Origin of the sequence: Limnohabitans sp., assembly GCF_034680285.1 — a bacterium.
Taxonomy (GTDB): domain Bacteria; phylum Pseudomonadota; class Gammaproteobacteria; order Burkholderiales; family Burkholderiaceae_C; genus Limnohabitans_A.
Window position 1 is genome coordinate 57,524 of the sequence record NZ_JAXITC010000005.1, and the last position, 57,671, is coordinate 115,194.

Here is a 57,671-nt window from a genome sequence, read left to right on the forward strand (position 1 = left end):
CCTTTGATCTCGGTGGCCGTGATCGTGTACTTGAACGCATCAGGAGCGTAAGAGTCCAAACGACCTTCTGCAGTTTCGGCCACGGGGTACATCAAGAAATTGGCCACACCGCCTTTGGCGCCGGGCAGGCTCACGTCGTGTGCGCTGTTCCAAGCCATCCAGTTGCCTTCCCATCCACCAAACAAATGCTTGTACACCGGGGCCACCACGGGGTGATCGGTCTTCTTGATCCACTCGGCGGTTTCCAGACGCATGACTTTGGCCACATCGGCCGGGTCCATCGCCACCCAGCCACGGGCTTGCAAATACACCTCTGCACGGCAGTGTTGCGCGCCCTTGAGGCTGGCCGGATTGCCCGACAGCTCTTTGTAGCCAAAAGCCGATGGGGCAAGGCGGATGCCGTACACATCGCGTGCAGGCAAACCCACCGCGCGGCACAGGCCCACAAACAAAGCGTTCAGGTCGGCGCACTTGCCGCCCAGGTTGCCGGTTTCCAGCATGGTTTTGATGTCGCCTTCGCCACAGCCGCGTGTTTTGGGGTCGCGGAAAGCGTTGGTCACCACCCAGTCGTAAATGGCGCGGGCTTTTTGCTCGTCGGTCTTCGCGCCCTTGGTGGCCGCCATGGCCGTGCTGCGCACGATGCCATCGGTGGGCAGCAAGCGTGTGGGTCGGGTGTAGTGGCGCAAAGTGTCGGCGCTTTCGGCCACGAACACGCGGCCTGCGCTCATCTCAGCGGCACGGTTTTGGGTTCTCACGCGGCTGGTGACCTCGATCACAGGGCGCACACCTGCAGCGAATTCGGCCGACACAAAACGAGCGCCTTCCACCAGATCGCTGCCCATGCGGGCGGTGCCGTTGCTGCTGAAGCGGGTGTCCAAAGATTGTTGCCAAGCGGTGTCCATGCTGGGCACGGGCAACCAGACGCGGGTCGCACCCTGTGGGTCGGCGATTTCAACACGGGTGGTCACCTCAAAGGTGCGCCAAGTGCCCACTTCGGGGGCAAAGCGGCGTTCAGCCGGGGCCGTAGTTTGGGCGTGCAACCAAGTGGGTGCAGCGATCATGGCGCCCAGAGCGGCGCCTCCTTTGAGCAAAGAGCGGCGAGCGGTGGTCATGGAAAGAACTCCGAAATAAGGATGAGACCTGTCGGCACACACAAGGCGTTGAGAAAACGCCAATGCCCCGAAGGCAGGTCGCCCGGCACAAAGCGCGCAAGGCCCGGCGATTATGACCGACCACGTCGGCCTGTTTGAACGGGTGCGGGACCCAGCGCTTTACTTGGAGGCGGACTGGGATGTCGCGGGCAGGGCTTGCAAGTCCTTCAACCAAGTCCGTGCAATGGGACCATTCCAGTCCAGATCACCCACCACCCTCCAACGCGCCCGGCCATCCGGCCCAATCAAGACTGTGGTCGGGTAAATGCGCACGCCCCACTGGCGCGTCAAATCGCCTTGAGGGTCCAGCACCACCGGCAAATCCAAGTGCTGGGCCGCCATGAATCGGCGTACCGTGCTGGGCGTTTCTTTGACATTGATGCCGATCACGACCGCTGGACGCGCGTCGCTTGGGCCTAGGCTTGGGTCTTTGTGCAAGGCCTGCAAAGACGGCATTTCCTCTTTGCATGGACCACACCAAGTGGCCCAGAAGTTGAGCACCACCACCCGGCCTTTCAGCGCAGCGCCGGTCCAGTGCTGGCCATGAAGGTCCACCAGGTCGATGGCGGGTGTGGCCTGCGAGCGGGGCCAGGGGGTTTTGTCGAACTGGGCATGCGCCAAGCTCTGCCCCAGACAAGCCAGCAAAGCCAGGCACAGGCGCAAGAAAAAGCGGCGTCCGTTTTTCAACATGACGCCGCCTGAAGCTTGAAAAAAAGTTCCAAGCCGGACCCCGGTCAGAGCCGCTCAGTCACCCAAGCCTGCACACTGGCCATCGCAGCAGGCAACGCCGCTGCATTGGTGCCACCGGCCATCGCCATGTCGGGTTTGCCGCCGCCTTTGCCGCCCACTTGGCCTGCCACAAAGCTGGCCAACTCGCCCGCCTTGACTTTGCCTGTGGTGTCGGCGGTCACGCCTGCAGCGATCTGGACCTTCTCACCGTCCACAGCCGTGAGCACGATCACGGCGGTTTTCATCTTGTCCTTGAGCTTGTCCATGGTGTCGCGCAGGGTCTTGGCGTCCGAACCTTCCAGTTGGGCCACCAAGAGCTTGATGCCCTTGATGTCCACCGCTTGCGTCATCAGCTCGTCGCCTTGGGCCGAAGCCAGCTTGCCTTTGGCTGCAGCCAATTCTTTCTCCAGCGCCTTGACCTGGTCGAGCACCTGCGCAATGCGGGCGTTCAGCTCAGCCGGTTGGGCTTTGAGCGTGCCCGCGGCTTGGGTCACGGTGTCTTCGAGTGACTGCAGATAAGCCAATGCGTTTTGGCCCGTCACCGCCTCGATGCGGCGCACGCCAGCGGCCACGCCGCCTTCGCTGACGATCTTGAACAGGCCAATGTCGCCCGTGGCTTTGACATGGGTGCCACCGCACAGCTCGCGGCTGGAGCCAATGTCGAGCACACGCACGGTCTCGCCGTACTTCTCGCCAAACAGCATCATGGCGCCGGTCTTTTGCGCGCTTTCGATGTCCATCACACGCGCTTGTGCTGCGGCGTTGGCCAAAATTTCGGCGTTCACTTGGGCTTCGATCTGGCGGATTTCGGCGTCGGTCACGGGCGCGTTGTGCGCAAAGTCAAAGCGGGTGCGCTCGGCATTCACCAAGCTGCCCTTTTGCTGCACATGGCTACCCAGCACTTCGCGCAGGGCTTTGTGCATCAGGTGGGTGGCGGAGTGGTTGCGCACGGTGGCGGCACGCACCGTCATGTCCACATGCGCCTGCACCGCGTCGCCCACTTTGAGGCTGCCAGAGTTGACTTCGCCGTGGTGGCCAAACACATCGGCCTTGATCTTGAGCGTGTCGGCCACGTTGAACTGGCCGCCCGCGTTGTGGATCATGCCTTGGTCGCCCACCTGACCGCCCGACTCGGCGTAGAACGGGGTCGTGTCCAGCACCACCACGCCTGCCTGGCCAGCTTTCAGCTCGGTCACGGCATTGCCGTCGGCGTATAAAGCCAGCACTTTGGCGTTGGCTGTCAGATCGTCGTAGCCCACAAAGTCGTTGCCCACGCCCGAATAGTCGAGCGCCTTGTCCATCTTGAACTTGCCTGCCGCACGGGCCTGGGCTTTTTGCTTTTCCATGGCGGTGGCAAAACCAGCCTCGTCCACGCTCAGGCCGCGCTCACGGCACACATCGGCCGACAAATCGAGCGGGAAGCCGTAGGTGTCATGCAGCTTGAAGGCCACTTCGCCAGGCAGCATTTTCACGCCACCGTCCAAGGCCGCATCCAAAATTTGCATGCCGCTTTGCAACGTCTCAAAGAAGCGCTCTTCTTCCACACGCAAAACGTCGGCAATGCGCTCGGCCTGGTCGGCCATGTTGGGGTAAGCCGCGCCCATGAGCTTGACCAAATCGGGCACCAGCTTGTGGAAGAACGGGGTCTTTTGGCCCAGCAAATAACCGTGGCGAATCGCGCGGCGGATGATGCGGCGCTGCACATAACCACGGCCTTCGTTGCTCGGTACCACGCCGTCGCTCACCAAGAAGGCGGTGGCGCGGATGTGGTCGGCAATCACGCGCAGCGACTTGTTGTTCAGGTCGGTGCAGCCGGTCTCGCGCGAAGCGGCCTTGATCAGCGCGTCAAAAATATCGATTTCGTAGTTGCTGTGAACGTGTTGCAAGATGGCCGCCAGGCGCTCCAGGCCCATGCCGGTGTCCACGCAAGGCGCAGGCAGCGGCGTGACGGCACCGGTTTCGTCCATGTTGAACTGCATGAACACGTTGTTCCAAATTTCGATGAAACGGTCGCCGTCTTCATCGGGGCTGCCGGGTGGGCCGCCGGGAATGTGTGCGCCGTGGTCGTAAAAAATCTCGGAGCAAGGGCCGCAAGGGCCGGTGTCGGCCATCATCCAGAAGTTGTCCGACTTGTAGCGGCCACCCTTGTTGTCACCGATGCGGATGATGCGGTTCTCTGCCTTGATGCGCTCAGGGGTCCAGCCGGCTTTGACAAAAATGCCTTCCCAAATGCCATGGGCCTCGTCGTCTTCCATGTAGACGGTGGCGTAGAGCTTGTCGGCAGGCAGCTTGTAAACCTGGGTCAACAGCTCCCAAGCCCATTCCAGCGACTCGCGCTTGAAGTAGTCGCCAAAAGACCAGTTGCCCAACATCTCGAAGAAGGTGTGGTGGCGGGCGGTGTAGCCCACGTTTTCTAGATCGTTGTGTTTGCCACCGGCCCGCAGGCAGGCTTGCACAGACGCAGCACGCACATAAGAGCGCTTGTCCGAGCCCAAAAACACGTCCTTGAACTGGACCATGCCCGAGTTGGTGAACATCAGGGTGGGGTCGTTGCCCGGCACCAAGGGGCTGGAGGCCACCACGGTGTGCCCTTTGGACTCAAAAAAGTCCAAAAAGGTCTTGCGGATGTCAGAGACGGAGAAAGTGGCTTGGCTCATGGGGTGTTTCGCTCAAAGTGCAACCTGCCATTATAGATTTGCCCTCAAGAGGCAGATCTCGGGCTGGCCAGTCCACCGCAGGGTTTTGCGACTTTTGTGACAGCTCAAACAAACGGCGCGGGCTAAGCTCTGGCTAATTTTGAAACCCCAGCCCCATTTTGAGAATTTTGGAGATACCCATGGACATGAAGACATCCCCTCTCGCCCTGCTGAACGACCCGACTTTGCTCAAGACCGACGCCCTGATCAACGGCCAATGGGTGGCGGGCAGCCAACGTTTTGAGGTGAACGACCCGGCCACAGGCCAGTACTTGGCCAGCGTGGCCAACCTGGGCGCCGCCGAGGCAGAGGCCGCCATTGCCGCAGCCAACGCCGCCTGGGGCCCCTGGAAAACCAAGACCGCCAAAGAGCGCAGCATCATCTTGCGCAAGTGGTTTGACTTACTTGTCGCCAACACCGAAGACTTGGCCCGCCTCATGACTGCAGAAAACGGCAAGCCCATTGCCGAGTCGCGTGGCGAAGTGGCCTATGGCGCGAGTTTTGTGGAGTGGTTTGCCGAAGAAGCCAAGCGCGTGAACGGCGAAACCCTGCCCCAGTTCGACAACAACCGCCGGCTCTTGGTGCTCAAGCAGCCCATTGGCGTGTGCGCAGCCATCACGCCTTGGAACTTCCCGTTGGCCATGATCACCCGCAAAGTGGCCCCGGCGCTGGCAGCCGGATGCCCCGTGGTCATCAAACCCGCCGAGCAAACCCCGCTCACAGCCTTGGCCGCGGCCGAGCTGGCGATCCGCGCCGGTATCCCAGCCGGGGTGCTCAACATCATCACCGCCGACGGCCCACAAAGCATCGCCATTGGCAAAGTGCTGTGCGCCTCTGATGTGGTGCGCCACATCAGCTTCACAGGCTCCACAGAGGTAGGCCGCATCCTCATGGCGCAGTCCGCACCCTCCGTCAAAAAAATGTCGCTCGAATTGGGGGGCAACGCGCCCTTCATCGTCTTTGAGGATGCCGACATCGACAGCGCTGTGGAAGGTGCATTTGCCAGCAAATACCGCAATGCAGGCCAGACCTGCGTGTGCACCAACCGCTTTTATGTGCAGGAGTCGGTGTACGAAGAGTTCGCCACCAAGTTCGCGGCCAAAGTCAACACCGCCAAAGTCGGCAACGGCTTTGCCGACGGCGTGAACCAAGGCCCGCTGATCGAGCCCTCGGCCATTGACAAGGTTGAGCGCCATGTGAAAGACGCCATTGCCAAGGGCGGACGTGTGCTCACAGGGGGTAAGCGCCTGGACGGACAGTTTTTTGAACCCACCGTCATCGCTGATGCGACCGCTGACATGGTTTGCGCCAAAGAAGAAACCTTTGGTCCTTTTGCGCCCATCTTCAAGTTCAAGACCGAACAAGACGCCATCTTTGCAGCCAACAACACCGAGTTTGGTCTGGCCAGCTACTTCTACAGCCGCGATGTGGGCCGCATTTTCCGCGTGAGCGAAGCCCTCGAATACGGCATGGTCGGCATCAACGTGGGCATTTTGGCCACCGAGCATGTGCCCTTTGGAGGCGTCAAGCAGTCGGGTCTGGGCCGCGAAGGCTCGCACCACGGCATGGACGACTATGTGGAAATCAAGTACCTCTGCATGGGCGACATCCTGAAGTAAACTCCACTCCTTCGCGGGTGTCGTTCAATGGTAGGACTCTTGCTTCCCAAGCAAATAACGTGGGTTCGATTCCCATCACCCGCTCCAAACAAAAAGGCCCCTCACGGGGCCTTTTCATTGGGGACTTGAAGTACTGATCAAAAAATCAGCTCAACACCCGTCTTGGCTTGCAGCGCTTCAGGCGTCACGCCCGGTGCCAACTCGACCACTTTGAGGCCCGCTTCGGTCACGTCCATCACGGCCAGGTCGGTGATGATGCGGTCAACCACACCCTTACCGGTGAGCGGCAATGTGCACTCGGGCAGGATCTTCATGTCTTCGGTGCCGTCTTTCTTCTTGGCGACGTGTTCCATCAGGATGATCACGCGCTTGACGCCCGCCACCAAGTCCATCGCGCCGCCCATGCCCTTGACCATCTTGCCGGGGATCATCCAGTTGGCCAGATCACCCTTGTCGGTCACTTGCATCGCACCCAGAATGGACAGGTTGATCTTGCCGCCACGGATCATGGCAAACGACTGCTCGCTGCCAAAGATCGACGAGCCCTTGATGGTGGTCACCGTTTGCTTGCCCGCGTTGATCAGGTCGGCATCGACCTCGTCTTCGGTTGGGAAGGGGCCAATGCCCAGCATGCCGTTCTCGCTTTGCAGCCAGACTTCCTTGTCGGCGGACACAAAGTTGGCCACCAGCGTGGGGATGCCGATGCCCAGGTTCACATAAAAACCGTCTTCCAGTTCGTGGGCCGCACGGGCAGCCATTTGGTCTTGACTCCAGCTCATATCAGACTCCCGCCTTTTCAGTGATGGTGCGTTTCTCGATGCGCTTTTCCGGCTTCGTGTTGAGCACGATGCGGTGCACATAAATGCCCGGCAGGTGCACGCTGTCGGGGTGCATGTCGCCGGTTTCGACGATCTCTTCGACCTCGACCACGCAGATCTTGCCTGCCATGGCCACGGCCGGGTTGAAATTGCGCGAGGTGTAGCGGAACTGCAGGTTGCCGGACTTGTCGGCGCGGTGCGCTTTGACCAGCGACACATCGGGCACCAATGCACGCTCCATCACATAGGTCTCGCCATCGAACTCGCGCAGCTCTTTGCCTTCGGCCACCAAAGTGCCCACACCGGTCTTGGTGAAGAAGGCCGGGATGCCGGCGCCGCCTGCACGCAGCTTTTCAGCCAGTGTGCCTTGGGGGGTGAACTCCAAAGCCAGCTCGCCCGCCAGGTACTGGCGCTCGAACTCTTTGTTCTCGCCCACATACGAGGAAATCATCTTTTTGATCTGGCGGGTTTGCAGCAGCAAGCCCAGACCGAAATCGTCCACACCCGCGTTGTTGGAAATCGCGGTCAGGTTTTGCACGCCGCTATCGCGCAGGGCCGCAATCAAGGCTTCGGGGATGCCGCACAGGCCAAAACCGCCCACACCAATGAGTTGCCCGTCAGCCACGATGCCCTTGAGGGCCTCGGCTGCGGAAGGAAAAATCTTGTTCACGCCAATCTCCAAATAGAGGATGAAAACGCTACGATACTACGTATTTAACTACGTAGTTTTTCGTAGAGGCTGGACCTTAGCCAAACATGCACACCGACATCGACTACCGCCTTGCATTTGACCTTGCTCCCATCGGCATGGTGCTTTCGCGCAACCGCACCATGGTCGACTGCAACCAGCGTGTGTGCGAGATGTTTGGCGTGCCCCGTGAACAGCTGATCGGCCAGACCTTCCAACTGCTCTACCCCAGTGCCGACGAGTACGAGCGCACCGGCCAGCGCATCACCCCCATCCTGAACGCCAAAGGCGTGTACGCCGACGACCGGGTGATGAAACGCGTGGATGGCCGCTTCAAAGGCGAAACTTTCTGGTGCCATGTGACCGGCCGGGCGCTCAACCGCGACGCCCCGCACGAAGCCGGCATCTGGACCTTTGAAGACCTCTCGGCCCGCAAACCCGTGAAAGCCGAACTCACCGCCCGCGAACGCGAAGTCGCCGCCCACCTGATGGATGGCCTGACCAGCAAAGAGATTGGCAAAGCTCTGGGCATCAGCCACCGCACGGTGGAAATCTACCGCGTCAAACTCATGCGCAAATACCAGGCCTCAGGGGCAGCGGATTTGATTCAGAAGCTGATGCGGGGGTGAGCATTCAAGCTCAGGCTCGGGCCAAACCCGCCACCCGCCGCAAGTGCTGGGCCACCCCGCCAAATTGCTGCTCCATCACCGTCAGCCGTTTGAAGCCATGGCCCACAGCCAGCTCATCGGTCATGCCCATGCCGCCGTGCAGCTGCACCGCGCCCTGCCCTACGAGGCGTGCCGCACGCAGCACCGTCACATGGGCTGATGACACCCGCTCGGCGCGGCGCTCGGGGCTGTCGCCCAGCGCATCGGCACAAGCGCCCACCGCCGCCGCGGCCTGCACTAGGGCCATGTACATGTCGGCCATGCGGTGTTGCAAGGCCTGAAAAGCAGCCAAAGGCTGACCAAACTGTTTGCGCTGGCTGGTGTAGTTCAGCGTGTCGCGCATCAAGGTTTGCATCACGCCCACGGCCTCGGCACCTGCGGCCAGGGTGGCGGTGTCCCAAGCTTGCGAGAGCGCGGCCAACGCATCGCCTTGGCCAATGAGGGCACTCACGGGCGTTTGTTCAAAGGCCAACTCAGCCGCCCAGGCACCGTCAATCAGCCGAACATCACGCCGCTGCACACCGCTGGCTGCGGGGTCGATCAGGCCGATGCGCAATTGGCCTGCATCGTCTCGTGCGCTGACCAGCCAGTGGGTGGCACCGGGCGCGCCGCGCACCAGGGCTTTGCGCCCGCTGATGTGCCACTGGCCATTTGAGTTGTGCAAACGGGTCTGCACCCGGCCCAAATCCGTGCGCCCGGATGGCTCCAAAGCCGCCACGGCCAAACGCACTTGGCCCTCGGCCAGGCCTTGCAGCAAAACGTCAAACGCCGGGTCGCCCAGCGCCTGCAGCAAGTTGGCGCCCAAGACGGCCGAGCTGCTGTAAGGCTCGCCCACCAAAGCCGCACCCAGGGCTTGGCAGATCAGCAGCTGCTCAGGCAAACCGCCACCCATGCCGCCCAGGTGTTCAGGCAGCGCAGCGCCCAAGAGGCCCAGCTCGTGAGCCAGGCCTTGCCACAACGGCTCAATTGCCTCTGGCGTGGCGATCATTGGCGCCCGCTTGTCAAACGGCAATTTATCTTGCAGCCAGCCTTGCAGACTGGCCACGAGCATGGCCTGCGTCTCGTCCAGAGGCAGCACGGGCTCCACCACCTCGGCGCCCAGAACGTGGCGGGCAATCAGGTTGCGCTGCACTTCGTTGGTGCCGCCATAAATCGATGCGGCGCGGTCGTTCAAATACGCACGGGTTGCGAAAACCGATTCTTCGGGCACAGGCAGCGTGTGGGCAGCAGCCTCCTCAATGGTCAGGCTGCTGGCGCCATAGGGGCCGGCAATCTCCAGGCCCAACTCCGTCAGGTGCTGCTTGAGCTCAGTCGCCAGCACCTTGCCCATGGACGGCGCAGCGGGCATCCAAGCAGGTTGCGTGCCGCCGCCAATGCGGGCGGTCAGCACCTCTTGTTCCCACGCGTGCAAGGCGTCGATGCGGCACTGTGCAGTGGCCAGGGTCAAGGCGATGTCTTCGTGCTCGGTGCCCGACGCGCCTTGCGCAAAGGCTTCTTGCAAGGACTCGCGCAAGCGGGCCAGGCGGCCCCGCAAGAACGGCGCAGACGAGCCGCCCCGCTCGTGCTCCAACAAAAATTTGGCAATGGTCCAGCCTTGGTTTTCTTCGCCAATCAGGGCGTCCGCGGGTACGCGGGCCTCGTCAAAAAAGACCTGGTTGAATTCGTGGTCGCCCGAGATGCTGATGATCGGCCGAATTTGGATGCCCGGATTGTTCAACTCGAACATCAAAAAGCTGATGCCTTGCTGGGGCTTGCCGCTGTTGTCGGTGCGCACCAAGCAGAACATGTGCGTGGCGTTGTGGGCGTGAGTGGTCCAGATTTTGGAGCCGTTGATCACCCACTCGTTGCCTTCGCGGCGGGCGCGGCATTGCAGCGAGGCCAAGTCGGAGCCCGACCCCGGCTCGCTGTAGCCCTGGCACCAATAACTCACGCCGTTGCGAATGTCCGCGAGCCAACGCTCTTTTTGGGCCTGCGTGCCAAACGCCACCAGCACGGGCGCGGCCATCACCAGGCCCAGCGGCGAGACTTTGGGCGCGTCGGCCGCCGACATCTCGCTGGCAAAAATGTCGTGCTGCCTGGGCGTCCAGGCACAGCCACCCCACTCCACCGGCCAATGCGGCGCAGCCCAGCCGCGCTTGGCCAAAACCCGCTGCCAAGGGATGCCAACCTCGTAGTCCGAAAAAATGCCCGAGGTGCGGTGCCCGCCTAGGCGAATCTCATCGGTCAACTCGGCCGCCAAAAAGGCGCGCACTTCGTCACGAAAAGCCAGTTCGTCTTTGCTCATGTTCATGGGGTCTTCTCTCAAAAAGTCCGTCGCCATCGCCCGATTGCGAGTGGATAAAAAGATCAGAAGCCGACGTAACGCACAAAGTTAGCGGCGTCTTCGCGCACCGACTTCACGCTGTTGGCCACAAAGTCTTCGTCCGGGTAGCCCATGGCAATGCAGATCATGATGTTCTGATCGTCCGGAATGCCCGCATGCTCGCGCACCACGGCCGACTGCATGATGCCTTGGCCGTTGATCACGGTACCCAAGCCACGCTCCCAGGCGGCAAGCACGATGGCGTGGGACAAAGCACCCAAATCAAACTGGCTGATGGCCGCAGGTTCGAGGTATTTGTCATAGGTCAGCACCAGCGATACAGGCGCATCGAACTGACGGAAACCGCGCATGACCCAATCGGTGCGCCGCTCTTTGTCATCGCGGGCGATGCCCATGGCGTCGAACAGCTGGATGGCGATGTCCACCTGGCGCTTGCGATGAATGCCCTCGTAAGACTCTTTCATCGGAAAGTCGCGCTTAGGGGGCACGCCCTTGACCATGTTTTCGGTGTTGCCCCGACGAATGCGGTCCAAGGGCTCGCCCGTGACGACATGCACATACCAAGGCTGGGTGTTCATGGACGAGGGTGACCATTTGGCCACCTCGATGATCTCTTCGATCACCTCGCGGGGGACCGGTTTTTGCTGGTAGCCGCGAACGCTTTTTCGGGCCTTGATGAGTTCTGAAAATTCCATGGGTGTTGTGTCTCCTCACCCGAGAATCGGCGAAAAGCCAAGACCCGTCAATGCGGCCCTGTTGCCTTCGTTACTCGCCTTGACAAGGCCCGCCCTCGCTCAGGCCAGAGACTCGACCACCTCGGTGACGCTGCGGAAGGCGTCAATCGCGGTAGGAAAACCGCAATACACCGTGGCGTGCAGCATCACTTCGCGCAGTTCTTCGGGCGTCGCCCCGTTGTTGATGGCGCCGCGTACATGGGCCTTGAGCTCGTGCTGCTTGCCCTGGGCCGCGAGCATCGCCACGGTGATCAGACTGCGGGTTTTGAGGTCCAGCCCTGGGCGTTGCCAAACGTTGCCCCAAGCGTTGGCCGTGATGAACTCTTGCATGGGCATGGTGTAGTCGGTGGCAGTGCCCAAGGCGCGGTCCACGTACTCCGGCCCCATGACCTGGGAGCGAGTGGAGAGGCCAGCTTGGAAGGCGGCGTCTTCGGGGCGAGCCTCGCGGGCTTGCTCGATGGGTGAACGTGAGGGTGTGTTGGACATGACAGGCTCCTTTAAGTGTCATGAGCATAATCAAATGCATCACCCATTGGAGACGCCATGAGCACACGCTACCCTGCCCCCGATATCAACGACTTGCCCGACGACATCAAAGCCAAAGTGTTGGAAGTTCAAGAAAAAGCCGGCTTTGTCCCCAACGTGTTTCTGGCCTTTGCACGCCGCCCAGCCGAATGGCGCGCTTTCTTTGCGTACCACGACGCCCTGATGGTGCCCGAGTCGGTGGGGCGCGAGAGTGGCCTGACCAAGGGCGAGCGCGAGATGATCGTGACCACCACCAGCGCGGCCAACCACTGCCTGTATTGCGTGGTGGCGCACGGCGCGATCTTGCGCATCTACGAAAAGAAGCCGCTGGTGGCCGATCAAGTGGCCGTCAACCACCGCAAGGCTGACATCAGCCCGCGTCAACGCGCCATGCTGGACTTTGCGCTCAAGGTCTGCAATCAGTCTGACCAAGTGGAAGACGCCGACTTTGCAGCCCTGCACGCGCACGGCTTCAACGACGAAGACATTTGGGACATCGCGGCGATCACCGCGTTCTTTGGTCTGTCTAACCGCATGGCCAGTTTCAGCGGCATGATGCCCAACCCCGAGTTTTATCTGATGGGCCGTGCGCCCAAAGCCAAACCCGCCTGATCGTTCATATGGGAGCGGCACCCTCGCCGCGAAAAGGTGCCCGCAGACTCCAAACCCTCGCCCCGAGGGCAGGGCTCCTACAAACAATATTCACTGTAGGAGCGGCGCCCCCGCCGCGATGGGGCGGTTCGATCACCGGCGGGCCAACAAGGCCCAAGCCACCTGAACCAGCGCGTCTTCGAGCGCCGCACTGCCCAAGAGCGGTGACTTTTCGAGGCTGGCGCTGCGCAAGGTGCCGATCACCGAGCGGCTGAGGACAAACAACTGCGCGGGCGATGGCGACTTCAATTCAGGATGGTTGATGCGCTCGAAAAAGATCGCCAAGCGATCGGCCACTTGGCGCACCACGCTGGCCGTCTCCTGGGGTTGCTCCATCAGCCAGCCCAAGCGAATCAGGCTTTGGCTAAAACCTTTTCCGCTGGCAAACCCTTGCAGCAAGATGCGCATGGCTTGACGCAACAGGTCTTGCGGGTCCATCGTGGACACATCGGGCCGCAACTCCAGCGCGGCCAGGTATTGCTCAAGGGCTTGCAAAACCATGTCTTGGCCTTTGAGCGCCATGGCCCGCACCAAGACCTCCTTGCTCGGAAAGTACTGATAAAGCGTGCCAATCGAAAAACCTGCAGCGGCGGCCACTTTGTTGGTGGTCAAACCGGCCTCCCCGTCCTTGTCCAAAATCTGAGCAGCCGCTTTGAACAAGGTTTGCATGGTTTGCTGGGCGCGGGCTTGTGAGGGCTGGCGCCTGAGGCTGGATGGGCCTTGCAGCGGAGATGTTGCTTTATCGGGTTTCGGGCTGGGCATCGAAAAAATCCATTCCAAAATGTGAGCAGATCGCGAGTTGCAAGGTCTTTGCAAAACCTGAACAATGCTCACATTCTGACCCATATTCCAAGGCACGCCCCATGAGCACATACCCTGCAGCCCCCACCGAATTGACCGTTCGCCGACTCAGCGTGGACTTGAGCCAAGGCTTTTCTCGCCACTGGAATGGCGGTGATGCGTTTTTGACGGCCTATGCCAATGCCTTGTCCATGAGTTTTCCTGTGGGAGAACAGTCCTTCATCGACGCGGTCAAGTCGGGCGCAAAAAACCTGCCCGACACGCCAGAAAACGCCGAACTCAAGCACATCGCCAAGGGCTTTGTGGGTCAAGAGGCGACCCACCGCCACCTGCACGCGCTCTACAACGCACACCTGGAAAAACAAGGCTTGCTCAACCACTGGGGGCCACGCGCGGAGCAGCGTCTCAAAAAAGGCCGCGAAGAGTTTTTCAGCAAAAGCGACAAGGGCTACCTGCACGAGTTGGCCATCACCGCCGCTTTTGAGCACTACACCTCGATCTTTGGTGACCTGACCTTGGAGCGCTTGGACCAGCCAGGCGACTGGTTTGCCGGTGCCGAAGAACCCCTCAAAACCTTGTGGCGCTGGCACGCGGCCGAAGAGTCCGAGCACAAGTGCGTGGCCTTTGACCTGTACCAGCGCTTGGGCGGCAACCACCAGTGGCGCATGCGCTGGTTCTGGTACGTGACCATCCAGTTCAGCACCGACGTGTTCCGCCAAACCGTGAACAACCTCTGGCACGACAAGACCCTGTTCAAGCCGTCCACCTGGTGGTCAGCCAGCAAGTTTTTGTTCGGTCGACACGGCATGGTTTGGCGCGTGGCCAAGCCCATCATGGCTTACACCCGCAAAGACTTTCACCCCATGCAAGTAGGCAGCGCTACGCTGTCTCGAGATTGGCTGCAAAACCACGCCGACCAGTGGCGTGCGGTGGGTTCAGCAACCCAGCCTGTGGCCTAAGGCATTCGCGCACAGAGGTGCGCTCCCACACAAGATCAAAAACTCTCAGTCGCTGACCAAGTCCCGCATCCAATCGGGCAGGGTCACGGCTTTTTGATTGGGGAAATCCACCCAAATCGTGGTCGCGCCACCTGCGGCAAAGATCACCCCAGGGTGGTCGGTGCGCTCCAGCGTGCACCAGCTCTCAAAGGTGGTGCGGCCCGGGTCGCTCACAAACATCTTGGCCAGAATGTCGCCCGGAAACTCAAACTGTTTGTAGAAATTACAAAACGCGTTCACGATGACCGGCCCCTGCCCTTGCGGGTTGACCCGACACCCGATGGCCTCGAACCAGTCGATACGCAGCGTTTCCATGTAGCGAAAGTACACCGTGTTGTTGACGTGCCCCATGGCGTCCATGTCACCCCAGCGGATGGGGATGACCAACTCAAACACTTGCTTTTTGTGCTCAGGCAGCTCCAGCTTCATGGCGTAGCCCTCAAACCGCGAAGCCGTCGTCGGCCGACACCACCGCGCCGTTGATGAAGTGGCTTTGGTCGCTGGCCAGCAGCATCAGCAAGGCATCCAGGTCTTGCGGTTGGCCCACACGCTTGCGCGGCAGCATGCTGATGAGCTTTTGGCCTTGTTCGGTCTGCCAGTGGTGGTGGTTGATTTCGGTGTCGATGTAGCCAGGGCAAATCGCGTTCACGTTGATGCCGAATTTGCCCCACTCCACCGCAAAAGCCTTGGTCATCTGGATCACGGCGGCCTTGCTCATGCAGTACACACCAATTTGCGGCAAAACTTTCAGGCCCGCCATCGAGGCGATGTTGATGATGCGCCCGCCTGTGAAACTGCCCGGGGCGGAGCCCTTGGCCCGAGCCAGCATGCGCTTGCCCACTTCTTGCGCCACAAAAAATGCGCCGCGCACATTGGTGTTCATGATGAAGTCGTAGTCTTCTTCGGTCACGTCCTGGATGCGCTGGGTGGTGCTCACGCCCGAGTTGTTCACCAAAATGTCGATGCTGCCCATCTCGGTTTCGGCGTGTGCCACAGCGGCCGCAATGCTGTGGCGGTCGGTCACGTCCATCTCGACCACATGCGCGTCGCCACCCGCCGCCTCGATCTCGGCCCGCAGGTCTTTGAGCTTGTCCATGCGGCGACTGGCCAACACCACGCCCGCACCTGCTGCGGCCAGCGTTCGGGCAAATTGCGCCCCCAAACCACCCGAAGCCCCCGTAACCAAAGCCACGCGGCCGGACAAATCGATTTCATAAGCCATGACAACTCCTTCAAGATGGAAACCCCTGCGGGGCAAAACTGCTGACGCCATTGTGCGGGGCAAGCCCAAAAGAGCCGCATAAAATGAGTCACACGCCCGACACCCCCGTGTCTGGACATTTGTTTTGACCCCTTCCCTAGAAGAGACGTTCATGAGCCCCGAAGAAATCCTGAGCACTTACGGCCCCCGCGAATCCATGGAATACGACGTGGTCGTGGTCGGTGGCGGCCCCGGCGGCCTGTCTACTGCCATTCGACTCAAACAACTGGCCGCTGAAAAGGGCCAGGATGTGTCGGTCGTGGTCTTGGAAAAAGGCGGCGAGCCCGGCGCGCACATCTTGTCGGGCGCCATCATGGACCCCAAAGCCCTGACCGAACTCTTCCCCAACTGGAAAGAACTGGGCGCACCGCTGAACCAGCCCGTGACCGACGACGCCTGGAGCTTTCTGTCTGAAACTGGTGCCACCCGCACCCCCGGCATCTTCCTGCCCGAGTGCGCGCAAAACCACGGCAACTACATCATCAGCCTGAGCAATTTCACCCGCTGGTTGGGCCAACAGGCCGAAAACCTGGGCGTGGAAATCTTCCCCGGGTTTACGGCCGCCGAAGTGCTCTACAACGACGACGGCAGTGTCAAAGGTGTGGCCACCGGCAATCTGGGCGTGGGCAAAGACGGCGAACCCACCGAAAACTTCCAGCTGGGCATGGAACTGCACGCCAAGTACACGGTGTTCGCCGAGGGCGCACGCGGCCATCTGGGCAAGCAGCTGATCGCCAAATACAAACTCGACGAAGGCCGCGATCCACAAACCTACGGCATCGGCATCAAGGAAGTTTGGGAGATTGATCCCTCACGCCACACACCCGGTTTTGTCATGCACACCGCTGGCTGGCCCATGAACAACGACACCTATGGCGGTGCGTTCATGTACCACATGGAAGACAACAAAATCGCCATCGGCTACGTGGTGGGTCTGGACTACGCCAACCCCTGGCTCAGCCCCTTCGAAGAGTTCCAGCGCTGGAAAACCCATAACAACATCAAGTGGTACTTCACCAACGACAAGGGCGAAGTCAATGCCAAGCGCATCGGCTACGGCGCCCGCGCCATCACCGCAGGCGGCCTGATGAGCCTGCCCAAGACCGTGTTCCCGGGTGGCGCACTGGTCGGGTGTGACGCCGGTTATCTGAACGTCAGCCGCATCAAGGGCAGCCACGCCGCTATCAAAACCGGCATGCTGGCTGCCGAAGTCGCTTACGACGCCATCGTGGCGGGCCGCCAGCATGACGAGTTGAGCGCCTACCCCGAGGCTTTTGAAACCAGCTGGCTTTACACCGAGCTCAACAAATCACGCAACTTCAAGACCTGGTTCAAGAAGGGCCTGACGGTGGCCACACTCATGAACGGTTTTGAGCAGTTCGTGCTGCGCGGCCACATTCCGTGGACGCTGCGCCGCGACAAAGCCGACCACACGTATCTGAAGCCTGCGGCCGATTGCCCCAAGATCGACTACCCCAAGCCCGATGGCAAACTCACCTTTGACCGTTTGAGCAGCGTGTTCATCAGCAACACCAACCACGAAGAAAACCAGCCAGCCCACCTGACGCTGAAAGACGCGTCGGTGCCCGTGGGCATCAACTTGGCGAAATACGCTGGCCCCGAGAGCCGCTACTGCCCAGCTGGGGTGTACGAGTACGTGAAAAACGAGGACAACTCAGACCGACTGCAGATCAACGCGCAAAACTGCGTGCACTGCAAAACCTGCGACATCAAGGACCCGACACAAAACATCGTCTGGGTGACGCCCGAAGGCGGCGGCGGGCCCAACTACACCGGCATGTAAGGCAGCCATCGCCACAGAGAGGCCCGAAAGGGCCTCTTTTTGGTGGTGATCGCTCAGAATTAGTGCGTCGCCTAGGCATCAGCACCCCCGCGAAAACCCGTAGTCCAACCGCGTCTTTGAGACCCCATAATCAAATTTGTATGACAAGTTGATGTCCAACTTGTTGTCATCCACCAATCCACGAGGAGTTATCCCATGAAATTGAGCAAATTGATGTTGGGCCTGAGCTTGGCCATCGGCATCATGACCACGGCATCTTCACAAACCGTCATGCGCAACAGCATTTCGGTGGGCCAAAACTCCCACCAAGGTGAAGCCATCGACACCCTGTCCAAAGAAGTCGAAAAGCGCACCAACGGCCGCATCAAGATTCAGAACTTCTACTCCGGCTCTTTGGGCGGCGAGCGCGAGTCCATCGAATCGGTGCAATTGGGCACCCAAGAATTGGCCACCACATCGACGGGCCCTGTCCCCAATTTTGTGCCAGAAGCTCGCATTCTGGACGTGCCCTTCTTGTTCCGTGACAAAGCACACGCACGCGCTGTGCTGGACGGCCCCATCGGCCAAGAGCTGCTGACCAAGTTCGACTCCAAAGGCTTCAAGGCTTTGGCCTGGGGTGAAAACGGCGTGCGCCACATGACCAACAGCAAGCGCCCTGTGAATTTGCCTGATGACCTCAAAGGCCTGAAGATGCGCACCATGGAAAACCCCGTGCACGTCGCTGCCTACAAGAGCTTGGGCATCGTGACCACACCGATGGCTTTCCCTGAAGTGTTCACCGCTTTGCAACAAGGCACTGTGGACGGTCAAGAGAACCCACTGTCGGTGATCATGGCTTCCAACTTTGACCAAGTGCAAAAGCACCTGACATTGACTGGCCACGTCTACTCACCCGTGGTGATCTTGATGAACAAGGGCTCGTTTGACAAACTCAGCGCTGCCGACAAGCAGATCTTCCTCGACGCGGCCAAAGAGGCTGTCAAAGCCAACCGTGCCCGCGTGGACAAAGACGATGCCAACGGCGTGGCTGAGCTGCGTAAAAAAGGCATGAACATCATCGAGAACGTGGACAAGTCCAAGTTTTTGGCCACCATGGGCCCCGCCATGGCCGAGTTTGAAAAGCAGTTCGGCAAAGCCAACCTGGACCGTATCCGCAACTACAAGTAATCTGAAGTTTGTGAAAACGCCCGCTCAATCCTGGATTGGCGGGCGTTTTTTGATTTTGTCGTGAAGGATTTTTTATGCGCTCGCTCTATCTGAGCATAGAAAAGTGGACCACCGCTTTTTCCATGTTTGTGGCCTGCTTGATGTTGGTTGTCGCGGCCAGTCTGGGCATGCTGCAGATTTTCACCCGCTTTGTGCTCGAAGTTCCGGTGGAATGGACAGAAGTCATCATCCGCTTCAGCCTGATCTGGATGGTCTTCATGGGCATCCCCATGGCTTTCCGTCAGGGTGCGATGGTCAGCGTCGACGTGCTTTACCGCTGGAGCGGCCCGCGCATGAAAAAAGTCCTGGACACTGCCGTGGCTTTGGCCGCACTCACCTTGGTCTGCATCATCATTTGGTGGGGCTGGGACTACGCCAACCGTGGCAAAGTCCAGTCCATGATTGGCCTGGAAGACGTGTCCATGTTTTGGGCCTACATGGCTTTGCCTGTGGGTGCCTGTTTCAGCGTGATCAGCATCATCGGCAATTGGCTCGATCCCCAGCGCCTTGAATTGGAGACCGCACAATGAGCGTCGTCATGCTTTGCACCATGGTGCTGTGCTTTGCACTCACCATCTCCGTGGCCGTGTCCATTGGTTTGTCGGCGATTGTCGGCATTCAAATTGTCAATGCCAACATGCTCATCTCCGTCAAGGAGATGTTCAATTCGATCAACAAATTCCCGCTGGCCGCCATCCCCTTCTTCATTCTGGCGGGCAACATCATGGAAACCGGTGGCATCTCGCGCCGCTTGGTGGAGTTCGCCAAGAGCATTGTGGGTGGCGTGCAAGGCGGCTTGCCCATGACCTGCGTGCTGACCTGCATGATCTTTGCAGCCGTCTCGGGCTCGTCGGTGGCCACCACCTTCGCCATTGGCACCATCCTGATCCCCGCACTCATCAAGCACGGATACCCCACCACCTACGCCGCTTCTTTGCAAGCCACATCGGCCGAGTTGGGCGTGATCATCCCGCCCTCGATTCCCATGATCTTGTACGGCGTCAGCGCCGAAGTGTCCATTGGTGAACTGTTCATCGCCGGTTTCGGTCCGGGCTTGTTCATTGGCGCCGCATTGATGTTCTGGGTCTGGGTGTATTGCAAGTACAAAGGCTGGGGAAAGAACGATGGCGAAGGCCGTCTGAGCTTTGGCAAAGCCTCATGGCAAGCCGGTTGGGCGCTCATGATGCCTGTGATCATTTTGGGCGGCATCTACGGCGGGGTGTTCACTCCCACAGAGGCGTCTGCTGTGGCTGTGTTTTACGCACTGATCGTCGGCACCTTGATTTACCGTGAAATCAAGCTGAAAGATTTGGCCATGATCATGCGCAAATCGGTGCTGTCCAGCGCGGTGATCATGTTCATCATTGCCAACGCGGGCTTGTTCGCCTTCTTGATCACCCGTGCAGGTGTGCCCGAAGCGATTGGCCACTGGTTGCAAGACGTGCTCAAGTCGCCTGCATACTTCTTGCTGGGTGTCAACGTGGCTTTGTTCTTCATTGGCATGTTCATCGAGACCAGCGCCGCCATCATTGTGCTGGCCCCGATCTTGGCCCCAGTGGCCATGCACTTCGGCATTGACCCGGTTCACTTTGGTCTGGTCATGGTGGTCAACCTGGCTTTGGGCATGATCACACCGCCTTTTGGCGTGAACCTGTTCGCCGCATGTACTGTCGCACGGATTTCGCTGGACCGGATGATCAAAGACTTGATTCCCTTCGTGCTGGTGATCCTGGTCTGCCTGATGGTGGTGAGCTATGTGCCGGCCCTGTCATTGACTTTGCGGGATCTGGTCTACGCCAAATAAAGCTAGAATTTCTCGCATTCTCATACCGCCTGGCCCTTTGAGGGCCAGGCTTTTTTATGGCTCACCATGTCTATCCAATACTCCGAAGACCACACTTGGCTCCAGCGCAATGACGATGGCCTGACCGCCACCATGGGCATCACCGTCCATGCCCAAGACACTTTGGGTGACATCGTGTTTGTCGATTTGCCCGACATCGGAAAAACTTTTGCGGCGCGCGAAGTCGCTGGCGTGGTGGAGTCTGTCAAAGCCGCTGCCGACGTCCACATGCCTGCCGCAGGCGAAATCATCGAGGTCAATGAAGCCCTGCGCGCCGACCCCTCCTTGGCCAACTCCGATCCTCTAGGAGCCGGTTGGTTCTTCAAGGTCAAGTTGACACAGCTGTCGGACCTGGACGCCTTGCACGACGAGGCCAGTTACCAGAAGTTCACCGACTGATTTTTTGTCATGGGCCTGCCAGACTTGAATTCAGGCCGTAGAATCTGAAACACAGGGGTGACGCCGGTTTTGCAACCGTCGCCCCGAGTCGGATCCAGTCCGACGTTCACTGTGGGAGAGCTTGGGGGCCAAAGGCCCTCAACGCCGAAGGAGCAACCACCCCGGAAACTCTCAGGCAAAAGGACCGTGGTGAACAAAGCACTCTGAAGAGTTGCCGGGATTCGTCCCCCGGCACACCGCAGGAGCAAGCCCCCATCCATTCTGGCTGCCGGGTGAATCTCTCAGGTTTCAAACAGAGGGGGTCGTTCTGCACACATGCGGTGTGCGGTGCGTCCATCCGTTTGAGACGTTTCACTGAGAGAAAATTCGATGAAAAAAAACATAGTCATCATTGGCGGCGGCATCACCGGCGTCACATCTGCCTACGCCCTGGCCCAACAAGGCCTTCAAGTCACCCTGATCGAGAAAAACCGCTACCCCGGCATGGAAACGTCGTACGCCAACGGTGGCCAGCTGTCCGCCTCCAACGCCGAGGTCTGGACCCACCCCTCCACCATCGTCAAGGGCCTCAAATGGATGCTCAAGAGCGATGCCCCTTTGCTCATGAACCCTGCGCCCACTTGGCACAAACTCAGCTGGATGGCCGAGTTCGTGGCGGCCATTCCCAAATATAAAGACAACACCATTGCCACCACCCGGTTGGCCATTCAATCGCGCGAGCACCACTTTGCCTGGGCCAAAGCCGAAGGCATCGACTTTGACCACAAGCGCGAAGGCATCCTGCACATCTACCGCGACAAAAAGGGGTTTGACCATGCAGGCGAAGTCTCCAAACTGTTAGCCCAAGGCGGCCTGCCCCGCCGCGCTGTCACGCCCGACGAAATGAAGGCCATTGAGCCCACGCTGCAAGGCCAGTACTACGGCGGCTATTTCACCGAAAGCGACTCGACAGGCGACATCCACAAGTTCACCTTTGGCCTGGCCAAGGCTTGCGAGCGCTTGGGCGTGAAGATCCTGACCGAGCACCAGGTGCTGAATGTCGCATCCAATGGCCAAACCGCCACCGTGCAAGTGCAGCACCAAGGTCAAACCGAGACCCTCAGCTTTGACAGCATCGTGATTTGCGCTGGCGTGCATGGGCGCAAACTGGCCGAGCAACTGGGCGACCGCTTGAACATCTACCCTGTCAAAGGCTATTCGATCACCGTGGGCTTGAACGACGCCGCCAGCCAAGCCGCTGCGCCGCAGGTCAGCCTGCTCGACGACGAAACCAAACTGGTGACCAGCCGCCTGGGCACAGACCGCTTCCGCGTGGCAGGCACCGCCGAGTTCAACGGCATTGACCTGGACATCCGCGCCGACCGCATCAAGCCACTCGTCAATTGGGTCAACCAATGCTTCCCCGGCGTGGACACCCGCCGAGTCGAGCCTTGGGCGGGCCTGCGCCCCATGATGCCGAACATGCTGCCGCGTGTGGGGGCAGGCAAGAAACCCAATGTGTTCTACAACACCGGCCACGGGCACTTGGGGTGGACGCTGAGTGCCATCACGGCGCACCAACTGGCGGGCCATGTGATGGCAGCGATGCAGGACAATGTGCGCTCCTTCATGACACCCGCCCACGCCTAATCATGCCGCTTCACATCCTGCCCGTTGACTACCAAAACCCAGCGCACCGCCAAGCCTTGGTGATGCTGCTGGACGCCTACGCCCAAGACCCGATGGGCGGGGGTGAAGCCCTGGCGCAGGATGTGAAAGCGCGGCTGTGCGATGACTTGGCAGCGCGCACCGATGCCGCCAGCTTCATCGCCTGGCTGGACGATGCGCCTGTGGGCTTGGTCAACTGCATCGAGGGCTATTCCACCTTCAAGGCGCAGCCCCTGATGAACATCCACGACATCGCCGTGCTGCCCGGACACCGGGGTGCGGGCGTCGGCCAAGCTTTGCTGGCAGCGGCCGAGCGACACGCCCAAGCGCGTGGCTGCTGCAAGCTCACGCTGGAAGTGCTGACGGGCAATTCGCGGGCTTTGAAGAGTTACCTCGGGTTTGGCTTTGAACCCTATGCCCTGGACCCGGCAGCAGGCCAGGCCAGCTTCATGCAGAAGTGGCTTTAGCCAGCTGCCACTGCTCTTTGAGCCAGCGCTTGAGTTCAGCGTCGTTCTGAATGCGGCGCAAATCCGATTCCAAGCTCTCCGTGATGTGGCGCTGATCGGCCTGAAGGCGCTGCAGTGACTGGGCCATGACAGCCTCGTCCGCGTCTGCCCGCACAGGCACACACAACTCGCGGCTCAGGCGGCTTTGCAGTTGGTCCAAATCGTCTTCGAGCGCTGCGACTTGCTCTTTGAGCAACATCGACATGGCCATCAACTTGTCATCGGCCATGCCTGCGGTACTTTTTGGGCTGCCCTGCGTGACCTGCATTTGCAGGCGAAGCAAGGTGGTCAGGTCGTTTTTTTCATAAGCGGCGTTGACCTCGCTCATCAAACCGGTTTTGCGCAGGCGCTCTTGCTCATCGGGCTCGCGGTCGGGGTGGAGGGCACTGGCCAATTGCCTGAATATCGTACGGATGGCGCTTTTGGCGTCCAGCTCGCGCAGCATGGCGACGGGCACTTCGCCTTTTTCGGCAGCCGCGCTTTTCTTTTTCGCTTGTTTTTCGGCTTTTCGGGCTGTGCGCTTGGCGTTCTTTTTGGCCTCATTGGCCTCTTGCTGCTGCTGCCACTGGCGCATGCCCGCGGCCATCATCTCTTCAGGCGTCTGGTATTGGCTGGGCTTGTTGAGCGGCTGGCCCAGCGCTTCTTCGATGCGCTCGCGCAGCTGCCGGGCGGCTTCGGCCTGCTCTTCGGCGGCTTCCTGCGTGTCTTCTTCGCTCACGTACAAGTCGGACAAAGCCTGCACTTGCGGATCAGCGCTGGCGGCCAATTGGTCGATCAAGCCACGCACAAGGCCCCGAGCCATGCGTTGCTGGCGGTCGGTGAAGTCGGTGGTTTGCAAGCGTTCGTGCACAAACAGGAGCAGGCTCTTGCGGTGCACCTGCGCTTGCTGCACCCATTCACGCAAGGCTTGAATGTGCCCATAACGGTGCCGGTCTGACCAGCTTTCTAGCCGCTGAATGTGGCCCGACAGCAGCTCGATCCTGGCCAACAAGTCGTTGAAGCGCTGCTGAGCGGGGGTGAGTTTGGCTTTGGCCGATGCCTGCACCATCAAGGTGGACAAAGCAGGTGCGGTGTCAGGGAGCGCTTCGGGCAAAGGGGTCATCTCAAGGTCGATTCATGCAGGGCAGCTGGGCTGATGGATGTTAACGCCCCCGAGGCCGTTGATAATCCCCCATCTGACCCGACAAGCCACCGCCTGATGCCCAGCCCCAACCCGTTCAAAGTGCTCAGCCTCATCCCGCCGATGACGCAGCTCAACACGCCCTACCCGTCTACGGCCTACTTGACGGGTTTTTTGCGTTCGCGGGGTTTCGATGCGGTGCAGGAGGACCTCGCGCTGGCCACCGTGTTGGCCTTGCTGAACAAACAAGGCCTGACCGATCTGCGCGATGCAGCGCTCGCTTTGCCCGTCGAAGACCGCTCGGGCCCGGTGAATTTTTTCCTCGACCACTTCAAAGATTACGCCGTCAGCATCGACCCGGTCATCGCCTTCTTGCAAGGCCGCGACAGCACCCTGAGCCACCGCATTGCAGGCCGTGGCTTTTTGCCAGAAGGTCCGCGCTTTTCGGCACTCGACGCCTACGAAGACGACGGCACGGGCGACCCGATTGGCTGGGCTTTTGGCGCTTTGGGCCAGACCGACCGCGCCCGGCATCTGGCCACGCTGTACCTGAACGACCTGGCCGATGTGCTGCGCGATGCCGTGGATGAAGGCTTTGAGTTTGTGCGCTACGCCGAACGCTTGGCCGCCAGCCAGCCCAGCTTTGACGCGTTGGCTGAAGCCTTGGCCGAGCCGCCGAATCTGATCGACAGCACGCTGGAGCGTTTGGCCTTGCAAGCCATAGAACAGCATCAGCCCACGCTCGTGGTGCTGTCGGTGCCCTTCCCCGGTTCGGTCTATGCAGCGTTTCGCATCGCCCAATGCATCAAGCGGGCGCATCCGCACATCCGCATTGGCCTGGGCGGCGGCTTTGTGAACACCGAGCTGCGCGAACTCAAAGACGCCCGCGTGTTTGACCATGTGGATTTCGTCACGCTCGACGGCGGCGAGCGCCCGCTGCTCAGCCTGATCGAGCACCTGCAGGGCCAGCGCAGCTTGCAGCGCCTGCAGCGCACCTTTGTCCGCAACGACGCAGGTCAGGTGCAGTACATCAACTTAGCTGAGCCCGACATCGCCTTTGAAGAGGTGGGCACGGCCACTTGGGACGGTTTGCCGCTGCACAAATACCTGTCTTTGCTCGACATGCTCAACCCGATGAACCGGCTGTGGAGCGATGGGCGCTGGAACAAGCTCACCGTGGCGCACGGCTGTTACTGGAAAAAATGCAGCTTTTGCGACGTGAGCCTGGACTACATCAGCCGCTATGAAACCGCACAAGCCAGCACGCTGGTGGACCGCATCGAGCAGATCGTGGCCGAAACGGGCCAGACCGGTTTTCACTTTGTGGACGAAGCCGCGCCGCCCAAAGCCTTGAAAGCCTTGGCCGAAGAACTGCTGCGCAGGGGTGTGCAGATCTCTTGGTGGGGCAACATCCGCTTTGAGAAAACCTTCACGCCCGAGCTGTGCGACTTGCTGGCGCAAAGCGGTTGCATCGCCATGTCGGGCGGGCTCGAAGTCGCATCTGACCGCTTGCTTCAATTGATGAAAAAAGGCGTCTCGGTGGAGCAAGTGGCGCAAGTGACCAAAGGCTTTGCCGATGCGGGCGTGCTGGTCCACGCTTACCTGATGTACGGCTTTCCCACACAAACCGTGCAAGACACGGTGGACGCGCTCGAATACGTGCGCCAGCTGTTTGAAAACGGCTGCATCCACAGCGGCTTTTTCCACCGCTTTGTCTGCACGGTGCATTCGCCCGTGGGCCTGAACCCCGAGGCCTATGGCGTGACGTTATTGCCCCTGCCCGAAGGCACCTTTGCCAAAAACGATGTGAGCTTTGTTGACCCGACGCCCATGCCCCCGGGCGTGGACCACGACCTGCTGGGCCAGGGCCTGAAAAAAGCCATCTACAACTTCATGCACGGCGTGGGCGTAGAAAACGATGTGCGCCAATGGTTTGAGCTGCCCAAGGGGCAGTGCCCCAAAACCACCGTGCCGCGACACAAGATCGCCAAAGCGCTCGGCTGAAACGACTGCTCAAATAACAAGCAACCGCCGCCAACCCAACTGGCATGCGGCCCTCAGAGCTTGTTCATGCACTTATCCACAGCTTGGCGCACAGTTGACAGGGGTAAACCGGGCCAGTGTTCGGCAGAGCCCAGAAAAGATCAGCGGCTGGCGGCCATCAAGGCCGCAAAGCCCACAAACACACCACCCGTGACCCTGTTGAAGTTTCTCAGCACATGGGCTTGCTGCAAAAAACGCGACAACTTTTGACCACTCAGGGCGTAGATCAGGTACCAACTGACCTCGATGACGGTGAAGGTGATCAACAACACTGCAAACTGCAGACCCGCAGGCCGATCAGCCTGGATGAACTGCGGGAAAAATGCCGCCGCAAAAACAATGGCCTTGGGGTTGCTGGCTGCCACCGCCAGCCCCTGCCGGTAATAAGAACCTGCGCTGCGCTGCGGCGTTTCAGCCATGGCAGCAATGACAGGCTCGTCTCCCGTGGGCACACCTGCACGCCACAAGTTGAAGCCCAGATAGGCCAGGTAAGCCGCACCCAGGTAGCGCAGCGTATCAAAGACCACAGGGAAACTGTGCAGCAAAGCCCCCACCCCGGCCGCTGAAATGCTGACCATGCCCATCAGGGCCGTCATGCAGCCCACCATGGTCCAAATGGCGGGGCGCAGACCAAAACGCGCACCGTGACTCATGACCAAGAGCATGTTGGGCCCCGGGGTGGCTGATATCACAAAGGTCATCACGACAAACATCCACCACGACTGCACGCTCATCCTGTCATCCCTGTATTTCAATGTGTGCCCGGATTGTCCTTCAAGCTCGGACCCACAACTTCGGTTGTCAGGTCACCAAGGAATGCTTTGCCCTTGATGGTCCACAAACTGGGCTCGGCCTGTGGGCTGCAAGCCGTCGAGCGCAACCACCAAACGCTGCGCGGACTCTTCTGGGTGTAGAGCGTCATCCCCCACAAAGGGTCGACTCAATGCAGATTGCACCGTGCCCGGCTGCAAAGCGGCCACCACCGCCAAAGGCCTGCGCCGGGCGATTTCGATGGCTGCGGTTTGCAGCAACATGTTGAGCGCGGCCTTGGCCGCTCGGTAGCCGTACCAGCCGCCTTTGCGGTTGTCTTCGATGCTGCCAACTCTCGCCGACAACTTGCCCCAGATGACCCGTTCACCCGACGCCAACAAGGGGGCGAAGTGTTTGAGCAAAAGGCCAGGCCCCACGGCATTGAGCTGCAGGGATGCCAACAGATGCGTGGCATCAAGCTCGTCCAGCCGTTTTTCGGGGCCACGGCCGTTGACCGTGAGCGCCCCCGTGGCGTCCACCACCAAATGAAAAGGCCCTTGACCTGCCAGAGCCTGTGAACACGCGGCGATGCTGGACTCGTCCAGAAGGTCCAGCCCCGGTGTGCTTTGGCGCGACACGCCGCTCACAGAAGCACAGCGCGGGTCGCTTTGCAGTTGCTGCAGCAAGGCGTTGCCGATGGCGCCGCTCGCACCGATCACCAAGGCGCGGTAGCCCTCAGGCAGGGAGAGCATCATGAGGGCGTCTTGCTAGGGTTATTGGCTTTTGACGGAAGGTCATAGGCACAGCGAAAGCCGAGGTAGACCACATAAACGTCAGCGGCTTTGAAGGCCTGCACATCGGCCTTCATGTTGTAAGCGCCGTACCACCACGATCCGCCCACGGTTCGCCTTTGGCCGCCCTGCTCATCGGTGGTCCACTCCCACACATTGGCACCCATGTCGTACAAGCCGTTCACGCCCTGGCGCGTGGCACCCGCAAGCGCTGCCCGGGGCCAAGGGTCTGGGTCGCTGGTGTTGGCCCCTTGCGGGCTGTCGCCCGTGCTCCAGGCATACGTTTTGCCTTTCACCCAAGGGGCTGGGGGGTTGTCGCGCAACTCGGTGAATCCCGCCTTTTGCCATTCCGCGCCCGTGGGCAAGCGGCCCCCTGCCCAGCGGCAGTAAGCCTGCGCCTCGGCAAAGTCCAGGTGCACCGCAGGCAAAGCAGCACTTGCAGGCACGCCATCCGGTTGACGCCAAGACCAGCCGGGACGTCGCACCCACCCGCCCACATATTCAAAACCTCCGCCCTCTTTTTCAGCGCGGGTCACGGTGCCAGTGGCCCGCACATAGCGCTCAAACTGGCCAATGGTGACTTCGGTGCGGTCAATCGCCCAGTTGCCCAAAGCCACCTTCTCACCCACTTGGGCAAACGCCAAGCCCGAGAAACCAGCGATCAGAGCGCCCGCACCCCACAGCGAGCCCCAATGCCAAAAACTGGAAATCACGCGATTGAACATATTCAAACCCTTTAGCCTTCAGACCAACGCCGCACCCATTTCTGCATTTGGGGGCGCACCTTCAAAAACAAGCGGTAACCGAGTTCAAAGCCCCAAGACAGGGGCGGCCAAGCTGACAACCAACCCAGCCAGCGCCAACCCGCAAACAAGCGCCACATCTGCGAAAACGCTGCAGCACCACTGAACATGCGGCCCTGACTGTCGCGCACATGGAAGCGGGCCATGGCCGCTTGGCACGTCAGACCGCCCAAGTCTTGGCCGGCACTCACGTCGACCCACTCCATGGCCTGCGACTCCGGCAAGCGGCGGTAAATGGCGATCTCGGCGCGGCACAAGGGGCACGAGCCATCGAAATACACCGTCAAGAGCGGGTAGGTTGCGGCGTTCATGCAACCACTCGCCCACGCGCCCGCAAGCGCCCTTGGGCATCCACCAAAAAGCCTTCGCCCATCTCGGGATAAGCGCCTGTCAACGCGGTCATGATCACCTGGTGGGTCACCCACACCTCAGTGCGTCCGGCGGGCATGGCCAGCAAGTGCTCTCGCAAGGCCTGGATTTGCGCTGACGGATTGCCTTGCCCTGCAAAGGTGCTGTTGAGCGGTGGCCAGTCTTCGTACTGACCAAACGCCAAACGCGCCGTGTCTTGGCAACGGCACCATTGGCTGGTGCGCACCGCATCGGGTTTGAAGCCGTTGGTGCGGGCCCACTCGCCCATGGCCCGCGAGGCGCGTTGACCGTCTGCGCTGAGGTTGCGCTGCGTGCGGCACTGGCCCAAGACAAATTCGGGAGGATCGCCCAAACCGGCTTCGGTCACGGCATGGCGTACCAACAGCACACCGCCCTCACGGCGCCAAAGAGTAGCCAATTCGGTCAAAGTTGCGCCCGTTTGTGCAAGCACCTGGCCAGGCAAAACCGACAGCACTGGCGCGGCCACGACCGCTGTCAAACCAGCCATAGCGCTTCGCCTGCTCAGCAGCGCAGACCCGTCCAAGTTATGCAGCTTCATGGCTCAACCCACTTCACCGGATGCGATGCGGCGCAAGGCTTGCTCAAAGACCTCGACCGGCTGCCCACCCGAAATCAAGTGCTTGTCATTGATGATGATGGCGGGCACCGAGCGGATGCCTGCCTGGGTGTAGAACTGCTGGCGCTCGCGCACTTCGGCTGTATGGGCATCGCTCGCCAACACAGCGCGAGCAGCCGCCACATCGAGCCCAGCGGAAGCCACGGCCGCCAACAAAACTTCGGCGTCTTCCACGCACTCGGCGCGGCCTTGGTAGGCCTGCAAGAATGCTTTTTTCAGGGCGTGCTGTGCACCCGCGCCTTGGGACTCAGCCCAATGCAACAAGCGGTGAGCATTGAAGGTGTTGTAAACCCGACCCCGACCACCGGGGTGGAACTCAAAACCCACCTCCGCCCCCCGTGCGGCAATGTTTTGGCGAATTTGCGCCTGCTGCTCGGGGGTGGAGCCGTATTTCTCGGTCAGGTGTTCACCCAAATCTTGCCCACCTGCAGGCATATGGGGGTTCAACTCAAAAGGCTGAAAGTGCAGCTCAGCCTGTACCTGGCCGTCCAGCCTCTCCAAGGCTTTTTCCAGTGCGCCCAAACCCACAGCACACCATGGGCAAGCGATATCGGAGACAAAATCGATTTTCAAAGTGGTGGTCATTGTGGGCTTTCTGCAAATGGCACCTGCACACAGTCAGGCAATGTCAGCATTTTCTCTGCTGCAGCAAGGGTTCGCTGCCGTGTACCCACAAAAACCCAGTCCCCGCAAGGGCGGCGCTTCAAAACAATAGGTTCTTGAGTAAGGCGTCATTGAAGGCCGCTTCGGCTTCATAAGGCACCCAATGCCCTGCACCGGCCACAGTATGCCAAGCACCCCAATTCGGAGATAAAGCGGGCATGACCGATTGCAGCTCGGGCATGCGGCCTCGGTACAAAGCGTCGTGTTCGCCATAAATGGCACTGACCCTTGCCTGAATGTGCGGCAAAGTTTGCGCCAGGATATCGGTTGACGACAAGCGCCTGCGGGGCATCCGGTCGCGTTGCACATTGGCCGAGTGCAGGCTCAGCGCTAAATCATCAAGCGACTCGGGCCTTTGCAGCATCAAGGCCATCAGGTTGTGGCGGTGCACCTCCGCTTGCGCCTCAGGCGTGGGCAAATGCCGCCAACCTTTGAGTCGCACGCGATCAGAGACGGTCAAGCCCATGCCGGGCGCACCCACCAGCACCAGTTGCTCGGCATCCAGTGGGTATTGCGCAAGCCACAAGGCCCCAGCCATGGCACCAAACGAAAAACCCGCGAAACGGACCCCATGCCCGGACACGCCGCCAGCTTGCAACTGCGACAGGCCCGCGTGCAAATGCTCAGGCAAGTGATCTACATCGGTGCAGCCTGCTGGCAAATCCGAATCGCCAAACCCTGGCAAATCAGGCACCAGCACGCAGTAACCGGCATCGCGCAAAGGCGCAATGTTGCGCACCCAATGCGTCCAGCTGCCGCTGCCACCGTGCAGCAAAACCACCACGGGCTGAGATGCATCACCCCAAACATGCCAGACGGTCTTGGCGTTGTCGTGCGTGGTCACACAGCGTTGCGCCCCGGCCAAGGACGCTGCCAACTCTGAAGACAAAAAATGGGGCAATTCCGCCGGATGACTGGTGAGTGTGCTCATGGCTGATCAAACTGGGGGATCGGCATCAAGGCAGCCGGGGGTGCTGCAAGCGCCAGACTTTGAAGGCGGCTGCGGTGGCCACTGCACTCGTCAATACGCTGACCATAAACACACTGCGCAAACCCCAATGCTCGCTGATGAGCCCGCCCAATAAAGCGCCGATCACCCCTGGGAAACCGTAAGCGATGACGGTGTACAGCGCTTGGCCCCGGCCACGCAAACGGCCCGGGAAATGGTGCGAGATCAAGGCGATGCAGACCGTGTGGTGGGTCGCGAAAGTGATGGCATGCAGCGTTTGCGCCAAAAGCAGCACCCACAACACGTCCGCCCAGGCCGCCGTCAAGCCCATGCGCAGCAGCATGGTGGCCGAGCACAGCACCAGCCAAGCGGTCAGGGGCATGCGCGGCAACCAGCGCGACTGGCTGAAAAACCACACAATTTCGACCGCCACCGACACCGCCCAGAGCAGACCGATCATAGTTTTGCTGTAACCCAAAGAATCCAGGTACAGCGAGAAAAACACGTAAATGCCAATGTGCGACAACACATGCAAGAAAGTGGATGCAAAAAACCATTGCACCGGTTTTTGCTTCAAAACTGGCCGAACAGGCACATGGGTTTGGGCATGGTGACTCGCCTCTTTCACATCCGGCATCCACCAAACGCTGAGCAAAACGGCCCCCAAAGTCAACACCGTCCAAGCTGGAAAATGCTGCATGCCAAAGGCCTCGAACCAGGCCCCGGCGGCGAACACCGTGACCAAAAACCCCAAGGAACCCCAAAGACGAACACGGCCATAACGTTTGGTATCAAAAGCACCACCCTGACTCACCAAGTGCGCCATGGCTGCTTCGCTCATGGGCATCATGGAACTGGTGTGGGTGAACATGACCAAGAGCACCAAGCCCAGGCCCACAGGCCCCCAATCCCAAAACAGCAGGCAAGCCGACGCAAAAGCCACCCCTGCGCCAATGCGCAGCAGCTTCACACGCTCGCCCGTGCAGTCACTCAAGGCGCCCCAGGCATATGGGGCAAACAGACGGGTGGTCGCCTGCACGGCCGTGAGCACACTGATGGTCAGCAAGCTCAGTCCCATGTCTTGCAACCACAGTGGCAAATAGGGGTTAAAGAACCCGATGTGCGCAAAGTAACTCGCCGACAAGGCGGCAAACGGCAAAAGCTGCCGGCGATCGGCCATGCCTTAGGGCTTGGCCGCTGGAATCGGCGCCAGGTCGTGCTCGACATCACCGCACTGGGCGCGGTGCTGCAAGGCGTGCTCCATGACCACCAGCGCCAGCATGGCCTCGGCAATGGGCGTGGCACGGATGCCCACGCACGGGTCATGACGCCCCTTGGTGATGACCTCGGTCGGCTGGCCAGCCGAGTCAATGGATTCGCGGGCAATCAAAATCGAGCTGGTGGGTTTGACGGCAATCGACACCTCGATGTCTTGCCCGGTGCTGATGCCGCCCAGCACGCCACCCGCGTTGTTGCCGACAAAGCCTTCTGGCGTGAGCGTGTCGCCTGCAGAGCTGCCCTTTTGCGTGACGCAGCCAAAACCGGCACCAATCTCCACGCCCTTGACCGCGTTGATGCCCATCATGGCGTAAGCGATGTCTGCATCGATCTTGTCAAACAGCGGCTGGCCCAAGCCAGCGGGCACGCCACGCGCCACCACCCTCAGGCGGGCACCGCACGAATCGCCCGACTTGCGCAGCGCGTTCATGTAGTCCTCCAGAGCCGACACATCGGCCACCGGGGCAAAAAACGGGTTATTCGGCACATGGTCCCAGCTATCAAAGCCAATCGGCACATCACCGATCTGGGTCATGCAGCCGACAAAGGTGGTGCCAAATTTTTCTTTGAGCCACTTCTTGGCCACCGCTCCGGCAGCCACCATGGGTGCCGTGAGGCGGGCCGAAGATCGGCCACCGCCACGCGGGTCGCGCAGGCCGTATTTGCGCCAGTAGGTGTAGTCGGCGTGACCTGGGCGGAAGGTTTGCAGGATGTCGCCATAGTCCTTGCTGCGCTGGTCGGTGTTGTTGATCAGCAGGCAAATCGGGGTGCCGGTCGTCAGGCCTTGGTAAACGCCCGATAGGATTTGCACCACATCGGGCTCGTTGCGCTGGGTGACGAATTTGCTGGTGCCGGGGCGGCGACGGTCCAGATCGGGCTGGATGTCGGCCTCGCTGAGCGGCATGCCCGGGGGGCAGCCGTCGATCACGCAGCCAATGGCCGGGCCGTGGGATTCACCAAAATTGGTGACCGAGAAGAGATTTCCGAATGTATTGCCGCTCATGGATGGGGATTATCCCAGAGCGGCGGGGCCAGATCTCAGAGCTTGACGTCTTCGGCCTCGGGCGCTGAGCCATCCGGCCAGTCGCGGATGTAGGCCTTGAGCATCTTGTTTTCGAAGTTCTGGCCATCCACCACGGCTTTGGCCACGTCGTAAAAGCTGATCACACCCATCAGCATGTTGCCTTCCATGACCGGCATGTAGCGTGCATGGTGCTCCAGCATCATGCGCCGCACCTCGTCGATGTCGGTCTCGCCTGTGCAAGTCAAAGGCTGGCTGTCCATGGCTTCACTCACCAGAGAAGTACCCGCTTGCCCCCCGTTTTTGACAATTTGTAGAATCACTTCTCTGAAAGTCAGCATGCCCGCCAGAGTGCCTTTGGCCATCACGACCAAGGAACCCAGGTCTTTTTCGGCCATGTCGGTCATGGCACGCGCCAAGGGTTCGTCAGTTTGGACCGTGAACAAAGTACCGCCTTTGACGCGGAGGATGTCGCTGACTTTCATGGTGTGTCTCCTGAGGGTCGATATCGATGAGATTGACTGCCAATATAGCCCACAATGAACGCTAAAAACAGCGCTCAGGCGGCGCCCTAGCTTTCTTTTTTCGGAGACAACCATGGCTGGTTACAGCGATCCCGGTTTTGACACTTTGGCCCTGCACGCAGGCGCAGCGCCCGACCCGAGCACGGGCGCCAGGGCCACGCCCATTCACCTGACCACCTCCTTTGTGTTCGAGTCATCGGACCAGGCCGCTGCCCTCTTCAACCTCGAGCGCCCCGGCCACGTCTACAGCCGCATCAGCAACCCGACCAACGCGGTACTCGAGCAGCGCATCTCGGCCCTTGAAGGCGGCATTGGCGCCATCACAACATCCAGCGGACAGGCCGCTTTGCACTTGGCCATCGCCACCCTCATGGGCGCGGGCTCGCACATCGTGGCCTCGTCAGCCCTGTATGGCGGTTCACACAACCTGCTGCACTACACCTTGAGCCGCTTTGGCATCCGCACCACTTTTGTCAAACCTGGCGATTTGGACGCTTGGCGTGCCGCCGTGCAGCCCGACACCAAACTCTTTTTTGGCGAAACCGTGGGCAACCCCGGCATGGACGTGCTGGACATCGAAGCCGTGAGCGCCATCGCGCACGAAGCGGGGGTGCCGCTGCTGGTGGACTCCACCCTCACCTCGCCCTGGCTCATCAAGCCCTTTGACCACGGGGCAGACCTCGTTTACCACTCGGCCACCAAGTTTTTGTCGGGACACGGCACGGTGGTGGGCGGCGTGGTGGTCGATGGCGGCAGTTTTGACTGGGACAAATCGGGCAAATTTGCCGAGCTGAGCCAAGCCTACGAAGGCTTTCACAACATGGTGTTCAGCGAAGAAAGCACGGTGGGCGCCTTCTTGCTGCGCGCCCGGCGCGAGGGCCTGCGTGACTTTGGCGCCTGCATGAGCCCGCACACCGCCTGGCTGATTTTGCAAGGCATCGAGACCCTGCCCCTGCGCATGGCACGCCACATGGAAAACACCGCCAAAGTGGTCGAGTTTTTGGCCGCGCACCCGCTGGTCAGCCGCGTGGGCCACCCCATTCTGGAGAGCCACCCCTCGCACGCCTTGGCGCAAAAACTGTTGCCACGCGGCGCGGGCTCGGTGTTCAGCTTCGACATCAAGGGCAGCCGCGCTCAAGGCCAAAAGTTCATCGAAACCCTCAAGGTCTTCAGCCACCTGGCCAATGTGGGCGACTGCCGCAGCCTGGTGATCCACCCGGCCAGCACCACGCATTTCCGCATGACGGACGAAGCCTTGGCCGCAGGCGGCATCGGCCCCGGCACCATCCGTTTGTCGATTGGCTTGGAAGATCCGGCTGACTTGATTGACGACCTGAAAAAGGCACTCAAAGCAGCCGAGAAAGCGGAGGCCTGACCATGAAAATCTCCGTTCAAGGCCACGACCTCTACGCCTACACCGCCGGCAAAGACTTCAACCCCGCGCAGCCCACTGCCGTGTTCATCCACGGCGTGCTCAACGACCACAGCGTCTGGATTTTGCAGACCCGCTACATGGCCCACCACGGCTGGAACGTGTTGGCCATCGACCTGCCCGGGCACTGCAAAAGCGAAGGCACACCGCCCCAAAGCGTGGAAGAAGCGGCCGACACCGTCATCGCGCTGCTCGATGCGCTGAAGATTGAAAAAGCCGCGCTGATCGGCCACAGCTTTGGATCGCTCATCGCGCTCGAAGCCACCGCCCGTGACGCCGCCGCTCACCCGAGGCGCGTGGGCCACTTGGGGATGGTCGGCACCGCTTACCCGATGCGCGTGTCACCTGCCTTGCTCAATTTGTCGGTCAGCGACCCGTTCAAGGCCATCGACATGGTCAACAGCTTCTCGCACTCGACACTCGCCCCACCCCCTTCTGCCTTGGGCCCTGGCACATGGCTGTATGGCGGCAGCAAGGCGCTCATGCGCCGGGTACTGGCCAGCAACACACAAGTCAATGTGTTCCACACCGGCTTCAAGGCCTGCGACAGCTACAGCGGAGCCGAGGCTGCGATGCCCCAGATCACCTGCCCCACCCTGTTTGTGCTGGGCAGCGCCGACCAGATGACACCACCCAAAGCCGCACGAAGCCTGATCGATCTGTGCCAAAAGTCCAAGGTGGTGAAGCTGCCCGCAGGCCATTCGCTCATGACCGAAGCGCCCGAGGGCGTGTTGCAGGCGCTCAAGGATTTTTTGAAACCATGAGCGTGACGAATATTCGCGAGCAAGGGCTCGCTCTTACACCATGAATGCATTGACTGACCACATCACCCCACCCTTGTCGACGGCCAGGGCAAAAGAGATCGCTCAGGCCCTCGACCTGCGGGCCTTGCCGCGCGACTTTCTGGACAACCCATACCCGGTCTATGCCGCACTGCGCGAGTCCGAGCCTTTCAAGCGCATGCCTGACGGCTCGTATTTCCTCACGCGCCATGCCGATCTGGTGGCGGTGTACCGCGATGCCAAGGTCTTCAGCTCCGACAAGCAGGTCGAGTTTGGCCCCAAATACAACCACGCGCCTTTCAACCAGCCCCCCTACGCCACTTCGAGCGGTGTCTCCCCGCTGTTTGAGCACCACACCAGCAGCCTGGTCTTCAACGACCCACCCCTGCACACCCGGGTGCGCCGCTTGATCATGGGCGCCCTCACCCGCCGCGCCATCGAGGCCATGGAGCCAGGCTTGGTGCAGTTGGTCGACAGCCTGCTGGACAAAATAGAGGCTCAAGGCGGTGGCGACTTGATCGAAGACTTTGCCTCGGCCATTCCGGTCGAGATCATCGGCAACCTGCTGGGCGTGCCGCACGCCGAGCGCGAGCCCTTGCGCGGCTGGTCGCTGGCCATTTTGGGGGCGCTCGAGCCATCCCTCACGCCAGAGCAAGAAGCACTGGGCCACCGCAGCGTGAGCGAGTTTTTGGCCTATCTGCGCCAATTGGCGGCACAGCGCCGCCAGCAGCCCGGCGACCCGGAGCACGACGTGCTGACCCGCTTGATTCAAGGCGAGGAAAACGGAGACGCCCTGAGCGAAGTCGAGCTGATGCAAAACTGCGTGTTCCTGCTCAACGCCGGGCATGAAACCACCACCAACTTGATCGGCAACGCGCTCATCAGCCTGCAGGAATGGCCCGAGCAGCGCAAACAGCTCCAAGCCGACTTGATGCAGGCGGGCACTGAAGAAAAGCGCGAACAGATCATGGGCCTTGCGGTGGACGAGTTTTTGCGCTTTGAATCGTCCAACCAACTGAGCAACCGCCGCGCGGTTCAAGCCACCCAGGTCAACGGCATGGACTTGCCCGCAGGAGCCTTGGTCACGCTGTGCATCGGTGCGGCCAACCGCGACCCTGCCGTGTATGACAACCCCGAACAACTGAACCTGCGCCGCACCGGCAACAAGCACCTGGCCTTTGGCTTTGGGGTGCACCAGTGTGCGGGTCTCAGCTTGGCTCGGCTCGAAGGCCGCATCGCCATCGGGCGGTTTTTACAGCGCTTTCCAAATTACCTGCTCACTCAAGCGCCCCAGCGCGGTGGCCGGGCGCGGTTTCGCGGCTTCTTGCACGCGCCATTTTCAATCCAATAAGCCCCAGGAGACAAGCCATGGACACCCCCGAAACACAAGCGCCTCAGCACACCAGCTTTGCCGAGTTCTACCCTTTTTACCTGAGCGAGCACAGCGACCGCACCTGCCGCCGCATGCATTTTGTGGGCAGCACATTGAGCCTGGTGTGCTTGGCCATGTTGGCCGTAACCGGCAAACCGCAGTACTTTTTGTATGCCTTGCTGTGTGGCTACGGCTGCGCCTGGATTGGGCATTTTGTGTTCGAGAAAAACAAGCCCGCCAGCTTCAAGCGCCCCCTCTACAGCTTCATGGGCGACTGGGTCATGTACCGCGACATGTGGCGCGGCCGGGTGAGCTTTTAAGCGCTCACCTCGGTAGCATCTGGCCCAAGCGGATCTGGTCCAGACCCGTTTGCTGCCAAATCGGGTCGGCCGCAGACCCCCGCAACACCAGCAATCGGTCGGCCAACGGGGCCACCGTGGCCAGCGCGGGGTCCACCAGCAAAACCTGGCGGGCTTGACCTTGGTCGTTTTGCTCGGTCAGGCGCCCCACCCAATCGAGGCCACGCAAGACCTCCAGCACCTGACGCAGCTCGCTCGATTCCACCCGCAAGCGCATGGCCAACTCGTCGGTGCTCAATCCCCGCCGCTCTGACGCCTTAGCCGCGTTCAACTCGCCCAAAACTTCCAAAGCCAGCTTGAAGGTCCAGCCCGCCCCCTCGGGTTTGCGCCACTCTTGCCGGCCCAACTCGGGCAAACTGGCAGCCAACACGGCCCCCAGCAGCACCAGCAGCCAAGTCACGTAAATCCAGACCAGCAAAATTGGCAACGCAGCGAAAGCGCCATAAATCAGCGAATAAGTGGGCACCTCCAGCAGGTACAGGGCCATGCCTTTTTTGGCCAACTCCAAGGCCCCAGCGACAAAAAAGCCAGCAGTGATGGCATGACGCCAGCGCACGCGGGTGAAGGGCACATAAAAATACAAACCACTCACACAAGCGGTGAGCAGCAAAAACTCAAAACTGTCGAGCAACCAGCGGACCGAGCCGGGCAACACATCGACCACATCGCGTGAAGCCGTCGCCACATAAGACGTGATGGCCAGGCTGGCCCCCAAAAACAAAGGCCCCAAGGTGATCGACGACCAATACAACAAGACCCTTTGCGCCAAAGGCCGCTGGCGCTGCAAGCCCCAAATCTGACCCAAGGTGCGCTCGATCGTGACCATCAAAAACACGGCCGACATCAACACCGCCACCAAACCCACCGAGCCCAAGCGGCTGGCTTTGCGCGAAAACTGGGTCAAATAGCTGAGCACCTGACGGGCAATGCTCTCGGGCACCAAACTTTCAATCAGCCAGCGCTGAATCGTGTCTTGGAACTTGCCAAACACCGGGAACGCTGCAAAAACGGCCAAACCCACTGCAAACAAAGGCACCAAAGCCAGCACGGTGGTGAAGGTGAGCGAACTGGCACTCACGCCCAAACGGGCATCCCGAAAGCGCTCGGCCAACACGCCGGCCATTTGACGCCAGGGAAAAACCAACAACTCTTGCCACCAAAGAGCGGCATGGGCGCGTAAAGAGGTCTTGGACAGGGAAGATTGCATGCCCGGTATGATGCCACCGCAATGAACACACACACAGAAAACAACCCCGCAGGCGTCGATTTCACCCGCTGGATGGCCGTCGGCAGCCTGCTGGGCCTCATCGTTTTGGGCTTGGCTTGGGAACTTTGGCTGGCACCCTTGCGCCCGGGTGGCTCTTGGTGGGCCATCAAGGTATTGCCGCTGTGCATTCCGCTGGCGGGTTTGCTCAAAAACCGCATGTACACCTACCGCTGGGTCAGCATGCTGGTGTGGCTTTACTTTGTAGAGGGCGTGGTGCGGGCTTGGGGCGACGCCTGGCCGTCCAACGCGCTGGCCGGACTGCAAACCCTGCTGTGCACCACCCTTTTTGTGGCTTGCGCTTTGCATGTGCGAATCCGCTTCAAAGCCGCCAAAGCCACGGGCAATTTTGTGCCTGTGCCACGGGACTGAACACCATGACCACGACCTTGTTAGATCAATTGCGCCAGATTTGTGGCCACGACAACGTGCTCACGCACGAGGACCCGGCTACCGACTTGAGTCCTTGGGAGCAAGACTGGCGCAAACGCGTCACAGGTCGTGCCCTGGCCGTGGTGCGCCCGGGTGACACGGCGCAAGTGGCCGCCGTGGTCAAAGTTTGTGCCGCAGCGAATACTCCCATCGTTCCGCAAGGCGGCAACACCGGGCTGGTGGTAGGCGGCGTGCCCAACGGCTCGGGCACACAAATTGTGCTCAGCATGACCCGCATGAACGCCGTGCGGGCCATCGACCCGGCCAACCTCGCCATCACCGTCGAAGCTGGTTGTGTGCTGCAAAACCTGCAAGCCGCTGCCGAAGCCGCAGGTTTTCTGTTCCCCCTGAGCCTGGGCGCCGAAGGCAGCTGCACCATCGGCGGCAACCTGGGCACCAACGCAGGCGGCACGCAAGTCGTGCGCTACGGCAACACCCGCGAGCTCTGCCTGGGCCTGGAAGTGGTCACCGCACAAGGCGACATCTGGCACGGCTTGAGCGGCCTGCGCAAAGACAACACGGGTTATGACCTGCGCAACTTGATGATTGGCAGCGAAGGCACGCTGGGCATCATCACCGCCGCGACCATGAAGCTCTACCCCCAGCCCGCTGCACAACTCACCGCTTGGGCTGCTGTGCCGAGCATGGAAGCAGCCGTGCAACTGCTGGGGCTGGCCCACCAACGACTGGGGCCGGGCCTGACGGGCTTTGAAGTCATGGGCCAGTTCGCCCTGAGCTTGGTGGACAAACACTACCCTCAACTGCGGGTGCCGCTCTGGCAAGAAACGCCTTGGTGTGTGTTGCTGGAGAACTCCGACAGCGAAAGCGAAAGCCATGCACGGGGACAGTTCGAAGCCCTGCTCGAAGCGGCGCTGGAACAAGGCTGCGTGACCGATGCCGTGGTCGCTGAAAATCTGACGCAGGCCAAAGGCCTGTGGCACATCCGCGAGAGCATCACGATGGCGCAGGCCCAAGAAGGCCTGAACATCAAACACGACATCAGCATCCCGGTCTCGCGCATCCCGGCCTTTGTGGCCGAAACAGACGCCCTGTTGGCCCAAAACGTGCCCGGCGTGCGCATGGTGGACTTTGGGCACTTGGGCGACGGCAACCTGCACTACAACGTGCAAGCGCCCGAAGGGGCGGATGGCCAAGCTTTCTTACGCGAGTTTGAAGACAAGGTGAACACTTGGGTGTTTGACCAAGTCAAACGCTTTGGCGGCTCCATCAGTGCCGAACACGGCGTTGGCGAGCAAAAAGTGAACAAGCTGCCGCTTTACAAAGACCCCACGGCCTTGGCCATGATGCGAGCGGTGAAAAAAGCCCTGGACCCGCAGAACATCATGAACCCGGGGCGGGTGCTGGGCTGAGACGCCCAGCCCGCCTGGCTCACTTCACCACAGCCGCATCGGTCAACTTCTTGAGCAAAGCAGTGCGGCGGTTCTGGACCACGGCGGCTTGCAGCAGGTTTTTGCTCTCGTCAAAACCGGGCACCTGGTAAGGGCGCTTGCCCGCCAGCTTGACCACATGCCAGTAAGGACCGACCTGAATAGGCGCGGCCGACACCGCGCCCGGCGCCAAGTTGACCACCACATTGGAGATGGCCGGGGCAATCTGATCGGGCAAGAACCAGCCCAAGTCACCGCCTTTGTCTTTGCTCGGGTCCATCGAACGGGACTTGGCCAGGGCATCAAAGGCCTGACCTGAGCGCATGGCCGTCATCACCGAACGGGCATCGGCTTCGGTGGCCAGCACGATGGTCGAAATCTGGAACTGCTGCAGATCACCACCAGCCTTCAAGGCCTTCACCTGGCGCTCGTACTCGGCTTTGAGTTCCGCCTCGGTGATCGGGTTTTTGGTGAACTCGTCGTTCAGCACCAACTCGATCAACAGGTTTTGGCGCATCGCCGCCAACGCATCTTGCGTGGCAGGCAGTTTGTCGAGCCCCCGCTTTTGCGCCTCTTGCGCCATCAGCTCACGGGCCACAAGCTCTTGTTTGAGCGCCGCACGCAACTCGGGCGTGTCTTTTTGGCCCTGGGCCACGTTCGCTTGCACATTGCGGTCCATCAAGCGGGCAGCGATGGACACACCGTTGACCACGGCCACTGGGGCGTCGGCCGACAAAGCCACACCAGAAAAACACACCGCACCAGAAACACCCAATGCAGCCAACCAAAACTTAGAACGAATTTTCACAATGAACTCCAGAAAATCAACCATTCAAGACAGATCGTATCAAGGTCGCTTGACGATGCGGAAGGACAAACGTTGCTGACCCGCTTGCATGGCAAATTGCAGGGGGAATTGCCGTTCGGCCGCAGGCAAGAGGCGCACAGCACGTCGGTTGGGTGTCAGTTCCACAACACCCACTGCCCCGACCAAGCTCAACTCAGCGCCTGCCGCATCGATCCAACCCTGCACCTTCGCAGGCAACTCGACTTCTGCCGCCTCCAACCCGTCACGCAGCTCGATGTGCACCACACCCGCTTCGTTATTTTGAGGCAGCTTGAGCACCGTCACGAGGTAAGCGCTTTGGCTTGGCTTCATTGCTGGCGTCAACACCACCGGGCGCTTGAGGACGCTCGGATCGTCACGCATGCCTTCGGTACTTGAGACCTTGCCAGTACCCACCACCGTCACGGGGCCCGCAATGCCGTTGCCCGGATCGGTCAAGGTCACTTTGCCTGTGCCTGCGTTCAGGTCTGCAGCGCCACCTACCAGCAACGTGCCCGTTTGGGCAATGTCGCCGTTGTTGGTGGTGATCTGCACATCACCCTTCACGGTGGTCGTGCCCAGCGTAGTGGTGCCGCCGCTTTGCGTGGTCAAGCTCCCTGCCGTTCCGCTCACGGTCAAGGTGCCTGCCGTGCTCAAGGTAGCGTCTTCGGTGGTGGTCACCACCGTGGTCTGCGGCGCGTGGGTTTTGACCGTCACGTTGGTGCCCTGTGCGGTCACCACACCCGTGAGGTTGTTGTTGGGGTTGCTCAGCACCACATCACCTTGGGTAGAGCTCACCGTGGTGGTGCCTGCCACGCTCAGCGGCGCGGTTTGCGTCACATCGCCCGTGCTGGTGACGCTCAGGTCACCGCCCACGGTGCTCGCGCCCAGGGTGGTGGTGCCACCGCTCGTGAGGGTGGCATCCCCCGTGGCCGTCACGCTGGCGGTCAGTGGTCCTGTGGTGGTCAGCGTCACATCTGCGCCCGAAACCGTCACTGGCCCACTCAGCGTGTTGCCTGCATTGCCCAGGTCCACATTCGCGGGTGCGCCGTTCTGGCTGGCCGTGAGGGTGGCCGGGCCAGTCACGGTCAGCACCGTGCCTGCGGTTTGCGTGATGCTCCCGCCCGTGCTGTTCACGTTCAGCGTGCCGCCGGTGTTCAGGTTGCCCAACAACACCGGTGCAGTGGTGGCGGTAATCGACACATCACCCGTCACGTTGATCGTGCCATTGCCCGTCTGACTGTAAGACGTGGTGGTCGACAGACTGCCTGCAGACAAGCTGCCTCCGCTTTGGCTCAGGCTACCCAGCGTGAGTGCGCCCGTGGTGGCCAATTCACCACCCGTTTGCGTCAGGGTGTTCAGCGTCACACCGCCTGCACCCACATTCAGGGTGCCTGCCGACTGGCTCAAGCTGCCAGCCACGCCCAAGCTGTCAATGCTCACGGGCTCGGCTTGTGCTGGCAGCACGGGGGTGTTGTCAAAGCTCACCGTCACCCCAGCCGGGATGGTCACGTTGGCCACGTTGGCCAGGTCGGGCACTGCGCCGCCTGCCCAGTTGGCCGGGTCGAACCAGCTGCCTGTCGGGCCGCCCACCCACGTCACCTGTGCCAGGCGGGTGATGGTGGCTGTGCTGCTGGCCGTGGGGCTCACGGTGTAGTTGGTGGCGTCCGCACCGCTCAATGCAACTGCGGTCACATTCACCGGCTTGGCCGTGCCCACGTTTTTGTCAGCAAAGTTGCCCGTGGCGCTCACGCTCAGCACATCGCCCGCAAAGCGGTTGTCGGTGGGCGTGACCACTGCACGGGTGTTGCCGTCGTAGACCTTGTCGGTGGCGGTGAAGTTCACCGTCAAAGGTGCAGGGGTGATGGTGCCATTGGCACCAGTCACTGTGCTGCCCGCGTCCGTTCCAGTGAGGTAATAGTTGCGTGCATCCGTGCCCGTGAGCGCCAGGTTGGCCACGGTGTAGCCCATGCCCGTGCCAGCGTTTTTGTTGGCAAAGCTGCCGGTGCCAGTGGCACTGACAAGGTCACCCGTCTGGGCTCCGGCCACACCCAGGTTCAGACCAGCGATGACGGGGGTGCTGTCATACACCTTGGTCGGGGCCAACGCGGGGGTCAGGGGCGCGGTATGGACTTCAAGTGCCCCCACCAAGGCCAGATTGCTGCTGAAGTTGTTGCTGGTCACACTCACGCCCGTGGCGCCGAGCTGGTAAGTGCCCACGCTCAGCTGCCCTGCGCCGCTCAGCAACGCACCGTTGGAGGCAACCGCAAAGCGGGCGCTGCCGCCCACGCCGTCTGACACTGCAAAGCTGGTGGTGCCGTTACTCTCGCTGCGGGTCACACTGCCCGTCAGGTCCACGATGGTGTTGCTCTGGTTGAGGTACTTGGCCTCGGTCACCGAGTAACTGGCGGCGCTGCCATAGGTGGTGCTGGCATTGCTCAGCTTGATCAGCAGTTGGTCAGCCGGAATCACCCGGTAGTTGCCGCTTTGGTAGTTCAGGGTGTAGTTGGGGCTGGTCAGGCCCGACGCCGTGAGCGCGCCGGTGTAGCTGCCCACAGTGTTGCTCGAGGCGCTGGTGTTGCCGTCTGGCCCGCTGCCACTGCGGCCGATGGTCAGTGTCCCACCCACCACGCTGTCGGACTCACCACCCACAAAGCCGCTGTAACTCACACCCGCGTAGCCTGCAGCGTCTGCTTGCGTCACGAACTTGGCATCGTCGTTCACGCGCACCGCCAGGGTCGCTGGGTTAATGACCAAGCTGCCATCAACAAAGGTCAGTTGGTAGTTGCCATCCGTACCACTGGGGGTGATGGCGTAAGTGCCTGCGTTTTTCTCGGTACGGCTGGCGCTCACGCCGGTCAGCACCGAAGGAGACTCGCCACCCACCAAGCCGCTGACGGTGAAACCGCTTACAGTCTGATCTTTGCCGGTGTAAGTTGACGTGCCACTGTTGGCGGTCACGGTGGCATTGGCCTTGGCAATGGCCAGACTGCCGTTGGCCGTGGTCACGGTGTAGTTGGTCTCCGTGCCTGCGGTCACTGTGTTGGCGTAACTGCCTGCGTTTTTGCCAGTGGCGCCCGAGGCCGCCACTGTGCTGAGGCTGCTCACCGTGTCGCTGCCCTGCAAGCCCGACACCGTGAAGCCGCTCACCGATTGGTTGGCACCGTTGTACGTCACCGATGCGCTGTTGCCTGTGGCGGTCAGCGCCGCTTTGGCGATGGCCAGACTGCCGTTGACCGTGCTCACGGTGTAGTTGGTCTCGGTGCCTGCGGTCACGGTGTTGGTGTAGCTGCCTGCGTTTTTGCCGGTAGCGCCCGAGGCCACCACACTGCTGAGGCTGCCCACCGTGTCGCTGCCCTGCAAGCCCGACACCGTGAAGCCGCTCACCGATTGGTTGGCTCCGTTGTACGTCACTGACGCGCTGTTGCCGGTGGCCGTCAACGCGGCTTTGCTGATGCTGCCCACTGCGCCGCTGATGCTGGTGGGCAGGGTGTAGTTGGCCAAGTTGGTGCCGCCTGTGGCGGTGTAGTCCGCATCGACCAATGACACCGTCACCGTCTTGCCACTGCCAGCGTCGGCGCTGTCGTAGGTGCCTGTGGTTTTGGTGACCGTGGCGCCTTCGGCAAGGGTGGCCCAGCCAGTGAGCAAGTAATTGCCTGCGTTCAAGGTCGCCACGTTCGTGCCGTCATAAACCTTGCTCACTGTGCCTTGCAGCGCGCCGGTGATGGGCGTGACAGAAACGACGGCCGGGTCGACCGTATGGGTACTTGCAAAGTAACTGAAGTTGTAGTTGTTGGCATTGCCCACGCCCATCACCGCAGTGCTGGGCGTCACGCTGAAGTTACCAGCTTGCGCTATACCCGAATTGGTCACGCCAGTGCCGCTTGGGGTTTGTGTCACCGAAGCCACGCTGTCAGAGCCCACCAGACCGCCGGCGGTGAAGGCTGTGCCACTGGCCAAGGCTCCATAGGTGCTGGTGCCGTCGTAAGTAGTAGACCTGGCGGTATTCGTCAACGTCACAGTTTTGGCCGTGATGTTGGCGCTGAGTCCCACCGGTTGCGTCAACACATAATTGCCACCAGCCACCCCTGTCAGAGCAGCACTGACGCTGATGCCATTAGCCACATTGGCGTTTGCAAAAGTGCCCGTGCCAGATACGCTCACCAGACCGTTATCAGCAGCCAGCACACCTGTCAGCACCCCACCAGAGACTGTCGCCGTCGTTGTCCCGTCATAGGCTTTGTCAGACGCTGTGACGCCGCTGACCGTCAAACCCTGGGCCACAATCGTGACCGCTGCGTTGACGCGCGTGAGCGTTGTCGGCACGCTGTAGTTGGCGAGCAAACCACCCGAGCCATCGGTGGCATTGCCCAGTGTGATGCTGCTGATGTAATTAGAAGCATTGGCCGACACCTGAGAGCTGACCGCTTTCACACTGATGACCGACAAGGTCTGCGGAGCAACCAAATTGTTGATGGTGATGTTGGACGGATCCAATAAATTGGTGCCGTCATAAAGCTTGGGAACCAGTGTTGAAATCGTGAATGACAGTGGCCGCTTGGTGATGGTCAATGGCCCACTGGCATAAGTCACGTTGTACTGATTGGAATACAGACCGGTGGGCGTGATGTTGTAGTTGCCCACATTCAAATAGCCCGCAATGCTGCTTTCATAAGTTGCCGTGCCCGACAAACTGATGTTGGGCAAGGAATAACTGAGACTTACGGTGTCGCTGTAAGGGGCGCCGTCGTACACCTTGGAAACCGCTTTGGCGGTGACGGTGATCGGGATCAAAAAATCACGCAAAGCTGGGTACAAAGCGCCCGCCACCGGTGGATTCCAGATCGTGCTCAGGTTCCACGCAGGGTCAACACCCGCGTTGTCTGCTGTAGCAGAGTTGTAGTTGGCCAGCGTCTGCATGTTGACCGTGTCCATGCCGGCGTTGTTGTTGAGTGTGCCGATCACGCCACCACCACCACCACCACCACCCGGTACTAATCCGCCGCCTCCGCCGCCACCGCCTGGTGCCGCAATGGGGCTGGACTGCCCCGTGGTGCTGGTATCCCAAAAGCTATTGCTAAGTGTGCCACTGGCATTGGTCCCCACTAAGCCGCCAGAGACTGTAGAAGCTCCAGTCACAGGGCCAGCCGCATAGCTGTTGCTGATGGTGCCCATGTTGCCCCCCGCCAGCCCCCCAGCGAAACCACCGGAGCTGATCGAACCCAGACTGGCCGCATAGGCATTGCTCAGCGTACCACCCGTCTGATTGAAACCTATTACCCCACCAGCCAGCATATTGGCACCTAGCGTGCCCGTGACTGTCGCCATCGAAAACACGCGATCGACCGCACCTGTGTTTTCACCAACTATGCCGCCCACACCATAACCAGTGTTCGTGCTGTTGGTGCTGCTGACCGTGCCGGTCGAGCTGCTGAAAGACAAGGTGCCCGCGTTGGAACCCACCACCGCGCCCACACTCTCCACGCCCGTCACATTGGCATTGAGTAAACGAATGCCGGCGAGCGTGGCGCCTGAGCCCACAGTGCCAAACAAGCCGACAGGTCTCGCTTGGGTTGAATTGATCGTGAGGTCGGAAATCGTGCAGCCGCCAGAGGCTGCTGGGCAAATCGTCTGACTGCCCGAGAAAAGCGCTGAACCGGTGAAGCTCCCTGTGAAAGGGGAATTTGTGGTGCCTACGGGAATAAAACCCGCGCTATCCCACACGTCCGTACTTCCAAAACTGATCGAGTTTTGCAGGGCATATGAGACCGAGGGTTTAAGTCCCATCAACTGCAACTGATGACCGCTGCTGACTTTCAAGTTGTACTCAGAAGCCAGCATGGGGTAGCTGGCACCTGTGGCACCCAAGGCATTGTTGTAAGACCCATCGGCATCCACCAGAACCCAATAGTTACCCGCTGCGGCGCGACCATTGGCAGCAACACCCAAGATGCTGTCGGTAAAGTTAAACCCCGTTATGGCAGTCGAAGTGCGCAGATCGCTGGCGCTCAATCCCGAGGTGCCGGTACTCAAGTTACCCGCTGGGGTCAGCACATCGTTGCCTACGCCCACAAAGCCGCTGTTGGCGCTGTTGTTGAAATACACAGTGCTGAGAGTGGGTGCCAAGGCTGAACCCAGACTCGTGCCGCTGGTGTTACCAGAGCCAATGTAGCCAATCACCCCCCCCTTGATGACAGTGGACCGCCCAGCGAGTTCAATCACAGCGCCAGAAGCATAGCCATTGGCGATCGACGAATTGATTGCCGAACCCACCTGGCCAATCAGGCCCCCCAGATAAGAATAGGCGGTTGAAACAGCGGTGTTGGATCTGACGCTGCCCGTGGCGTAAACATTGCTGATGTTGGGATTGGCCAATTGGCCCACCACCGCAATCGGCGATGCGATGGTGCCAAAGTTGTTGCTCAAGGTATAGCCCAAGGTGGCAGTGCTGCTCACCATTTTTGTGGTCACACCCGTGATGGTGGTGTTAACGGGAATACCAGGGCCAGTCACCGTCATGCCAACCGACAGGCCACCGGCCACCGACGAGGCCACCAAAAATCCGTCCACGGGCACTTTGGAATAGGTGGACACGGCCACATTGGTGCCGGTGATGCCAATGTTTGACAAATTCACGCTGTTGTTCAGCGTGTAGGTACTGCCCGCGCCGCCGAAACCATTGGCCAGCAGACTCGACGGGGTCTGCACAGCAGTGATGTAGGTACCAGCAGGAATGCCAGCACCAGTGATGGCTGTGCCCGGCGCAAAATAGCCTGTCACTGCGCCTCCCAAGGTCAGCGTGGTGCCAGCAATACTGGCGCTGCTACTCTGAGTGATGTTGGTGACTGTCACAGACGCATTGCCGGCAACGGTCACGTTTTGGCTGAGCGTCAGACTTCCCGCAGCGCTCGCCATGGCCGTGATGAATGTACCGGCTGGTATACCAGTGCCCGTGATCGTGGCACCCACCCCCGTGACACCAATCGCCGTGTAGTAAGTTGTGGAAAAATTCTGGGTATTGGTGACGCCACCGGTTGTAATTTCTTGACTGGTGGCCACCACCGGAATGGCGGTGTAACCGATCAGCCCGCCAGCACTCGCCAAGCCATTGACGGTGACTGCACCACTGGCATAACTGTTGTTGACCGAGCCGCTGGACTGGTTAAAACCGATCAAGCCACCGGCATACGCCACCACACTGGTGCTGGTGGAGGTGCTGGTCACCGTGCCATTGGCAAAGCTGTTGTTCACACTGCCGCCGCCCATATTGCTGCCCAGCAGGCCACCTATGCCGCCCGTGGCGCCGTTGGTCCCGGTCACGGCACCGCCGGCATAGGAGTTGATGACGGTTCCGTAAGAGCTACCCACCAGGCCGCCGATGCCAACACCGCTGGTGCTACTGGTGACAGAACCGGTGGCCCAGCTGTTAGTCATGGTGGGAATGCTGTTCAAACTGCCAAATGAGCCCACCAGGCCACCCACACTGTTACCAGCCCCGATAACGGTCACCGTGCTGTAGCTGTTGACAATGTCGCCAGTGGTGGCGCCTACCAGACCGCCACTGTAGGTGCCCCCTCTTACAGCCCCGCTGCCAATCGCATAACTGTTGTAAACGGCCCCACCAAAGGAATAACCAACCAGACCACCGGAGAAGTTTGACCCCGAAACCTCTTGCCCAGACCAATAGCTGGACGCAATGCCAAGCCACAGATTTGAGGTTAGTCGCCCCAACAAACCACCCGCTTCGCCATTGGCACTGCTCGACACATTGCCCAAGGCATAACTGTTGTAGACAGAATGGGCAAAGCCGGCCAAACCACCAACAGTGGACTTGCCGCTGACGTTGCCCAGCGTGTGGCTGTTGAAAATCGAACCCGCCTGCCCCGCCAGCCCGCCGACTTGGTTCGCAACGGCAGCTGTGACGTTGCCTGTCACGACGCTGTTGTTGATGTAGTTCGGCGTAGAGGTCGTGACGGTGATCCCAGCGGCCGTGGTTTGAGCCTGGTTGAGCTGGTACGTGCCGGCGCCGCCAGTGCCGCTGACCAAAGCACTGATGTAAGTGCCAGGCAAGATGCCCGGTCCACTGACCACACTGCCCACAGCCAAATAGTCACCGACACTGCTGGTGGCACCATAGGCTCCGAGAGTTGTGACGCTGGAAACAGTCAATGTATTGCCAGAGACGGAGACTGTAGAGGTTGAATAATCAGGCACACTGCCATAGCCAACCAGACCACCGATGTATTCAGGGGATCTGCTTCCTGACATCGTTAAATAAGCGGTGATGTCGCCTTGCACGCTTGAATCACTGATGACGATGCTGCGGTTGCCGCTTATGGGCGCCACCGTGGTTCCCACCAAGCCGCCTACCCTCGAGGCAACGGTGCGCGCACCACTGCTGCCCAAAGTAATGGCGACGTTGCTATAGCTGCCATTGATGATGCCCGCGGCAGTGGTGCCACCGCCCAGGTAGCCGACCAGGCCGCCAATGATGCCTGCACTGGTTTCAGAAACAGCCAAGGGCGTGCTGGCCATGTTGATGGCGCCTGTGGCGTATGAATTTGAAATCAAGCCCGTGTGGGTGCCCGCCAGCCCACCAATGAACAGCCCCCCCCGCGACAGCACCGTGCCGCTGTAATGGCTGTCATTGATCTGCCCCACATAGTTGCCTTGGTTGACACCCAAAAGACCACCGACACCTTGCGCGATGTTGCTGGGCACAGTGCTTGAGGGGAGGCCATAAGCGCCAGTGCCGCCAAAACCGGTGACATTTCCGGTGGCGGCCAGTGTGGTGAACACATTGCTGCCCGCGGTGTTGCTGCCCAAATTACTTCGTCCAACCAGCCCCCCGACCGCGCTGTAGCCATTGACAGCCCCCGATGAAGCCAGATTGGTCAGTGTCAATCCACCGCCAAATGCCAGATTTGTACCGCCGGCGTAATCGATCCGGCCAATCATGCCGCCAGTGGCGTAGCCTATATTGGTGGTGGCTAAACCCATGCTTGCCGTGGTGGTGCTGGTTACGCTGATGGCGCCACTGTTAATGCTGTCTGTCAGTGAAACCCGCCAGTTGGCCGCCGAGTTGTTGACACCACCACCCAAGGTGCCGATCAGGCCACCGACATTGGATATGCAGTAGGCGGCCACAGAACATGAGGCCGTCGCCGTCGTCACCGTCACATTGCCTGTGTTGATGTTGTTGGACAGGGTCATGCCAGCCGTCGGCGCCAACTGGCCCACCAGGCCACCAATGCTGTGAATCGACAGCGCAGCACTTGCACCGGTCACGAGCGCCGTGTTGGTGTTGGTCACCACCACCGTGCCTGAACCGGTCACGTTGTTGATGGCACCGACCCCTTTGCCGAGCAAGCCACCCACGAACTGCGCTGCTACGGTCGCACTGTCGCGACCAGTGACAGCAGCATTGCCATTGACGGTGTTGATGGCAGCACTGGCATAGCCGGCCATGCCCCCCACATAAGTGGTGCCTGTCACGCTGCCGCCCAGAATGCGCACGTTGTAGAAATCTGCACCGAACCCAGCAAGTGATCCGACATACGAGCGGCCAGCGATCGCCGATGAACTGAGGGTGACGTTGCTGATCGAGCCCGTGGTCTTGCCAAACAGGCCTAAATAGTCGCTGGTGGCACCGTCCTGGGTCAGGCCGGTGATGGTGTGGCCCAGGCCGTTGAATTTACCTGTAAAGGATGTTGTGCCGTTGCCAATGGGCTTGAAGCCTGCACCACTGTTCCAGCTTGTTGTGGCGGAAGCGTCAATGTCCGAGCCAAGCACAAAAGCGGTGTTCACTGGGGCACTCGCCATGCCCTGCAAACTGGGGTTGGCTGGGGCCGTGGTGGCATCGGCAGCACCCCCCAAGCTGTTGATGATGGTGTAGCTGGTCGAGACGCTGCCCGTTGCGCTGCCCAGTTTGGTGGCAAAGCTGCCGGTAGTGGCAATGTTGATCGGTGCATTGGCCGTGAACAAGGCATTGTTGTTCACGGCCGGGGCGCTCTGTTGCCCGAACTGAACCGCCAAGCCCGCTGTGCTGGTCAGAGTCATGACCTGATTGACTGTGACGTTGTTTTCCGCGTTGAGTGTGAGGGTATTGGCATTCCAGCTGACAGTGTCATTGACAAAGATGCTGCCTGCCGTGGTGCTGGCCGTGCCCCCTGACGCTGATGTGATGGTGACATTGCCCAAACCCAGGTTGCCCGACAAGGTGGCACCGTCAATGTCACCGCCCACAGCGGCCACGGTGAAGTCATTGGGGTCCAGCAGCCACTGGCCTGCTGCGCCCTGCGTTGAGAGGGTGTTGACGCGCGTGGTGTCACCCACTTTGAGCGTGTGCCCCGAGGTTTCCACCTGCCCGCCGTTGCCCGTGCCTGCGCCTTTGGCCTCAATGCGCCCTTCCACCTGGGTGAGGCTGTTGGCATTTTTCACATCGCTCCACAACACCACCTTGCCACCGTTGCCCTGCCCTGTGGCATTGGCTTCGATGCTGGCGCCCGGCGCCATCGTCACCTTGGTCGCCTGGCGCGTGTCGCCGCTGCCTTGCCAGTCGCCACCCACCAGCACGGTGCCGCCGCCTTGCGGGCCATTGGCGTCGATCTTGCTGGTGCCAGTCAGTTCGATCTTGTCGGCCATCAGCACGATCTTGCCGCCCTTGGTGCTCAAACTTGTGGCGCTCAATTGCCCGCTGTTGTTGACGACCGAGCCTTGCAAGCTGGCCAGCGCGTGGGCCGACAAGATGATCTGCCCGCCTTCGGCCAGCACGGCGCTGCGGTTTTCCACCAAGGCCGCAATGGCTTGGGGTGTGGTGGTGATACCCGCGAGGCCGGTGCCTGTGTTGTTGAAGTTCAGCGTGATGACTTCGCCTGATGCGAGTGCTACCGTGCCCGCTTGTGCCACCACCACGCCTTGGTTGCGCACCTCTGGGGCCAGCAGCGCGATGTAGCCGCCAGCAGCGGACGTGAGTTGGCCTTGGTTGACCACGCTGCCCGTGCTGCCGTCTCGGTTGAAGCTGCCTTTGCCCGCCATGAATTCATCGGCGTTGGCCTTGCCCGTGGTGGCCACCAAGCCGCCCACGTTGACCTGCGCCGTGGGCGAGAAGTACACACCGTTGGGGTTGCTCAAAAACACTTGGCCGTTGGCGCTGATCTGGCCGTAGATCTGGCTGGCGTTGTTGCCCAGGATGTTGTTGAGCGTGACCGCGCTGCTGCTCGGCTGGTTGAACTGCACCTTGGCCTGGCTGCCGACGTTGAAGCTGGCCCAGTCGATGACGGCGCGGTTGCTGCTTTGGTTGACCGTGAGTTGCGCTTGGCCCGTGTTGGTCACGATGTTGGCGCTGCCGCGTGTGACCACGCCACCTTGGGGTAGTTGGGCGGCTGTGGGTGCAGAGGCAGGCGGGGCTTGCTGCGCATAAGCCAAGCTGGCGATGCCGCCGAGCGCAAAGCTGGCCAGGGTGGCGGTCACGGCTTGGGCCAGTGTTTTGCCGGTGCGTGTGCCTTTGCCCGCAGCGCGTGCGGTCTCGGGCACGGGTTGCAGTTGCTGGGTGCGGCCCGATCGTTTGAGGCGGTAGACGTGGTTCATGGTCTTGTTCAGAAGTTCAGCGCGGCAGACAGCCACAAACGGTTCAGGGTGCGGGTGCCATCGCTGTCGGCACCGGTGCTGGGGTTGGCTGCGGGGTTTTGCCCGCTGCGGCGGCTCCAGGTGGCGGCCAGTTCGTGGCCTTGCAGGCTGCGCCAACTCAGGCTCAGGCCCGTGCCTTGCAGGCTTTGGGTGTTGACCGTGCTGATGGCGCTGCCTGCGGCGTTGAGGTTGTTCTTGTAGATCTGGATGCGGCCCCAGTCGGCAAAGGCGTTGAGCGTGAAGGCCTCGTTCAAGCGATGCTTGAAGCCGGCGGTGAGCGTGGCGCCCGAGCTGCCGCCCGCTTCGTTGCTGGGGTAGGCACGCACGCCTGTAGCGCCGCCAAGATAGATTTTTTCTGACGAGTCGAGGTTGCGGTTGGCCCACTGGGCTGCAGCCTGCAGGTACCAGCTGGTCTGGCCCGTCAGGCTTTGCTCGCGGTTGTAGTTGGCGTTGAGTTTGCGGAAAGCCCCGGCCGTCTTGGCCGCGTTGGCGTCTGCAGTGGCGTTGGGCGAATCTGTCAAATCGACTTTGCCCCAGCTGCTTTGCAAGCTGGCGGTGTTTTGTGCCGGACGCCAAGCGCGATCGATCCAGTTGCCCACAAGGCCCATGCGCAGCACATCGAGCTGGTAGTGCGAGACGGTGGTGGGGTCAACGTCGCCCGTGTTGGCCAAGGCCAGGTTGTCAAAGCGTTTGCGGTCGGTGGCGAGCTGGGCGCTCAGGTTGCGCTCGGGCTGGCGAATGAGCGGGGCCGTGAGGTCTGCACCCCAGCTTTGGGCCGAGCCGCTCGCTTGCAGTGCGGCAAAACTGCCCACCAATTTGTAGCGCATGTCGGACGCGTGACCGCCCACGCGCACGCCTTGCAGGCCCATGGGCACCGTGTAGGCCAGGCGGCCATAGCGGCTGCCCTCAGTGGCCACGGCTTGAAGTTGCAGGGCGTCGCCAAAGCCAGCGGGGTTGTGGACCGAGACGCTGGCGCTGATGCGGTTGGAGCCAGTGGAAACCGAGCCGAAGTTGTCGGCCGTGATGTTGGCGTCAAGCGTTTTGCCCGCACCCAAGGTGACCAACACGTCGGTGCGGCCTGCCTCTGCGCCTTCGGCAAAAGTGGCTGTGGCCACCACGCCGGGTATGTCGTCGAGCAACAAAAGCAAACGGTCGACTTGGTGTAGGTTGACAGGCTGGCCCACGGCCAATTGCACATCGGCCATGGCCTGGATGCGCTCACGGGGCAAGCGGCCTTCTGGGTAGTCGATGCGCACCTGGCCCAGGCGCGCCTCGACCACACGCAGCTTGACCACGCCGCCTTCGATCTCTTGCTGGGGCACCCAAGCGTTGACCAACCAACCCGCTTCGCGGTAGGTCTGCACCAAAACCCAAGCGGCCTCTTGCAGTTGGGTGAGGCTCAGGTCTTGGCCGGTGAAGCCTTTGAGTGCACCTTGCAAGGTGATGGGGCTGAGCAGTGTGGCGCCTTCAACCTCAAAGGCGTTGACGCGCACCACGGGGCCGCTGTGGTTGGCTGCGGGCGGTGTGGGCACCACGGGGGTTTTGAGTGCTGGGGCAAACAGGGCACCACCGGGGCGGGCTTCGAGTTGCTGCAGCACCGAGCCGGCGTCGGGGGCGGCCAAGGCCAGTGCGGGGGCCGCAGCCAACAAGCCCGCGAACAGTTGATGTAGGAGCCCCGCCCTCGGGGCGATGGCAGGCAGACCACAAGTGGTCATCGCGACGGGGGCGTCGCTCCCACAGGGGAAAGCGGCTGTCGCGACGGGGGCGTCGCTCCCACGGAGAGAAGAAACCTGGCTGGCGTGCTTGGGAAATGTGTTCAACAGCATGTCGTTGCTCCGGCTCATGATTTGCGGATGTTCAGTTCGTCAAAGAACTGGTAACCGACGTTGCGAATGGCTTCGATGACAGCGCCTTCGGCGCCCGCTTCGTGCAGCTTTTTGCGCAGGCGCACCATGCGCACCTGGATGTTGGATTTCTGCTCGTCACTCAGCACGATGCCCATGCATTGCGCGACTTGCTCGAACGCCAGCCGCGCATCGGACGACTGCGCAAAGGCTTGGAGCAAAGTGGCTTCAGTCGCCGTGAGGCGGACGGTACCGGCAGGGCCGGTCAGATCGAGTTTGTAAAGTGAGAGCACAGCATGCTGACGAATTTGTAGATGCTGGTGATTAAAGAAAAAGAACCGACAGAAACCTTTCAAATGCTTTCAATTTGCTAAATTTGCCAACATAAACTGGCAAATTGAAGGTTTATGAAGGAAATTAAAGGATTAAGAAGGCATTCTCTTTTGTGGGATCGGCGCCCTCGCCGCGAAGAAGTCGTTGCGAACTGCGTCGCATCAAGTCCAACAGGGTCTCCACCCTATCAATTTGAATTATTTGGAGCTACAAATTGATTTGACCAACCCTTACTCCAAAGCTCACGGGTTGGAAAATGGAATCACTCAAAAATAGCACCTGGTGCTACACTAAAGATGTCAGCACTTCAAAACAAACCCAGAGCATTCAAGACCAAAAGGTTCAGTAAAACTGCAGGGGATGCACTGATCTCCGACCTGGATTTATGCACTGCAGTCAAGGAAGTGATGGCAGGGCAAGCCGATGATCTTGGTGGCGGTGTCTACAAAAAAAGAATCAACAAGAATGAGCATCGCTCTGTCTTGTTGGCCAAGGGTGGCAAGTTATGGATTTACCAGCATCTGTTTGCGAAAAAGGATACGGCCAACATTTCACAAGTGGAGTTGCAGACATTCAAACAACTCGCCAAAGTCTATGAAAAGTTGAGTACAGAACAGTTAACCCATTTGATCGATTCAAAAGATTTGCAGGAGATTTGCAATGAGCAAGAAAAAATTCAAAAGTGATGTGATGCAGTCCATCCATGAGTCTGCATCAGCCTTGCACAAAGTCGGTGCCATTGACAAGGCCACGATGAAGGCTTTTGATGTTTCTTGCATTGCGCAGACGCCACAGCTTGAAGCAGCGCAGATCAAAAAAATCAGAGAGCGTGTCAAGGTCAGTCAACCCGTTTTCGCCATCTATCTCAACACCAGTGAATCCACCGTTCAGAAATGGGAAGCCGGGACCAAAAAACCCAGCGGTATGGCGCTGAAATTGCTCAACATCGTCAACAAACACGGCCTCACCGTACTGGCCTGAAGTGCAGGCGAAGCGCCTACAAATCAAACCATGACTTGCACCGGCACATTCAGCTGGTAGCCGATGCCGCGGATGGATTCAAGGCACAGCCCTTGTGCCCCCACTTGGCTGAGCTTTTTGCGCAGACGGGTGATGCGCACTTCGAGGCTGGTTTTGCTGACGTCGGCGCTGTCGAGGCCAAACAGTTCGAGCAGTTGCCAGTTTTCAAGTCGGCCTGAGGGCGCACGGGCCAAAGCGGTCAGCAGGTTTTCTTCGGCGGGCGTGAGGCGCACGCTGGCAACAGGCCCGTGCAACTCACGCTGTTGCAAGCGCAAACCACCGGAGGGCATGACGGTGTCGACCTGCTGAGCCTGACGGCGGCGGGCAAAGCTTTTGAGCGCGGCCGACAACTCGGCAAAGGGAACGGGCTTGGGCAAGTACCAGTCGGCCCCACTGTCGTAGCCCACCACTTTGTCTTGCAGGTCCGAGCGGGCAGAAATGATGACGATGCCCACCAGCGGGTGCACCTGGCGGATGCGGCGCGAGAGGCTGAAGCCGTCTTCGCCGGGCAGGTTCAGGTCAATCAAAAACACATCAGCAGCAGCGCCCCGAGCTTGGTCTTCGAGTTCTTCGGCACAACTGAGCGCGACCACCCGGTGGCCTTCGTCGCGCAGCGCGTCGGCGGTGAGTTCACGCAGATCGTCGTTGTCTTCAACGAGGACGATGCTCAGGTGGGCAGCCATAGTTCAAAGCAGATGTGGTTGTCGGTGAGCTGGTAGCGAAGTTCAGCACCAATTTGCTGAGCCAGATTGTGCGACAGAAACAAACCCAAACCCGTGCCAGACTGGCGCTGGGCTGCCGCGCTGCGGTAGTACTTGGCAAAGACCTTGTCAGCATCTGGCAGGCCAGCCACGCCGGGCGCGTTGCACACCTGCAGGCACCAGCCGCTGCGCCCATCTGCATGGTGCTGCGGCTGCAAGGTGACCTCGACAGGCTGCTGCGGATCGCCGTATTTGAGGGCATTTTCAAGGAGGTT

At 60.4% G+C, this 57,671-nt stretch carries 49 protein-coding genes, 1 tRNA gene and 1 riboswitch (2 of these 51 running past the window's edge); of the genes, 21 read left to right on the forward strand and 29 right to left on the reverse strand.

Going from position 1 to position 57,671, the window contains the following annotated elements:
* From SWE17_RS05885 to alaS, 3 genes are all read right to left on the reverse strand, one after another.
* Positions 1-1,112 carry the 5' portion of a transglutaminase domain-containing protein gene (locus SWE17_RS05885; RefSeq protein WP_322992181.1) on the reverse strand. Its footprint begins 4 nt before the window's first position, so only the first 1,112 of its 1,116 coding nucleotides appear in the window; its start codon is at positions 1,110-1,112; the stop codon falls past the left edge of the window.
* A gap of 159 nt (positions 1,113-1,271) precedes the next feature.
* Positions 1,272-1,841: a TlpA disulfide reductase family protein gene (locus tag SWE17_RS05890; RefSeq protein WP_322992182.1), complete on the reverse strand. Its 570-nt coding sequence runs from the start codon at positions 1,839-1,841 to the stop codon at positions 1,272-1,274.
* Between the two features lie 44 nt (positions 1,842-1,885).
* The gene (gene alaS / locus SWE17_RS05895; protein WP_322992183.1) at positions 1,886-4,537 is read right to left on the reverse strand and encodes an alanine--tRNA ligase; all 2,652 of its coding nucleotides are present in this window, start codon (positions 4,535-4,537) and stop codon (positions 1,886-1,888) included.
* Positions 4,538-4,716: 179 nt separating this feature from the next.
* Here alaS and SWE17_RS05900 point away from each other — a divergent pair, with 179 nt between their 5' ends.
* A complete protein-coding gene (locus tag SWE17_RS05900; protein WP_322992184.1) occupies positions 4,717-6,195 on the forward strand; it encodes an NAD-dependent succinate-semialdehyde dehydrogenase in 1,479 nt (492 codons plus the stop codon).
* Positions 6,196-6,208: 13 nt separating this feature from the next.
* Positions 6,209-6,282, forward strand: a tRNA-Gly gene (locus SWE17_RS05905).
* A 50-nt stretch (positions 6,283-6,332) separates the two neighbouring features.
* Here SWE17_RS05905 and SWE17_RS05910 read toward each other — a convergent pair.
* Positions 6,333-6,974: a 3-oxoacid CoA-transferase subunit B gene (locus SWE17_RS05910; protein WP_322992185.1), complete on the reverse strand. Its 642-nt coding sequence runs from the start codon at positions 6,972-6,974 to the stop codon at positions 6,333-6,335.
* 1 nt (position 6,975) lies between these two features.
* Positions 6,976-7,683, reverse strand: a complete 708-nt coding sequence (locus tag SWE17_RS05915; RefSeq protein WP_322992186.1) for a CoA transferase subunit A — start codon at positions 7,681-7,683, stop codon at positions 6,976-6,978.
* Positions 7,684-7,769: 86 nt separating this feature from the next.
* Here SWE17_RS05915 and SWE17_RS05920 point away from each other — a divergent pair, with 86 nt between their 5' ends.
* The gene (locus SWE17_RS05920; RefSeq protein WP_322992187.1) at positions 7,770-8,330 is read left to right on the forward strand and encodes a PAS and helix-turn-helix domain-containing protein; all 561 of its coding nucleotides are present in this window, start codon (positions 7,770-7,772) and stop codon (positions 8,328-8,330) included.
* 10 nt (positions 8,331-8,340) lie between these two features.
* Here SWE17_RS05920 and SWE17_RS05925 read toward each other — a convergent pair whose 3' ends face one another.
* The 3 genes from SWE17_RS05925 to SWE17_RS05935 all read right to left on the reverse strand — a co-directional run bounded on the left by SWE17_RS05925 (position 8,341) and on the right by SWE17_RS05935 (position 11,912).
* Entirely contained in the window at positions 8,341-10,659 is a 2,319-nt protein-coding gene (locus SWE17_RS05925; protein WP_322992188.1) for an acyl-CoA dehydrogenase family protein, read from the reverse strand.
* A gap of 56 nt (positions 10,660-10,715) precedes the next feature.
* Entirely contained in the window at positions 10,716-11,387 is a 672-nt protein-coding gene (locus SWE17_RS05930) for a nitroreductase (protein WP_322992189.1), read from the reverse strand.
* A 99-nt stretch (positions 11,388-11,486) separates the two neighbouring features.
* The gene (locus tag SWE17_RS05935) at positions 11,487-11,912 is read right to left on the reverse strand and encodes a carboxymuconolactone decarboxylase family protein (RefSeq protein ID WP_322992190.1); all 426 of its coding nucleotides are present in this window, start codon (positions 11,910-11,912) and stop codon (positions 11,487-11,489) included.
* Positions 11,913-11,969: 57 nt separating this feature from the next.
* Between SWE17_RS05935 and SWE17_RS05940 the strand changes: the two genes are divergently transcribed.
* A complete protein-coding gene (locus tag SWE17_RS05940) occupies positions 11,970-12,563 on the forward strand; it encodes a peroxidase-related enzyme (RefSeq protein ID WP_322992191.1) in 594 nt (197 codons plus the stop codon).
* 132 nt (positions 12,564-12,695) lie between these two features.
* On the opposite strand, the gene SWE17_RS05945 is transcribed toward SWE17_RS05940, so the two are convergent.
* The gene (locus SWE17_RS05945; protein WP_322992192.1) at positions 12,696-13,364 is read right to left on the reverse strand and encodes a TetR/AcrR family transcriptional regulator; all 669 of its coding nucleotides are present in this window, start codon (positions 13,362-13,364) and stop codon (positions 12,696-12,698) included.
* A 101-nt stretch (positions 13,365-13,465) separates the two neighbouring features.
* On the opposite strand from SWE17_RS05945, the gene SWE17_RS05950 reads away from it, so the two are divergent.
* The gene (locus tag SWE17_RS05950) at positions 13,466-14,362 is read left to right on the forward strand and encodes a metal-dependent hydrolase (protein ID WP_322992193.1); all 897 of its coding nucleotides are present in this window, start codon (positions 13,466-13,468) and stop codon (positions 14,360-14,362) included.
* A 45-nt stretch (positions 14,363-14,407) separates the two neighbouring features.
* Here SWE17_RS05950 and SWE17_RS05955 read toward each other — a convergent pair whose 3' ends face one another.
* Positions 14,408-14,830 (reverse strand): acyl-CoA thioesterase, encoded by a 423-nt coding sequence (locus tag SWE17_RS05955; protein ID WP_322992194.1) that lies wholly within the window; start codon positions 14,828-14,830, stop codon positions 14,408-14,410.
* 10 nt (positions 14,831-14,840) lie between these two features.
* Entirely contained in the window at positions 14,841-15,623 is a 783-nt protein-coding gene (locus SWE17_RS05960) for an SDR family oxidoreductase (RefSeq protein ID WP_100119686.1), read from the reverse strand.
* A 151-nt stretch (positions 15,624-15,774) separates the two neighbouring features.
* On the opposite strand from SWE17_RS05960, the gene SWE17_RS05965 reads away from it, so the two are divergent.
* The 7 genes from SWE17_RS05965 (at position 15,775) to SWE17_RS05995 (ending at position 23,028) form a co-directional block, all read left to right on the forward strand.
* Positions 15,775-17,466, forward strand: a complete 1,692-nt coding sequence (locus tag SWE17_RS05965; protein ID WP_322992195.1) for an electron transfer flavoprotein-ubiquinone oxidoreductase — start codon at positions 15,775-15,777, stop codon at positions 17,464-17,466.
* A gap of 195 nt (positions 17,467-17,661) precedes the next feature.
* Positions 17,662-18,633, forward strand: a complete 972-nt coding sequence (locus SWE17_RS05970; RefSeq protein WP_322992196.1) for a TRAP transporter substrate-binding protein — start codon at positions 17,662-17,664, stop codon at positions 18,631-18,633.
* Between the two features lie 74 nt (positions 18,634-18,707).
* On the forward strand, positions 18,708-19,202 hold the full coding sequence (locus SWE17_RS05975) for a TRAP transporter small permease (protein WP_322992197.1): 495 nt from the start codon (positions 18,708-18,710) through the stop codon (positions 19,200-19,202).
* Entirely contained in the window at positions 19,199-20,476 is a 1,278-nt protein-coding gene (locus SWE17_RS05980; protein WP_322992198.1) for a TRAP transporter large permease, read from the forward strand. Before SWE17_RS05975 ends, SWE17_RS05980 begins: the two co-directional genes overlap by 4 nt.
* 66 nt (positions 20,477-20,542) lie before the next feature.
* Positions 20,543-20,914 (forward strand): glycine cleavage system protein GcvH, encoded by a 372-nt coding sequence (gcvH, locus tag SWE17_RS05985; protein WP_322992199.1) that lies wholly within the window; start codon positions 20,543-20,545, stop codon positions 20,912-20,914.
* Between the two features lie 102 nt (positions 20,915-21,016).
* Positions 21,017-21,111, forward strand: a riboswitch (glycine riboswitch).
* Positions 21,112-21,283: 172 nt separating this feature from the next.
* Entirely contained in the window at positions 21,284-22,543 is a 1,260-nt protein-coding gene (locus SWE17_RS05990; protein ID WP_416234981.1) for a D-amino acid dehydrogenase, read from the forward strand.
* A 2-nt stretch (positions 22,544-22,545) separates the two neighbouring features.
* Positions 22,546-23,028 (forward strand): GNAT family N-acetyltransferase, encoded by a 483-nt coding sequence (locus tag SWE17_RS05995; protein ID WP_322992200.1) that lies wholly within the window; start codon positions 22,546-22,548, stop codon positions 23,026-23,028.
* Here SWE17_RS05995 and SWE17_RS06000 read toward each other — a convergent pair.
* Entirely contained in the window at positions 23,009-24,169 is a 1,161-nt protein-coding gene (locus SWE17_RS06000) for a hypothetical protein (protein ID WP_322992201.1), read from the reverse strand. The genes SWE17_RS05995 and SWE17_RS06000 overlap by 20 nt on opposite strands.
* A 96-nt stretch (positions 24,170-24,265) precedes the next feature.
* On the opposite strand from SWE17_RS06000, the gene SWE17_RS06005 reads away from it, so the two are divergent.
* The gene (locus SWE17_RS06005) at positions 24,266-26,191 is read left to right on the forward strand and encodes a B12-binding domain-containing radical SAM protein (protein WP_322992285.1); all 1,926 of its coding nucleotides are present in this window, start codon (positions 24,266-24,268) and stop codon (positions 26,189-26,191) included.
* 140 nt (positions 26,192-26,331) lie between these two features.
* Here SWE17_RS06005 and SWE17_RS06010 read toward each other — a convergent pair whose 3' ends face one another.
* From SWE17_RS06010 to SWE17_RS06055, 10 genes are all read right to left on the reverse strand, one after another.
* The gene (locus SWE17_RS06010; protein ID WP_322992202.1) at positions 26,332-26,964 is read right to left on the reverse strand and encodes a LysE family translocator; all 633 of its coding nucleotides are present in this window, start codon (positions 26,962-26,964) and stop codon (positions 26,332-26,334) included.
* 72 nt (positions 26,965-27,036) lie between these two features.
* Entirely contained in the window at positions 27,037-27,732 is a 696-nt protein-coding gene (locus tag SWE17_RS06015; protein ID WP_322992286.1) for an SDR family NAD(P)-dependent oxidoreductase, read from the reverse strand.
* Positions 27,732-28,496: a formylglycine-generating enzyme family protein gene (locus SWE17_RS06020; RefSeq protein ID WP_322992203.1), complete on the reverse strand. Its 765-nt coding sequence runs from the start codon at positions 28,494-28,496 to the stop codon at positions 27,732-27,734. The genes SWE17_RS06015 and SWE17_RS06020 overlap by 1 nt, the downstream gene beginning before the upstream one ends.
* A gap of 11 nt (positions 28,497-28,507) precedes the next feature.
* On the reverse strand, positions 28,508-28,885 hold the full coding sequence (locus SWE17_RS06025) for a DUF393 domain-containing protein (RefSeq protein ID WP_322992204.1): 378 nt from the start codon (positions 28,883-28,885) through the stop codon (positions 28,508-28,510).
* Positions 28,882-29,451, reverse strand: coding sequence for a histidine phosphatase family protein (locus SWE17_RS06030; protein ID WP_322992205.1), 570 nt, complete (start codon positions 29,449-29,451; stop codon positions 28,882-28,884). Before SWE17_RS06030 ends, SWE17_RS06025 begins: the two co-directional genes overlap by 4 nt.
* 54 nt (positions 29,452-29,505) lie before the next feature.
* Positions 29,506-30,165 carry a DsbA family oxidoreductase gene (locus SWE17_RS06035; RefSeq protein WP_322992206.1) on the reverse strand — a complete coding sequence of 220 codons (660 nt, stop codon included), beginning with the start codon at positions 30,163-30,165 and terminating at the stop codon, positions 29,506-29,508.
* Positions 30,166-30,283: 118 nt separating this feature from the next.
* Positions 30,284-31,174, reverse strand: coding sequence for an alpha/beta hydrolase (locus tag SWE17_RS06040; protein ID WP_322992207.1), 891 nt, complete (start codon positions 31,172-31,174; stop codon positions 30,284-30,286).
* A 25-nt stretch (positions 31,175-31,199) separates the two neighbouring features.
* Entirely contained in the window at positions 31,200-32,372 is a 1,173-nt protein-coding gene (locus SWE17_RS06045) for an MFS transporter (RefSeq protein WP_322992208.1), read from the reverse strand.
* A gap of 3 nt (positions 32,373-32,375) precedes the next feature.
* Positions 32,376-33,473 (reverse strand): chorismate synthase, encoded by a 1,098-nt coding sequence (gene aroC / locus SWE17_RS06050; protein WP_322992209.1) that lies wholly within the window; start codon positions 33,471-33,473, stop codon positions 32,376-32,378.
* 35 nt (positions 33,474-33,508) lie between these two features.
* On the reverse strand, positions 33,509-33,976 hold the full coding sequence (locus SWE17_RS06055) for a CBS domain-containing protein (RefSeq protein WP_322992210.1): 468 nt from the start codon (positions 33,974-33,976) through the stop codon (positions 33,509-33,511).
* A 112-nt stretch (positions 33,977-34,088) separates the two neighbouring features.
* Here SWE17_RS06055 and SWE17_RS06060 point away from each other — a divergent pair, with 112 nt between their 5' ends.
* From SWE17_RS06060 to SWE17_RS06075, 4 genes are read left to right on the forward strand one after another with little or no spacing between them, the layout of a single operon-like run.
* Positions 34,089-35,390 (forward strand): O-acetylhomoserine aminocarboxypropyltransferase, encoded by a 1,302-nt coding sequence (locus SWE17_RS06060; RefSeq protein ID WP_322992211.1) that lies wholly within the window; start codon positions 34,089-34,091, stop codon positions 35,388-35,390.
* 2 nt (positions 35,391-35,392) lie between these two features.
* Complete coding sequence (locus SWE17_RS06065) at positions 35,393-36,211, forward strand: alpha/beta hydrolase (protein ID WP_322992212.1); 819 nt, start codon at positions 35,393-35,395, stop codon at positions 36,209-36,211.
* 40 nt (positions 36,212-36,251) lie between these two features.
* A complete protein-coding gene (locus tag SWE17_RS06070) occupies positions 36,252-37,580 on the forward strand; it encodes a cytochrome P450 (RefSeq protein WP_322992213.1) in 1,329 nt (442 codons plus the stop codon).
* Positions 37,581-37,597: 17 nt separating this feature from the next.
* The gene (locus tag SWE17_RS06075; protein WP_322992214.1) at positions 37,598-37,921 is read left to right on the forward strand and encodes a DUF962 domain-containing protein; all 324 of its coding nucleotides are present in this window, start codon (positions 37,598-37,600) and stop codon (positions 37,919-37,921) included.
* Between the two features lie 4 nt (positions 37,922-37,925).
* Here SWE17_RS06075 and SWE17_RS06080 read toward each other — a convergent pair whose 3' ends face one another.
* Positions 37,926-39,167, reverse strand: a complete 1,242-nt coding sequence (locus SWE17_RS06080; RefSeq protein WP_322992215.1) for a YihY family inner membrane protein — start codon at positions 39,165-39,167, stop codon at positions 37,926-37,928.
* Between the two features lie 21 nt (positions 39,168-39,188).
* Between SWE17_RS06080 and SWE17_RS06085 the strand changes: the two genes are divergently transcribed.
* Positions 39,189-39,596: a DUF2069 domain-containing protein gene (locus tag SWE17_RS06085; protein ID WP_322992216.1), complete on the forward strand. Its 408-nt coding sequence runs from the start codon at positions 39,189-39,191 to the stop codon at positions 39,594-39,596.
* 5 nt (positions 39,597-39,601) lie between these two features.
* A complete protein-coding gene (locus tag SWE17_RS06090; protein ID WP_322992217.1) occupies positions 39,602-41,026 on the forward strand; it encodes an FAD-binding oxidoreductase in 1,425 nt (474 codons plus the stop codon).
* A gap of 19 nt (positions 41,027-41,045) precedes the next feature.
* On the opposite strand, the gene SWE17_RS06095 is transcribed toward SWE17_RS06090, so the two are convergent.
* The 4 genes from SWE17_RS06095 to SWE17_RS06110 are packed head-to-tail and all read right to left on the reverse strand — an operon-like array spanning position 41,046 to position 55,635.
* Complete coding sequence (locus tag SWE17_RS06095; protein ID WP_322992218.1) at positions 41,046-41,852, reverse strand: peptidylprolyl isomerase; 807 nt, start codon at positions 41,850-41,852, stop codon at positions 41,046-41,048.
* 39 nt (positions 41,853-41,891) lie between these two features.
* Positions 41,892-53,459: a YDG domain-containing protein gene (locus SWE17_RS06100; RefSeq protein WP_322992219.1), complete on the reverse strand. Its 11,568-nt coding sequence runs from the start codon at positions 53,457-53,459 to the stop codon at positions 41,892-41,894.
* A gap of 8 nt (positions 53,460-53,467) precedes the next feature.
* Positions 53,468-55,324: a ShlB/FhaC/HecB family hemolysin secretion/activation protein gene (locus SWE17_RS06105; RefSeq protein ID WP_322992220.1), complete on the reverse strand. Its 1,857-nt coding sequence runs from the start codon at positions 55,322-55,324 to the stop codon at positions 53,468-53,470.
* Between the two features lie 14 nt (positions 55,325-55,338).
* Entirely contained in the window at positions 55,339-55,635 is a 297-nt protein-coding gene (locus SWE17_RS06110; RefSeq protein ID WP_322992221.1) for a helix-turn-helix domain-containing protein, read from the reverse strand.
* Positions 55,636-55,971: 336 nt separating this feature from the next.
* Between SWE17_RS06110 and SWE17_RS06115 the strand changes: the two genes are divergently transcribed.
* On the forward strand, positions 55,972-56,361 hold the full coding sequence (locus SWE17_RS06115; RefSeq protein ID WP_322992222.1) for a type II toxin-antitoxin system RelE/ParE family toxin: 390 nt from the start codon (positions 55,972-55,974) through the stop codon (positions 56,359-56,361).
* A complete protein-coding gene (locus SWE17_RS06120) occupies positions 56,336-56,656 on the forward strand; it encodes a DNA-binding transcriptional regulator (RefSeq protein WP_322992223.1) in 321 nt (106 codons plus the stop codon). The genes SWE17_RS06115 and SWE17_RS06120 overlap by 26 nt, the downstream gene beginning before the upstream one ends.
* Positions 56,657-56,679: 23 nt before the next feature.
* Here SWE17_RS06120 and SWE17_RS06125 read toward each other — a convergent pair whose 3' ends face one another.
* Entirely contained in the window at positions 56,680-57,378 is a 699-nt protein-coding gene (locus SWE17_RS06125) for a response regulator transcription factor (protein ID WP_322992224.1), read from the reverse strand.
* Positions 57,363-57,671, reverse strand: the end of a protein-coding gene (locus SWE17_RS06130; protein ID WP_322992225.1) for a 7TM-DISM domain-containing protein. Its footprint extends 1,605 nt past the window's final position; only the last 309 of its 1,914 coding nucleotides appear in the window; its start codon lies off the right edge, out of view; it ends in the stop codon at positions 57,363-57,365. The genes SWE17_RS06125 and SWE17_RS06130 overlap by 16 nt, the downstream gene beginning before the upstream one ends.

Coding starts and splice junctions, on each gene's coding strand:
- SWE17_RS05890 (WP_322992182.1), bottom strand. CDS start 1,841: ATGTTGAAAAACGGACGCCGCTTTTTCTTGCGCCTGTGCCTGGCTTTG.
- alaS (WP_322992183.1), bottom strand. CDS start 4,537: ATGAGCCAAGCCACTTTCTCCGTCTCTGACATCCGCAAGACCTTTTTG.
- SWE17_RS05900 (WP_322992184.1), top strand. CDS start 4,717: ATGGACATGAAGACATCCCCTCTCGCCCTGCTGAACGACCCGACTTTG.
- SWE17_RS05910 (WP_322992185.1), bottom strand. CDS start 6,974: ATGAGCTGGAGTCAAGACCAAATGGCTGCCCGTGCGGCCCACGAACTG.
- SWE17_RS05920 (WP_322992187.1), top strand. CDS start 7,770: ATGCACACCGACATCGACTACCGCCTTGCATTTGACCTTGCTCCCATC.
- SWE17_RS05925 (WP_322992188.1), bottom strand. CDS start 10,659: ATGAACATGAGCAAAGACGAACTGGCTTTTCGTGACGAAGTGCGCGCC.
- SWE17_RS05930 (WP_322992189.1), bottom strand. CDS start 11,387: ATGGAATTTTCAGAACTCATCAAGGCCCGAAAAAGCGTTCGCGGCTAC.
- SWE17_RS05935 (WP_322992190.1), bottom strand. CDS start 11,912: ATGTCCAACACACCCTCACGTTCACCCATCGAGCAAGCCCGCGAGGCT.
- SWE17_RS05940 (WP_322992191.1), top strand. CDS start 11,970: ATGAGCACACGCTACCCTGCCCCCGATATCAACGACTTGCCCGACGAC.
- SWE17_RS05945 (WP_322992192.1), bottom strand. CDS start 13,364: ATGCCCAGCCCGAAACCCGATAAAGCAACATCTCCGCTGCAAGGCCCA.
- SWE17_RS05950 (WP_322992193.1), top strand. CDS start 13,466: ATGAGCACATACCCTGCAGCCCCCACCGAATTGACCGTTCGCCGACTC.
- SWE17_RS05955 (WP_322992194.1), bottom strand. CDS start 14,830: ATGAAGCTGGAGCTGCCTGAGCACAAAAAGCAAGTGTTTGAGTTGGTC.
- SWE17_RS05960 (WP_100119686.1), bottom strand. CDS start 15,623: ATGGCTTATGAAATCGATTTGTCCGGCCGCGTGGCTTTGGTTACGGGG.
- SWE17_RS05965 (WP_322992195.1), top strand. CDS start 15,775: ATGAGCCCCGAAGAAATCCTGAGCACTTACGGCCCCCGCGAATCCATG.
- SWE17_RS05970 (WP_322992196.1), top strand. CDS start 17,662: ATGAAATTGAGCAAATTGATGTTGGGCCTGAGCTTGGCCATCGGCATC.
- SWE17_RS05975 (WP_322992197.1), top strand. CDS start 18,708: ATGCGCTCGCTCTATCTGAGCATAGAAAAGTGGACCACCGCTTTTTCC.
- SWE17_RS05980 (WP_322992198.1), top strand. CDS start 19,199: ATGAGCGTCGTCATGCTTTGCACCATGGTGCTGTGCTTTGCACTCACC.
- gcvH (WP_322992199.1), top strand. CDS start 20,543: ATGTCTATCCAATACTCCGAAGACCACACTTGGCTCCAGCGCAATGAC.
- SWE17_RS05990 (WP_416234981.1), top strand. CDS start 21,284: ATGAAAAAAAACATAGTCATCATTGGCGGCGGCATCACCGGCGTCACA.
- SWE17_RS05995 (WP_322992200.1), top strand. CDS start 22,546: ATGCCGCTTCACATCCTGCCCGTTGACTACCAAAACCCAGCGCACCGC.
- SWE17_RS06000 (WP_322992201.1), bottom strand. CDS start 24,169: ATGACCCCTTTGCCCGAAGCGCTCCCTGACACCGCACCTGCTTTGTCC.
- SWE17_RS06005 (WP_322992285.1), top strand. CDS start 24,266: ATGCCCAGCCCCAACCCGTTCAAAGTGCTCAGCCTCATCCCGCCGATG.
- SWE17_RS06010 (WP_322992202.1), bottom strand. CDS start 26,964: ATGAGCGTGCAGTCGTGGTGGATGTTTGTCGTGATGACCTTTGTGATA.
- SWE17_RS06015 (WP_322992286.1), bottom strand. CDS start 27,732: ATGCTCTCCCTGCCTGAGGGCTACCGCGCCTTGGTGATCGGTGCGAGC.
- SWE17_RS06020 (WP_322992203.1), bottom strand. CDS start 28,496: ATGTTCAATCGCGTGATTTCCAGTTTTTGGCATTGGGGCTCGCTGTGG.
- SWE17_RS06025 (WP_322992204.1), bottom strand. CDS start 28,885: ATGAACGCCGCAACCTACCCGCTCTTGACGGTGTATTTCGATGGCTCG.
- SWE17_RS06030 (WP_322992205.1), bottom strand. CDS start 29,451: ATGGCTGGTTTGACAGCGGTCGTGGCCGCGCCAGTGCTGTCGGTTTTG.
- SWE17_RS06035 (WP_322992206.1), bottom strand. CDS start 30,165: ATGACCACCACTTTGAAAATCGATTTTGTCTCCGATATCGCTTGCCCA.
- SWE17_RS06040 (WP_322992207.1), bottom strand. CDS start 31,174: ATGAGCACACTCACCAGTCATCCGGCGGAATTGCCCCATTTTTTGTCT.
- SWE17_RS06045 (WP_322992208.1), bottom strand. CDS start 32,372: ATGGCCGATCGCCGGCAGCTTTTGCCGTTTGCCGCCTTGTCGGCGAGT.
- aroC (WP_322992209.1), bottom strand. CDS start 33,473: ATGAGCGGCAATACATTCGGAAATCTCTTCTCGGTCACCAATTTTGGT.
- SWE17_RS06055 (WP_322992210.1), bottom strand. CDS start 33,976: ATGAAAGTCAGCGACATCCTCCGCGTCAAAGGCGGTACTTTGTTCACG.
- SWE17_RS06060 (WP_322992211.1), top strand. CDS start 34,089: ATGGCTGGTTACAGCGATCCCGGTTTTGACACTTTGGCCCTGCACGCA.
- SWE17_RS06065 (WP_322992212.1), top strand. CDS start 35,393: ATGAAAATCTCCGTTCAAGGCCACGACCTCTACGCCTACACCGCCGGC.
- SWE17_RS06070 (WP_322992213.1), top strand. CDS start 36,252: ATGAATGCATTGACTGACCACATCACCCCACCCTTGTCGACGGCCAGG.
- SWE17_RS06075 (WP_322992214.1), top strand. CDS start 37,598: ATGGACACCCCCGAAACACAAGCGCCTCAGCACACCAGCTTTGCCGAG.
- SWE17_RS06080 (WP_322992215.1), bottom strand. CDS start 39,167: ATGCAATCTTCCCTGTCCAAGACCTCTTTACGCGCCCATGCCGCTCTT.
- SWE17_RS06085 (WP_322992216.1), top strand. CDS start 39,189: ATGAACACACACACAGAAAACAACCCCGCAGGCGTCGATTTCACCCGC.
- SWE17_RS06090 (WP_322992217.1), top strand. CDS start 39,602: ATGACCACGACCTTGTTAGATCAATTGCGCCAGATTTGTGGCCACGAC.
- SWE17_RS06100 (WP_322992219.1), bottom strand. CDS start 53,459: ATGAACCACGTCTACCGCCTCAAACGATCGGGCCGCACCCAGCAACTG.
- SWE17_RS06105 (WP_322992220.1), bottom strand. CDS start 55,324: ATGCTGTTGAACACATTTCCCAAGCACGCCAGCCAGGTTTCTTCTCTC.
- SWE17_RS06115 (WP_322992222.1), top strand. CDS start 55,972: ATGTCAGCACTTCAAAACAAACCCAGAGCATTCAAGACCAAAAGGTTC.
- SWE17_RS06120 (WP_322992223.1), top strand. CDS start 56,336: ATGAGCAAGAAAAAATTCAAAAGTGATGTGATGCAGTCCATCCATGAG.
- SWE17_RS06125 (WP_322992224.1), bottom strand. CDS start 57,378: ATGGCTGCCCACCTGAGCATCGTCCTCGTTGAAGACAACGACGATCTG.